The sequence below is a fragment of the Clostridium sp. CM037 genome, assembly GCF_055081095.1.
In genome coordinates, this window is the sequence record NZ_CM143650.1 from 3,289,195 (window position 1) to 3,346,865 (window position 57,671).

At 31.7% G+C, this 57,671-nt stretch carries 49 protein-coding genes and 1 tRNA gene (2 of these 50 only partly in view); 7 read left to right on the forward strand and 43 right to left on the reverse strand.

Annotated elements, in window-relative coordinates:
* Nucleotides 1–794: the 3' portion of an IS1182 family transposase gene (locus tag ACWJKP_RS15815; RefSeq protein ID WP_224578821.1), read on the forward strand. The gene continues 625 nt to the left of window position 1, outside the view; 794 of the gene's 1,419 nt are visible here — the last part of the coding sequence; the start codon falls outside the window, past its left edge; it ends in the stop codon at nucleotides 792–794.
* Between the two features lie 115 nt (nucleotides 795–909).
* On the opposite strand, the gene ACWJKP_RS15820 is transcribed toward ACWJKP_RS15815, so the two are convergent.
* Complete coding sequence (locus ACWJKP_RS15820) at nucleotides 910–1,197, reverse strand: hypothetical protein (protein ID WP_165413144.1); 288 nt, start codon at nucleotides 1,195–1,197, stop codon at nucleotides 910–912.
* A gap of 156 nt (nucleotides 1,198–1,353) precedes the next feature.
* On the reverse strand, nucleotides 1,354–1,953 hold the full coding sequence (locus ACWJKP_RS15825; protein WP_165413145.1) for a 50S ribosomal protein L25: 600 nt from the start codon (nucleotides 1,951–1,953) through the stop codon (nucleotides 1,354–1,356).
* Between the two features lie 543 nt (nucleotides 1,954–2,496).
* Between ACWJKP_RS15825 and ACWJKP_RS15830 the strand changes: the two genes are divergently transcribed.
* Nucleotides 2,497–3,615, forward strand: a complete 1,119-nt coding sequence (locus ACWJKP_RS15830) for an AI-2E family transporter (RefSeq protein ID WP_165413146.1) — start codon at nucleotides 2,497–2,499, stop codon at nucleotides 3,613–3,615.
* A gap of 1 nt (nucleotide 3,616) precedes the next feature.
* On the opposite strand, the gene ACWJKP_RS15835 is transcribed toward ACWJKP_RS15830, so the two are convergent.
* The 12 genes from ACWJKP_RS15835 to ACWJKP_RS15890 all read right to left on the reverse strand — a co-directional run bounded on the left by ACWJKP_RS15835 (nucleotide 3,617) and on the right by ACWJKP_RS15890 (nucleotide 18,573).
* On the reverse strand, nucleotides 3,617–5,059 hold the full coding sequence (locus ACWJKP_RS15835; RefSeq protein WP_165413160.1) for an MDR family MFS transporter: 1,443 nt from the start codon (nucleotides 5,057–5,059) through the stop codon (nucleotides 3,617–3,619).
* Between the two features lie 354 nt (nucleotides 5,060–5,413).
* Nucleotides 5,414–5,791: a DUF956 family protein gene (locus tag ACWJKP_RS15840; RefSeq protein ID WP_165413147.1), complete on the reverse strand. Its 378-nt coding sequence runs from the start codon at nucleotides 5,789–5,791 to the stop codon at nucleotides 5,414–5,416.
* 121 nt (nucleotides 5,792–5,912) lie between these two features.
* Nucleotides 5,913–6,824 (reverse strand): PTS system mannose/fructose/sorbose family transporter subunit IID, encoded by a 912-nt coding sequence (locus tag ACWJKP_RS15845; RefSeq protein ID WP_165413148.1) that lies wholly within the window; start codon nucleotides 6,822–6,824, stop codon nucleotides 5,913–5,915.
* Nucleotides 6,825–6,843: 19 nt separating this feature from the next.
* On the reverse strand, nucleotides 6,844–7,650 hold the full coding sequence (locus ACWJKP_RS15850) for a PTS mannose/fructose/sorbose transporter subunit IIC (RefSeq protein WP_165413149.1): 807 nt from the start codon (nucleotides 7,648–7,650) through the stop codon (nucleotides 6,844–6,846).
* Between the two features lie 36 nt (nucleotides 7,651–7,686).
* Nucleotides 7,687–8,664 (reverse strand): mannose/fructose/sorbose PTS transporter subunit IIA, encoded by a 978-nt coding sequence (locus ACWJKP_RS15855; RefSeq protein ID WP_165413150.1) that lies wholly within the window; start codon nucleotides 8,662–8,664, stop codon nucleotides 7,687–7,689.
* A gap of 178 nt (nucleotides 8,665–8,842) precedes the next feature.
* Nucleotides 8,843–9,316, reverse strand: coding sequence for a mannose/fructose/sorbose PTS transporter subunit IIB (locus ACWJKP_RS15860; RefSeq protein ID WP_165413151.1), 474 nt, complete (start codon nucleotides 9,314–9,316; stop codon nucleotides 8,843–8,845).
* 187 nt (nucleotides 9,317–9,503) lie between these two features.
* Nucleotides 9,504–9,713 carry a PTS sugar transporter subunit IIA domain-containing protein gene (locus tag ACWJKP_RS15865; protein ID WP_318038343.1) on the reverse strand — a complete coding sequence of 70 codons (210 nt, stop codon included), beginning with the start codon at nucleotides 9,711–9,713 and terminating at the stop codon, nucleotides 9,504–9,506.
* 262 nt (nucleotides 9,714–9,975) lie between these two features.
* A complete protein-coding gene (locus tag ACWJKP_RS15870) occupies nucleotides 9,976–12,765 on the reverse strand; it encodes a sigma 54-interacting transcriptional regulator (protein WP_165413152.1) in 2,790 nt (929 codons plus the stop codon).
* Nucleotides 12,766–13,056: 291 nt separating this feature from the next.
* A complete protein-coding gene (locus ACWJKP_RS15875; protein ID WP_165413153.1) occupies nucleotides 13,057–13,605 on the reverse strand; it encodes a GNAT family N-acetyltransferase in 549 nt (182 codons plus the stop codon).
* A gap of 68 nt (nucleotides 13,606–13,673) precedes the next feature.
* On the reverse strand, nucleotides 13,674–13,853 hold the full coding sequence (locus tag ACWJKP_RS15880; RefSeq protein ID WP_165413154.1) for a hypothetical protein: 180 nt from the start codon (nucleotides 13,851–13,853) through the stop codon (nucleotides 13,674–13,676).
* Nucleotides 13,854–13,988: 135 nt separating this feature from the next.
* The gene (locus ACWJKP_RS15885; protein ID WP_165413155.1) at nucleotides 13,989–14,894 is read right to left on the reverse strand and encodes a DUF2156 domain-containing protein; all 906 of its coding nucleotides are present in this window, start codon (nucleotides 14,892–14,894) and stop codon (nucleotides 13,989–13,991) included.
* A gap of 274 nt (nucleotides 14,895–15,168) precedes the next feature.
* Complete coding sequence (locus ACWJKP_RS15890) at nucleotides 15,169–18,573, reverse strand: ATP-binding protein (RefSeq protein WP_220286505.1); 3,405 nt, start codon at nucleotides 18,571–18,573, stop codon at nucleotides 15,169–15,171.
* Nucleotides 18,574–18,911: 338 nt separating this feature from the next.
* On the opposite strand from ACWJKP_RS15890, the gene ACWJKP_RS15895 reads away from it, so the two are divergent.
* Entirely contained in the window at nucleotides 18,912–20,156 is a 1,245-nt protein-coding gene (locus ACWJKP_RS15895) for an HlyC/CorC family transporter (protein WP_165413161.1), read from the forward strand.
* A gap of 62 nt (nucleotides 20,157–20,218) precedes the next feature.
* Here the strand turns inward: ACWJKP_RS15895 and ACWJKP_RS15900 are convergent, their stop codons facing one another.
* The 3 genes from ACWJKP_RS15900 to ACWJKP_RS15910 form a co-directional block, all read right to left on the reverse strand.
* Complete coding sequence (locus tag ACWJKP_RS15900) at nucleotides 20,219–21,325, reverse strand: DEAD/DEAH box helicase (RefSeq protein WP_165413157.1); 1,107 nt, start codon at nucleotides 21,323–21,325, stop codon at nucleotides 20,219–20,221.
* A 213-nt stretch (nucleotides 21,326–21,538) separates the two neighbouring features.
* Nucleotides 21,539–22,054, reverse strand: a complete 516-nt coding sequence (locus tag ACWJKP_RS15905) for a hypothetical protein (protein ID WP_165413158.1) — start codon at nucleotides 22,052–22,054, stop codon at nucleotides 21,539–21,541.
* A gap of 312 nt (nucleotides 22,055–22,366) precedes the next feature.
* Complete coding sequence (locus tag ACWJKP_RS15910; protein ID WP_220286506.1) at nucleotides 22,367–23,182, reverse strand: ZIP family metal transporter; 816 nt, start codon at nucleotides 23,180–23,182, stop codon at nucleotides 22,367–22,369.
* Between the two features lie 191 nt (nucleotides 23,183–23,373).
* Between ACWJKP_RS15910 and ACWJKP_RS15915 the strand changes: the two genes are divergently transcribed.
* The gene (locus tag ACWJKP_RS15915) at nucleotides 23,374–24,099 is read left to right on the forward strand and encodes a tetratricopeptide repeat protein (RefSeq protein ID WP_165413159.1); all 726 of its coding nucleotides are present in this window, start codon (nucleotides 23,374–23,376) and stop codon (nucleotides 24,097–24,099) included.
* 166 nt (nucleotides 24,100–24,265) lie between these two features.
* Here the strand turns inward: ACWJKP_RS15915 and ACWJKP_RS15920 are convergent, their stop codons facing one another.
* The 10 genes from ACWJKP_RS15920 to ACWJKP_RS15965 form a co-directional block, all read right to left on the reverse strand.
* Nucleotides 24,266–25,726: an IS1182 family transposase gene (locus tag ACWJKP_RS15920; RefSeq protein WP_224578778.1), complete on the reverse strand. Its 1,461-nt coding sequence runs from the start codon at nucleotides 25,724–25,726 to the stop codon at nucleotides 24,266–24,268.
* A gap of 164 nt (nucleotides 25,727–25,890) precedes the next feature.
* Nucleotides 25,891–26,337 (reverse strand): DUF2383 domain-containing protein, encoded by a 447-nt coding sequence (locus ACWJKP_RS15925; protein ID WP_165413123.1) that lies wholly within the window; start codon nucleotides 26,335–26,337, stop codon nucleotides 25,891–25,893.
* 64 nt (nucleotides 26,338–26,401) lie between these two features.
* Entirely contained in the window at nucleotides 26,402–27,532 is a 1,131-nt protein-coding gene (locus ACWJKP_RS15930) for an ABC transporter permease (RefSeq protein WP_165413122.1), read from the reverse strand.
* On the reverse strand, nucleotides 27,510–28,214 hold the full coding sequence (locus ACWJKP_RS15935) for an ABC transporter ATP-binding protein (protein WP_165413121.1): 705 nt from the start codon (nucleotides 28,212–28,214) through the stop codon (nucleotides 27,510–27,512). The genes ACWJKP_RS15930 and ACWJKP_RS15935 overlap by 23 nt, the downstream gene beginning before the upstream one ends.
* Before the next feature lie 17 nt (nucleotides 28,215–28,231).
* Entirely contained in the window at nucleotides 28,232–29,371 is a 1,140-nt protein-coding gene (locus ACWJKP_RS15940; RefSeq protein WP_165413120.1) for an ABC transporter permease, read from the reverse strand.
* A gap of 129 nt (nucleotides 29,372–29,500) precedes the next feature.
* Complete coding sequence (locus ACWJKP_RS15945) at nucleotides 29,501–30,175, reverse strand: response regulator transcription factor (protein ID WP_165413119.1); 675 nt, start codon at nucleotides 30,173–30,175, stop codon at nucleotides 29,501–29,503.
* A gap of 52 nt (nucleotides 30,176–30,227) precedes the next feature.
* Nucleotides 30,228–31,418 carry a sensor histidine kinase gene (locus tag ACWJKP_RS15950; RefSeq protein WP_462960495.1) on the reverse strand — a complete coding sequence of 397 codons (1,191 nt, stop codon included), beginning with the start codon at nucleotides 31,416–31,418 and terminating at the stop codon, nucleotides 30,228–30,230.
* Nucleotides 31,419–31,487: 69 nt separating this feature from the next.
* The gene (locus ACWJKP_RS15955; RefSeq protein ID WP_165413117.1) at nucleotides 31,488–34,739 is read right to left on the reverse strand and encodes a DEAD/DEAH box helicase; all 3,252 of its coding nucleotides are present in this window, start codon (nucleotides 34,737–34,739) and stop codon (nucleotides 31,488–31,490) included.
* A 143-nt stretch (nucleotides 34,740–34,882) separates the two neighbouring features.
* The gene (locus tag ACWJKP_RS15960) at nucleotides 34,883–37,990 is read right to left on the reverse strand and encodes an insulinase family protein (protein WP_165413116.1); all 3,108 of its coding nucleotides are present in this window, start codon (nucleotides 37,988–37,990) and stop codon (nucleotides 34,883–34,885) included.
* A 218-nt stretch (nucleotides 37,991–38,208) separates the two neighbouring features.
* The gene (locus tag ACWJKP_RS15965; RefSeq protein WP_165413115.1) at nucleotides 38,209–39,684 is read right to left on the reverse strand and encodes a Na+/H+ antiporter NhaC family protein; all 1,476 of its coding nucleotides are present in this window, start codon (nucleotides 39,682–39,684) and stop codon (nucleotides 38,209–38,211) included.
* A gap of 745 nt (nucleotides 39,685–40,429) precedes the next feature.
* Here ACWJKP_RS15965 and ACWJKP_RS15970 point away from each other — a divergent pair.
* Both ACWJKP_RS15970 and ACWJKP_RS15975 read left to right on the forward strand, forming a co-directional pair.
* A complete protein-coding gene (locus tag ACWJKP_RS15970; protein ID WP_165413114.1) occupies nucleotides 40,430–40,714 on the forward strand; it encodes a hypothetical protein in 285 nt (94 codons plus the stop codon).
* Between the two features lie 45 nt (nucleotides 40,715–40,759).
* The gene (locus ACWJKP_RS15975; protein ID WP_165413113.1) at nucleotides 40,760–41,338 is read left to right on the forward strand and encodes an NUDIX hydrolase; all 579 of its coding nucleotides are present in this window, start codon (nucleotides 40,760–40,762) and stop codon (nucleotides 41,336–41,338) included.
* 68 nt (nucleotides 41,339–41,406) lie between these two features.
* On the opposite strand, the gene ACWJKP_RS15980 is transcribed toward ACWJKP_RS15975, so the two are convergent.
* The 10 genes from ACWJKP_RS15980 to ACWJKP_RS16025 form a co-directional block, all read right to left on the reverse strand.
* Nucleotides 41,407–43,629 carry a flotillin family protein gene (locus ACWJKP_RS15980; protein WP_165413112.1) on the reverse strand — a complete coding sequence of 741 codons (2,223 nt, stop codon included), beginning with the start codon at nucleotides 43,627–43,629 and terminating at the stop codon, nucleotides 41,407–41,409.
* A gap of 107 nt (nucleotides 43,630–43,736) precedes the next feature.
* Nucleotides 43,737–43,813, reverse strand: a tRNA-Lys gene (locus ACWJKP_RS15985).
* A gap of 191 nt (nucleotides 43,814–44,004) precedes the next feature.
* Nucleotides 44,005–44,820 carry a purine-nucleoside phosphorylase gene (locus tag ACWJKP_RS15990; protein ID WP_165413111.1) on the reverse strand — a complete coding sequence of 272 codons (816 nt, stop codon included), beginning with the start codon at nucleotides 44,818–44,820 and terminating at the stop codon, nucleotides 44,005–44,007.
* Between the two features lie 56 nt (nucleotides 44,821–44,876).
* Nucleotides 44,877–45,437, reverse strand: coding sequence for a nitroreductase family protein (locus tag ACWJKP_RS15995; RefSeq protein WP_165413110.1), 561 nt, complete (start codon nucleotides 45,435–45,437; stop codon nucleotides 44,877–44,879).
* 329 nt (nucleotides 45,438–45,766) lie between these two features.
* Nucleotides 45,767–46,117, reverse strand: a complete 351-nt coding sequence (locus ACWJKP_RS16000) for a hypothetical protein (protein WP_165413109.1) — start codon at nucleotides 46,115–46,117, stop codon at nucleotides 45,767–45,769.
* A 45-nt stretch (nucleotides 46,118–46,162) separates the two neighbouring features.
* Entirely contained in the window at nucleotides 46,163–47,131 is a 969-nt protein-coding gene (locus ACWJKP_RS16005) for an ABC transporter ATP-binding protein (RefSeq protein WP_462961312.1), read from the reverse strand.
* Complete coding sequence (locus tag ACWJKP_RS16010) at nucleotides 47,131–48,153, reverse strand: ABC transporter ATP-binding protein (protein WP_462961313.1); 1,023 nt, start codon at nucleotides 48,151–48,153, stop codon at nucleotides 47,131–47,133. The genes ACWJKP_RS16005 and ACWJKP_RS16010 overlap by 1 nt, the downstream gene beginning before the upstream one ends.
* Before the next feature lie 13 nt (nucleotides 48,154–48,166).
* Complete coding sequence (locus ACWJKP_RS16015; protein WP_165413106.1) at nucleotides 48,167–49,084, reverse strand: ABC transporter permease; 918 nt, start codon at nucleotides 49,082–49,084, stop codon at nucleotides 48,167–48,169.
* A gap of 15 nt (nucleotides 49,085–49,099) precedes the next feature.
* A complete protein-coding gene (locus tag ACWJKP_RS16020) occupies nucleotides 49,100–50,161 on the reverse strand; it encodes an ABC transporter permease (protein ID WP_318038328.1) in 1,062 nt (353 codons plus the stop codon).
* Entirely contained in the window at nucleotides 50,124–51,836 is a 1,713-nt protein-coding gene (locus tag ACWJKP_RS16025) for a peptide ABC transporter substrate-binding protein (RefSeq protein ID WP_165413105.1), read from the reverse strand. Before ACWJKP_RS16025 ends, ACWJKP_RS16020 begins: the two co-directional genes overlap by 38 nt.
* Before the next feature lie 292 nt (nucleotides 51,837–52,128).
* Here ACWJKP_RS16025 and ACWJKP_RS16030 point away from each other — a divergent pair, with 292 nt between their 5' ends.
* Complete coding sequence (locus ACWJKP_RS16030) at nucleotides 52,129–53,754, forward strand: methyltransferase (protein ID WP_165413104.1); 1,626 nt, start codon at nucleotides 52,129–52,131, stop codon at nucleotides 53,752–53,754.
* 87 nt (nucleotides 53,755–53,841) lie between these two features.
* Here the strand turns inward: ACWJKP_RS16030 and nadE are convergent, their stop codons facing one another.
* The 6 genes from nadE to ACWJKP_RS16060 form a co-directional block, all read right to left on the reverse strand.
* Nucleotides 53,842–54,645, reverse strand: coding sequence for an NAD(+) synthase (nadE, locus tag ACWJKP_RS16035; protein WP_165413103.1), 804 nt, complete (start codon nucleotides 54,643–54,645; stop codon nucleotides 53,842–53,844).
* A gap of 130 nt (nucleotides 54,646–54,775) precedes the next feature.
* On the reverse strand, nucleotides 54,776–55,642 hold the full coding sequence (gene rnfB / locus ACWJKP_RS16040) for an RnfABCDGE type electron transport complex subunit B (protein WP_165413126.1): 867 nt from the start codon (nucleotides 55,640–55,642) through the stop codon (nucleotides 54,776–54,778).
* Nucleotides 55,643–55,671: 29 nt separating this feature from the next.
* Nucleotides 55,672–56,253 carry an electron transport complex protein RnfA gene (locus tag ACWJKP_RS16045; protein ID WP_165413102.1) on the reverse strand — a complete coding sequence of 194 codons (582 nt, stop codon included), beginning with the start codon at nucleotides 56,251–56,253 and terminating at the stop codon, nucleotides 55,672–55,674.
* Nucleotides 56,253–56,876 (reverse strand): electron transport complex subunit RsxE, encoded by a 624-nt coding sequence (gene rsxE / locus ACWJKP_RS16050; RefSeq protein WP_165413101.1) that lies wholly within the window; start codon nucleotides 56,874–56,876, stop codon nucleotides 56,253–56,255. The genes ACWJKP_RS16045 and rsxE overlap by 1 nt, the downstream gene beginning before the upstream one ends.
* Nucleotide 56,877: 1 nt before the next feature.
* Nucleotides 56,878–57,450, reverse strand: coding sequence for an RnfABCDGE type electron transport complex subunit G (locus tag ACWJKP_RS16055; RefSeq protein ID WP_165413100.1), 573 nt, complete (start codon nucleotides 57,448–57,450; stop codon nucleotides 56,878–56,880).
* Nucleotides 57,451–57,456: 6 nt separating this feature from the next.
* On the reverse strand, nucleotides 57,457–57,671 hold the 3' portion of the coding sequence (locus ACWJKP_RS16060; protein ID WP_165413099.1) for an RnfABCDGE type electron transport complex subunit D. 778 nt of this gene lie beyond the right edge of the window; the window shows 215 of its 993 coding nt (coding positions 779–993); the start codon falls outside the window, past its right edge; it ends in the stop codon at nucleotides 57,457–57,459.

Consider the following 57,671-nt stretch of genomic DNA (forward strand, 5'->3'; position numbering starts at 1 on the left):
ACCCTGACAGTGGATATATGATGAGAGATGGCAAGCCGGAAGGCTTCTCATATTTAGATCACAGAACTGTCGATAGCAGACATAATATAATTACTGATGTGTATGTTACTCCTGGAAACATAAATGATGTTGATCCTTATATCGATAGATTAGATGTGCAAATAAAAAAGTTTAATTTTAATACAAAATATGTTGGTGCAGATGCTGGTTATGCTACAAATCTTATATGTAAAAAACTATATGAGAGGGAATTAAAATCTGTAATGGGATACCGTAGGTCTCCACATACAAAAGGAATGTACACAAAAAATAAATTCCAATATGTTAAAGAGCAGGACATTTACGTATGCCCTGACTTAAGGGCTTTACATTATAAAACAACAACAAGAGAAGGATATAAAGAATATGTTGGTAATGCAAAATATTGCGACATATGTCCAAACAGAGCTCAATGCTTTTCTGCAAAAAGCAAGTTTAAAACTATTAGAAGACATGTTTGGGAAACGTATAAAGAAGATGTTGTAAAGTTCACCAGAACAGATAAAGGCAGAAATATATATAGAAGAAGAAAAGAAACTATAGAGCGAAGCTTCGCAGATTCAAAACAACTGCATGGGCTTCGCTATTGCCATATGCGTGGATTAGAAAATGTGCAAGAGCAGTGTCTGCTTACAGCAGCAGTGCAGAATATGAAAAAGATAGCTAGCCTGCTATCTTTACTGTTTTTTGATTTTCTAACTAAGAAGATAGTTGTTATTTTAAATTTATCCATAACTCAAAATGCTATCGCATAATTGCATGTAAAAAGCCCAGTATAATAAAAAAATTATACTGGGTTTGTAAACAACCTGAAAGGAAGCCATTTAATTAAATGGCTTCCTTTAATATTTATTTTATTGTTATAATAACCTATTCTTCTATATAAGTAATATTACCATCAAAAATGTAATTCAAAGAAGTTTTTGTACCTTCTAGTGCATACATCATTTTTTCAATTACCACTTGTTCTTCTTTGCTAGTTGTTATAGAAAGTTTATCTACTTCATTAACTTCAGACTTTAGTTCAAATTCATATATAAAATCGTTTATTAGTCTTATCCACTCAGATATGTCATTAGAACCTATATTTTCTCTCTTTCCGAAATCTTTTAATGTTCTATCTAATTGTTTTTTTGAATATCTCAATATATTTGCCATTCTTTAGCCTCCTAATTTTACTCACAATAATAAGTATCTATTTGCTTATTTTCTTTTTCTTACCTCATCATCAAAACATTTTAAATTTTATCCATAATAGATAAAAGGATGAACTTTTCATGTTCATCCTTTTATTATTATATAATTACTATTTTATTATTTAGCTTCAGTTTCAGCAACAACTGCTTCAGCTGTAACTTCTTCAGTCACTTCTTCTTTCATTTGTGCTATAGCTGCGTAAATTTGATTTTCATCATCAGTAACTTTTATTTGCTTATTTAAATCAAAGTCCTTTATTGTAATTGTATCTCCAAGTATTTTTTGTGATATATCAATACTTATTCCATCAGGTAATATACCCATGCTTCCAATAACATCTATCTCAGCTTTATAAACCTTCAACTCAAGTAGATTGGCTGCTACATTCTCTTCTCCCTTGAAAGAAATAGGTAATTGCATTTTTATTTCACGATCTTTAGAAACAAGTTGTACGTCTATATGATTAATTTTTGCTGTTACAGGATGTCTTTGAATTTCTTTTATAAATCCAAATTTTTTATCTTCTCCGTATTTGATCCATATTTTAGCATTAGAACCATGTTTTTTAAGAATCTTTATTAATTCTACGTCTTGAACCTTTATAGAAGTTGCTTCCTTAACGCCATCGCCATACATTACACCTGCAATAAAACCTTCTTCTACAAATCTTTTATTTGTTGGAATTCTTTCAAATGCATCTAAAATCATTTCTTCCATAATAATTCGCTCCTCTTGGCTTATAAAGCCTTTCTGTTTATTATTTTATGTACATATGTTACCACTAATAATTTTCACTAAAATTTGTGTTGAACTTTAAAATGATATGATTTTTTTAACTACAAGTATCTGAAAATTCAATGTATATAATTACAAACATTAAAAGACAACATGAATTACCCTGCTGTCTTTCATGTTTTCATAAATATATTTTCCACGTTATATCCATTATTTATACAAATAAATAAAAAAATCAGCATCACTACCTAAAAGATAACATTAGTATTTAAATATAACTATATTATAGCACATTATTGCACATGTTTGCAAACAGAAATTGTAAGGCGTGTTGACTATTTCTGTAACCTACTATTATTACGCAATATGTCATTAATTTTTTTAAAAATGAATATTAATAAATTGTTTTAAGAATGATATAATTAAATAAGCTACAATCTTCTTCTTCTAATCTACAATATTACAATTATATAATACTACATTGATCTTATAACAAGCGGCTAAATATTGACTGGAGGAATTGCATTGATTAAATATAAAAAGATACCATATATACAGCTTGTCCCTATTATTATAATTGCCCTTCTACTTTATAGAATAGTAAACAACGTTGAAAATATAGGTTCAATATTAAATAATTTTTTTTCTTTACTTACTTATTTTATTTGGGGTTTCGTCATAGCTTATTTACTTAACCCACTTATGGTGTTTATTGAAAAGAGAACAAAAATGAAAAGGATTTATAGTATATGCATAATTTACACATTATTTATAGGCATAATAATTTTTATAATCACTTTAGTTACTCCTAATATTATTAAAAGCTCCGTTGATTTATTTAATAATATCCCTCACTTTGCAAATAAAGCGTATAAATGGTCTACCAATTTTTTATCTAAAAATGAACTACTAAACAAATTTGATGCTACTTCTTACTTAGATAGTTACCTTAGTTCTTTTAATAAGGATGTATCTGCATATTTTAGCCCCGGTTTTCAACTTATAATTGATTACCTAATGGGTTTGGGTTCTTTTTTTATGAAATTAATGTCTGGAATCGTAATTTCAATTTACTTCTTGATGGATAAAGAATCTATTATTTTCAATCTTAAAAAATTTGTTTTTTCTGTTTTAAATGAAACAGTTGCTATTAAAATAATTGATTTTTTTAAGATAGTTAATACTACTTTTAAGAAATATTTTGTTGGGAAAATGATTGACTCTATTATTTTTGGTATTATTACTTTTATAGGATTTACGATATTAAAAATACCTTACGCTTTACCTTTTAGTTTAGTAATAGGTGTAACAAATATGATCCCTTATTTTGGAAATATTATAGGGATGGTTCCCGCTGTTATAATAACAATATTCTTTAGCCCAATGAAATGTGTTCAGTTGGTACTATTTATTACAACCTTAAGTAATATTGATGGTTGGTTCATATCTCCAAAGATTATTGGAGATAAGGTTGGGATTAGTCCACTACTTATAATACTAGGAATTGTTCTTGGGGGAGGTTTTTTTGGTGTTTTAGGAATGTTACTTGGAGTTCCCACTATAGCCTTAATAAAGACCCTACTAGAAAATTTTATGAATAAACAAATTAATGATAAACAAATTGAAGAAAAATTAATTAAATAACTTATTGTTCACATGAATTATTTTTTAATTTTGAGTCGAATATAAAAGAAAGTGCCAATGATGCTAAAGCAATTATGATAAATATTATAAATACTTCATGAAGCCCTGAATTTAAAGCTTGCTTTATCTGGTGCAAACTTACTCCACTACTCAAAGTTGCCTTGGAATACAAATTGTTAGGTTCTATTCCCTTTCTTCCTATATTATTGAAGTATTTAATTATATTCATATTTAATATAATTCCAAAAACACTTACTCCTATAGTTTGACCTAGTGTACGCACCAGTGAATTCGCTGCTGTAGCTGCTCCTCTTTTGTTATATCCCACTGACTCTTGTACCATTATTGTTAATGTAGTAAAAGCTCCTCCAAATCCAAATCCCATAATGAACCCATAAACTATAACTGATACTAATAGAGATCCACTACTTAAAGTAGACAAAAATACGCAACTAATAAGCAAAATTAAAGTAGATATACCAATTACTATTCTTCCACCATATTTAGGGATAGCTTTAGACAAAGCAAACGAAGATAAGAACCAAGCAATAGACATAGGTGCCATAGACACTCCAGCAACTGTAGGACTTAATCCTAAAATATTTTGCATATATATAGGTAAATAAACCTCTATTCCTATTAAAATCGCTGCGGCTAAAAATGTTATTACATTTACAATAGTGCTAGTTTTTGTAAATATTTCAAAAGGTATAATGGGCTCATCCGCTCTTTTTTCCACATAATAAAACACAATCAATACTGCAATTGTAACTACTAAAGCTATTATAATATTATTTCTTCCACCGGTTAAGCTACCCAGTAAAAACGTTATAATTGCAATGGAAAATAATAAAGTGCCTACATAATCTATCTTATGTTTCTTTTTCTCAAAAGTTTCAATTAGTTTTTTTTGTAAAAGCACTATAGATATTATTCCAAAAGGTAGGTTTATAAAGAAAATCCAACGCCATGAGAAATTGTCTATTAAAAATCCCCCTAAAAAAGGACCAGCTAAACTTGCTATTCCCCATACTGTACTTAACCACCCCTGAATCTTTGGCCTTTCTTCAACAGTAAAAATGTCACCCAATATAGTATACGTAACTGTAAATATTGCTCCTGCTCCCAGTCCTTGAACTGCACGAAACGCTATAAGCTGATACATGTTTTGTGAAAACCCACAAAGACAGCTCCCAACTAAAAAAATTATTATTCCAATAGAAAGAATGTTTTTTCTTCCATACAAATCAGCTAATTTACCGTATATTGGCGTAGAAATGGCTGTTGTCAGTAAATAAGCAGAAAAAACCCAACTTATAAGTTCAAACCCATTTAAATCTTTAACTATGGTTGGTATCGCAGTCGTCACAACTGTTCCCTCTACAGCTGCAAGGAACATTGACACCATTAATGCAATGACTATACTTCTTTTTTTTGATTTCATCCTTTGTGACACTTCCTTTAATATGATAATTATCATCTATATTTCACCTAAAGTACAAATAAACGACAAATATCATTTTACCATTAATTATAAATATTTGTACAGTAAATTAAAAACTGCCAATTAGTAAACTCATCTCCTGCGGAGCTGCATAGTTCATCCTTATCCCTCCATTATTTTTTACAAGAAAAATGAGAACCAGATTAAACTCTGATTCCCATTTTTTAATATTCCTATGCTATGTCTGCTTAAGTGATTCATAACAAATTGAAATTTTGCTCTTCTGCTTATAAGGACACATTTATAAAAATATCACCAATTTCTCTTTCAATTCCATAATTTTCAAGCAAAAGCTCACAAACTTTTTTTAAATCTCGATTGCACCGCTCGTTTGACCACATCAAAAAAACTTAACGAATGAACCATATGATTTGGCTCAACATATTTTCGAACAGCACGAAGTACTTTTTTTGGTTCTTTAGAAGAAAAAGTATAGGTACCATTTTTCTTCGTTTGGATTGCATATCGTGGAATCCACTTTCCTTTTAGCATTACGGACGCAATGACATTGTCAACCTCTTCCCAAGGAATTTGAATATATTTACGAGAATCACGAGAATTGTAAAACTCAAAACCTTTGTCGCCGATCATTATTTCCCCATAATCTGTAAAACCCGTAAAAGCTGTTGCATCAATTACTATATCCACATTTGTATTGAGTGATTGAACCATACGATCTACCTCTTTTCTATTATATGTTTTTTATTTGTTTCTATTAATTATCGTACTACTGTTTTTCTCACTTTAATTTAACAAAAGCCCAGGCTAAAAAGCCCAGGCTGAGTAAAAAATATTACATTAAACCGATTAAATGGAAAACAATACCAACTACGAACAGCCCAAGAATAATGATAATTGGAGATACTTTCTTCTTAAGCAACCACATACAAAATAATGTCAATGCTAATCCTGCAAGTCCAGGAATCAATGAATCCAAGTTATTTTGCAATGTTGTAACCTTAGTAGCAGTTAATGACAAGCCACTTGATTGTTGCAACAGAGCTTCTTTAATACCGTTCGCTCCAGCAGGAATTTTGCTCCAATCAATGTATGCACCGTTAGCTAACTTAACGGTTGATACTGTCGGTGTAAATACAACAGATACCCATCGGTTAACTAATGATCCCAAAATGAACATACCAAGGATAGATGCTCCTTTTGTAATATCTTGTAGTAAACCACCTGATAAATCATCGGTAATATTAGAGCCTGTTTTGTAACCAAACTCTTGTGTATACCAAGTAAATGCCATACGGATGATATTCCAACCGAAGAAAAAGATAATTGGTCCAAGGATATTACCACCCATAGCAAGAGAAGCAGCTAATGCCCCTAAAATTGGCCTAACAGTAAACCAGAAAACTGGATCTCCTATTCCCGCTAAAGGTCCCATCATACCAACTTTAACACCTTGAATAGTTACGTCATCGATTGGTGCACCACTTGCACGTTCTTCTTCTAAGGCTAATGTTACACCAATAATTGGTGACGCTACATATGGGTGAGTGTTAAAAAACTCCAGGTGACGTTTCAATGCAGCTGCACGCTCTTCTTTAGTCTTATATAATTTTTTAATTGCGGGCATCAATGCATATGCCCAACCACCATTTTGCATTCTTTCATAGTTCCAAGAACCTTGAATGAAAGTTGAACGCCACCAAACAGAAATACGATCTCTTTTTGTTAATTTTATTTTATTTGCCATTTTTATATTCCCTCCCTTCTTAGTAAGTGTCAATAATATCGCCTAATGGATCACCGGTATTTGAGCTACCACCATTACCTGAGCCACCTTGTTTAGTAAGTGCTAAGTAAATAAGAGCTATAGATAAACCGATTGCACCTAATCCGATAAGTGTAATTTGTGAAATAGTTGCTAACACAAAACCAATTGCAAAGAATGGCCATACTTCTTTTGTAGCCATCATGTTGATTACCATTGCATAACCGACAGCTACGACCATTCCACCACCGATTGCTAAACCAGCTGTTAACCATATAGGCATAGCTTCAAGTGCTGTACGAATCGGACCAGCACCAATTGCTAAAATCAAGGCTGCTGGAATTGCAATACGTACACCCTGCATGCAAATAGAAATAATATGCCACATTTCAACTTTTCTGATATTTCCTTGTTCAGCAGCAGCATCCATGAAATGTACAAATAATGTAGCAATAGTACGACAAATAATTGTTAATAATAGCCCTGCAACTGCTAGTGGAACAGCAATAGCGTAAGCTGAAGGCACTCCTGCTGTGCCTTGTCCACCAAGAACTAGGATGATTGCAGATGCAACAGAAGCAAGTGCTGTATCGGGTGCTACGGCAGCACCGATATTTGCCCAACCTAAAGCAATCATTTGAAGAGTACCACCTAATATTAGGCATGGTATTAGGTTACCTGTAACTAAACCGATTAACGTACAAGCAATTACTGGTTGGTGGAATTGAAATTGATCCAAGATACCTTCCATACCAGCTATAAATGCTACGATAATGACTAATATGATTTGGACAACATTTAGATCCATAATTATTTATCCTCCTTTTTTATCTAAATAGTTAGATTATTTTGGTTTATTTAATTCTCCTTGTGCTTTTTTAAGTATTTCGTCCATTTTTCCTTTTGAATCATTTGGAACTTTACGAACATCAAAATCCAATCCAGCTTGTTTAAGCTTATTGAAGGTATCAATATCTTCTTGATTGAAAGCAAGAACTTTGTTTGGTTGAACTTTACCCGGAGAGTGAGCCATAGAGCCAACATTGATTGTCTTCAAAGGTACTCCACCTTCTACCACTCTAAGTACATCTTCTGGATTTTCAAAAAGAAGCAATGCGCGTTGTCCGCCAAACTGTTGATCATTTTTTGCAAGTTTAATCATTTGATTAATTGGAACAACATGAGCTTTAACACCCGGAGGAGCCGCCTGTTGGATCAATTTCGTACGAAGCCCATCTTTGGCTACTGCATCTGATACGACAATAATTCGTGTAGGGTTCACAGTTTTTGTCCAAGCAGTTGCTACTTGTCCATGAAGTAAACGAGAATCAATACGAGCTAAAACATATTCGAATGATCCAGGTGCACCTGCATTAGATTGTTGAGCCGAAGCCTCTGAATATTTACCATTATCTTCCAGTTCTAATTCTTCAGGCTTAACTTTAACTCCTTCTTTAGCTGACTTTAAGATATGAGCCGCAATTTCCTGTGCGGATTCCATTGAAAAACGTGAAGCAAAAGCTTCAATTACCATTGGTAGATTCATACCAGCTACGATTGCCCATTTAACTTTGTGTTCTTCAAATAGACTATTCGCTTGGTTGAATGGTGTACCGCCCCAAAGATCAACTAAGAATAAAACCTCATCTTGGTTGTCAAAGGATGCGATTGCGTCTTTCATTTTTGCTTTAACATCATCAGGGCCTTCACTAGGCATCAACGTAACAGCTTGTACGTTCTCCTGTTCTCCGAAAATCATCGCACCAGATTGCAATATGCCTTTAGCAAATTCTCCGTGACTAGCAAGAATAATTCCTACCATCTTTATACCTCCTATTTTTTATTTATTACAGTAAAATCTATAAAAAAGTTTTGAAAAACCTGTAACCAAAATTAATGATTATGATACATTTCAATTAATAACAAAAACTAATAATAAAAGGTTTATAACACTATACACTAATACTATGGTACTTTGGCAGAAGTTAATATGGTGAATTTTATAGTTTTGACATTAAATCTACTTTTGAATCTGAATAAATTTTTCTTATTTCTAGTTCAATGTCTTTTTCATTTAATTTTTTGAAAGCTTCAATATCTGTATCATCTACTGATACTACACTAGTTATTTGTTTCTTTCCTTCTTTAAATGACATACCACCAATATTTACACTCTTTATGGCTACTCCACCTCCAACCATTCTTACAACATCAGTTGGATTAGTGAATAGAAATAGCACTCTATCATCTTGGTATTTTGGATTATTATAAACTCTTATTGCCTCATCAATTCCTACAACACTTGATTTAATTCCTGGAGGTGCAACTTGCTCCAAAAGTGTCTTTCTAATTGAGTCCTTTGTTACATCATCATTACATACAATTATTCTTTGACATTTTGTGTCTTTTGACCAAATTGTTGCTACTTGACCATGAATTAATCTGTCATCAATTCTTGCTAATGCAATTATCATTTTATAATTCCTCCTCGTTACTATTTTTTTCATTCTCAATACTATTTTTTAAAGTCTCTTTTAACGATTTTATTCCAAGATGTCCAGTACTTATTGCTATCTGCGCAAGTTCATCTACATTTTAATTTTCTCTAGCTGAAAATATCTCAAGTAGCATAGGCATATTCATTCCAGCTATTATATCCATTTATTCACTCTTTACTGCTATCCTGCTAGCCGCATCGAAGGGGCTTCCACCAAATAAATCCACCATAAAAAGCACTCCATCTTCGCACTGCAAAGATTCCAATGTATCCTCATATTTTTTCATTAAATCATCTGCACCCTCACCTGGTAAGAATGTTATCGTGGCAACGTTTTCTTGATGTCCCAAAATCATTTCTGAAGATTTTAGTATTTACTCTGAAAATTTACCATGTATTCCTAATACTATAACTATTATTAATTAGCCCTCCTATTCAATTCATTTACACTTTGTTCTATATATGTTTATATATCAATAGCAATACCCATACCAAAATAGTGTATCAAAAAATAAAAATCCTGTAGACTCCTTAAAATAAGGGGATCTATAGAATTTTTTTTTTATTATTTTATTTTATTAATACACTGTTTATTATTTTTAATACTGTAACATGAAAATATATAGTATTTTTATGTTACTCTGCAAAAATATCGCAAATATAATACATTTCGTCATCCGTTAGACTAATATTGAGTGTCTCTTTGAATTTAAAAGTAGCCTCCATAACAACCCTTAAGACCTCATCATCTATAGCACTCCTATCTCCACTATAGGTAAGTGTTTCTTTTATAATCATTCTCTCTAAGGCACAGCCCGTATGGAGCATTAGTTTAATTTTAAAAGAGTTACTAAAACTTTTACTCATTTCTTTTTCTAATACACTTGTAAAATTCATTAATACACTAATAATCTTATGTGGATTTAAAAATGTTAAAAACTCATTTAAACTATCTTCGCAAAGTTCTTTAACTACTATATTTTCTTCTTTCATCTCTGTAGGTATATGATTTTTCTGTATTATATTCATAAGACGTTTTTCACCATCACCTCCAATAAGATTCTCTATTGATATAAACGGCGCATTTATCTTAGGATTCATAACACCGACAGCGGCTATTATTCTATAACGATTCATTAAATCCTCTAATTCAGCTTTAATATTAATTATTCCTATAGGTATAATTAATATTTCATCTCTCGTTACATTAATTACAATATTATGAACTAATTCTTTAAGTTTTTTTGCTGTGCCTTCTCCTGTTGAGCATATGGTTATTATAGCTGCATTCTTTTGTACTACTAATTTTTTGGAATCTTTACTATAAAGTCCATATCCTTTAAAGTCCTTTAAAGAATCATATAAAGTATCTAAATCCATATCAAGCATGTTGGCTTTTCTAACCGCCTCGAGCACGAGTGGCGTCGATGCCATATCCACAGTCTTGACTCTTATTCCTGTTTTTCCAGTTATTATAGTATCAAAACTTGTTAGAGATCCCATATCTACAAGTAGAAGCACTCCACGCCCCATATCAATTTCATTTACCTTTTCTATAATATCATTAAGCACCCTCTGTGGACTTACATCAAGTGGCATATCTATTCCCTCAACTACTCCCTCGCCTAAGAGATTTCTTGCTACATTAACCATAGAACTTGCAGTACTGCTGCCATGTAGAGCAACTATCACGGCTACTCTTTCATTGTTTTGCTCTTCTTGCACTGAACTAATGAGAAGTGTTAGGTAAATCGCTTCCATATCAGGTACTATAATATTATATTTTTTCTCAATAAGATCTTTTATTTTAAGCGATATATTAAACTCTTGAGGTTTGTCATTAATCGTATTTTTTATATTTGTATATTGCAGGCTACTCCTATTATCTATTCTTTTTAAGAATGCACTGAGGTGAAGACTAAAAGCATATAGAAATCTTTCATTAAACTTCCTTTTTAACTCTGTTTCTACAATCACTCTAACTTGTTCTGCAAATTGAAGGGTATCCTCATTTACTATCTTAAGTATTTTTTCTCTATCCTGAGCACTATTTTTACTCTTTTTATAAAAGCATTTAAGGTGAATATTAATATCTGTTGTTATGAATTTTTTTATATATTCATCATCTGCACCTTCATCCTTTAAAATAGCAGCCTTATCTTCAATTATTTTATATAAGTTAAATGTTGGCTCAGAAGAGTCCTCTTCTATAAGAACTTTATACCCCTGTGGCATCACCACAATTTGCTTGCCGAAATGCTTAGATAACTCATCCATCTCCATTCTTTTACTACTTGAAGAGAATAGACTATTTTTTATATCCGAAGGTAAAGATTTGAAATCTATCTCAATGAAATCTTTATTATTTATGCTATTTAAAAATCCAGTAGCGCATACTAATTGTATATTAGATTTCATCTGACCAATATTCCCGTATGAGGCACTTCCTATAATTGCCTTTACAGCCTCTGCATCTACCTTTATTGGTTTGTTTACTCTATGTGCTTCATTTGCTAAGAGAAATTTCACTATATCCAATTTGTCCTTACTTGGACGCTCTTCTAAAGAGGGGAGAGATATAACTATAGGAATTCTCCTTACAAATGTTTTTAGGAGTGATGACGCAGGGTCCTCTGTGGTTGCTCCTATAATAAGCACAGTAGATTTTCTGTTTCTTTCTGTTTCACCGAGTTTATTATATTTTCCAGTATCTATGAAATAAAATATCATCTCCTGCCCTTCTGGCGGAAGTCTATGAATTTCATCAAGAAATAGTATTCCACCGTTAGCCTTGGCTACAAGGCCATCTTTTTCTACATCTGCGCCTGTAAATGCACCTTTTATATGTCCAAACATGTGTGATAAGAGAAGTTGAGGATTATTATAATAGTCTGCACAGTTAAATAGCACAAAGGGAGACTTAGCCTCTAATCTCTTAACATATACGGCGTATTTATACATCATATTAGCAAATAAAGTTTTGCCCACCCCTGTAGGACCTACTATAAGTGTATTAAGTCCATTAGGCGGGTAAAGGACAGCAGCTTTAGCTTGCTCAATATGAGTTCTTAGGCTTGTATTATACCCTATAAGACTATCAAATGGGTTCTTTTCTACCTCTTCAGTCTTCTCTTCCGATATAAGCTCATTAAAATTTTCTAATTCTAGAGGACCAGGCTGCAATTTATATTCTAAAAGTCTTTCCACGGTTTCTCTGTCTAAGAATAGTACAGGTCTACCTTTTATCTTTATTATCTTATCTGCTCTAAGTAAATTGTTTAGCTCAAGACTTACATTGTTCCTAATCATAGATAGACTTTTTGCTATAGTGCCGGCACTAAAACCCATTCCTTCCTTAATATCTTTTAAAAGGAATTCTTTAGATTCTTCAACCATAAAGCTATATATCTTTTCAATCCTTTTCATAACTTTCGCCTCATTTATAATAAATTTTTCTTATATTTAAATTATTTAAATCAAATGTAATTCACTATAATAATACTCTATTATTAATACACTATTCAATAGAGTATTAATAGTATATAAATATTCAAAATTTAAGGTTTGTTTAATACACTAAGTAAATATAATCTTAAAACATAAAAAAACACAGTAGATTTGTATTTTCTCTACTGTGTTTTTTTTATTATATAGGAAGTAGCTTGCCATAAGAAGAGCAGAAACACTGAAAATAGATATACGTAATGTACTCTTATTTTATTTCTGCGTATATTCCCACTCAGGTCTCAGTATTCCATACAAATACATATCATACCGTCTACCATCTCTGTGAATAAATTCCCTATAGACCCCTTCTCTTTTAAACCCTAATTTCTCATATAGCTTTATTGCAGGTTCATTGTATTCAAGCACAGTAAGATATATTCTATGGAAATTTAGTTCCTCAAATCCAAACTCTATAGTTAATTTAAGAGCTTCTTTTCCGTGCCCTTGTCCCCTATATTTTTCTTCCCCTATTCCTATATATATTAATGCAGTTCCATTATTCCAAGATATATTTTCAAATCCTGTAATACCAATAATTTCTTCCTGTTCACTGTCTTTAACAGCAAAAATATAGGCTCTATTACATTCTTTTGCCTCTCTTATTATCTCCTTTACCTCTTCCATGTTTTTAGGAATTGCGCTTACTACATCATAATTACGCATGAAGGACACATCATTATGCCACTTTTTAAGTTCCAAAATATCTTCTTCGTTTATAGAAGTAAGTTTTATTTTTTTTCCAACTAAAAGATTTTTCATATTTTTGTAGCAAGGATACTCCCACTTCTAAAGTGGGCGAGGAATTGCTACTTGCTGATAAGCAACTCTCAACCTTGCTTTACCTCCTTTCTATTTTCTATTAATAAACTTTTTGATCTTTGTAATAATTTAAGTTCTGAAAATTTCGCACTCTTGTAGATTGAAGTACCATCTAATAACCTTATATCAAAATATCCAGTTGAACGTCTTCCAAACACAAAGCAAGTGGAGGTTATTGACTCTATCACCTTTCCTCAGCTTTAATTTGAAATTGATTATATGTACTCTTCAAAAATAGACTAGCTGTACGCTAGTCTAGTCTATTCTACTCTATTAAACCATCACCCGCGATGCTGTTCATATTCTTCGGAGCTGAAATATCATTAAATGTTACCAAAATTAAAAATATATTTTTTTTCTAATTTAAAAGGATGATAGGATAATTTAGATTTTCTAAGGCCTACGATTCCTAGGTCCTGTTCCCTATTGATTATCTTAACCTCACTAAAACTCGTATCAACAAACGTTTTGTTAATAAAGCTATAGACTCCGCTATACTTTGTATCTGCCTTTTCTATATGAATCACTGCCAAATCATCATTTAATTTTTCTCCCAAACTAAACGCTACAATCTTTTCATCTACATAAACAGCTATCCCTTTATTATTTAAAATTCCCATATCTTTTACGATGTCTTTTATCCCCTGTAATTCGTAATAAAGTACATCATCATCATTATTACCTGCATACCATTTTTCTGCAGCTACTATTACGTCATTTACTACTTCTTCCCCTTTAATATCTTTAACTTCATAGTTATACTTCTTTATAAAGGAATTATAATGATTTTTTTTCCCATGAAGCTTCTTACCCGAAAGCTTTATAAGCTTTTCTGCTTCATATAAATAATCAAAGTTATCTCTATCTTCCTTGATACAGATACCATGGGCATCATCATATATATCCCTTATCTCCTCCATAACACCCTCATCAAGATCTTTAAACAAATATTCCATATTGTTTTCTGTTTTGTATTCTTTTAATGCATCTATTATTTCTTTAAGATTTTCTTTACTATATCCCAAAGGTTGCATAAAATAATATCTTCCTTCGAAATCCTTCTTTTTTATTATTAGAGCACCTTTATAAATAGTAAAACAAACATCACAAGCTTCTCTCCATATATATAAAGTTGTAAAAGAATATTCACAACTTAAAAATTTATATGGATATATAAATTTTTCAAATACATTCTTATCTTCAATCATAAGTCTTTTAAAAATCATCATCTCAACCTTTCCCCTTAGGATATACCATAAATATCATCATATTTTTATATTCTTCTATTATTTTAGACCGTTTACTCATTTTTTGCAAGTAGATACTTTTATGAACTTTAGTTACCATATAGATACTAATTAATTATAACATAAATACGTATTTTTTTATAATTCTATTAACTACATTTCTTATCAATATAATAACATTATATTGATAGTATTACCGAATAATATAATATTATTATATTAACAACCTGAAACAGCTAAGCAGGTAATGATTTAACTATTTATATATATCAGAGAATTCTATTGATAGATTTTGTTCATAGTTTGTTTCAAATACCTCTTTATTATTAAGATTGTTTTCTTCCTCTTCCCTGTCAACTGTTCTAACTGGGAGATTTATAATAAATTCGCTTCCTTTTCCCCCTTCACTATTTACACTAATGTTCCCCTCATGCATTTCTACAAGAGACTTTACTAATGCTAGTCCTATTCCACTACCTTCATTATGCCTTGATGTAGATTTATCGATTTGCGCAAAACGCTCAAAAACAAACTCTAACTTGCCTTTTGGAATTCCTATTCCTGTATCCTTTACAGATATTTCAATAAAACCACCTTTATCATAAATATTAACTAGAATACTTCCCTTTTTATCTGTAAATTTAACTGCATTGGATAGTAAATTCAACATAATTCTTTCAATTTTTTCTTCATCAAATGCAATTATTTTTTCTTCTACATCAGTATCAAATATGAGTGTTATTTCATGACTTTTTATATACTCAGCTACAGATTGCGATATTTCCTCTACAACATAAACTATGTCACCATTTTTCAAGTTAAGACTTATGTAATCTGCCTCTATTTTATTTGTGTCTATTATATTATTTATAAGTCTAAGTAACCTTAGAGAATTCTGATTCATTATATTAATATAATATTTAATCTTTTCATCACCTAAGTTTTTTGCTCCATCAAGAGACTTTAATAACTGTATTGTGCTACAAATTACATTTAGAGGAGTTCTAAGTTCATGTGACATATTAGTTAAAAAATCCGTTTTCACTTTGTCATATGCTATAAGTTCTTCAACTTGTCTACTAGCTTCGGCATTTTGCACGCTAAGGGCTTCAACTTGGTTTTTAGCTACTCCAAGCTCATTTACTAATGCTAAGGCTTTTTTAACTGAATCCTTTAATGTTATCAAAGTGTTTATTCTACAGAGTAACTCATGCATATTAAAAGGTTTGCTTAAATAATCATTTGCACCACACTCAAAGGATATAACTAAGTGCTCTACATTGCTATCTGCAGTCATAATTAGCACAGGTAGTTCAAAAATCGATTGTTCTTCCCTAATAATCGCACATACTTCATTACCTGAAATATCTGGCATCATCATATCGAGAATTACTAAATCTAAATCTACATTTTCGTCAATTATTCTCAATGCTTCCTTACCACTGGATGCTTCTAAAACTTCAAAAGTGTCATTAGATAGATAATTTTTCAATACTTTAAGATTCACATACTCATCATCAACTATTAAAACCTTATACCTATCTTTCTTACTTGAATTTATATTTTCATTAATAATTTTTCTAACATTATCTATAGATACACTTACTATATCAGGTTTTAGTTCTAGATTATTTGAATACTGCGCTAATAGTTCTGCTGTCTCTTCATTTTCTTTATTATAAAGATTTTCATGAAGATTACTCTTGAGCTCTTCCTCAGTGCATAATGGGAGAGTAAAAATAAATTTACTGCCTTCTCCTATAACAGAAGAAACCTTTATAGTCCCACCCTGTATTTGAATAAGTTCTTTGGTTACATAAAGCCCTACTCCAGTGCCGCCATACTTTTCTGCAATTCCATCCACCTGCTCATATCTACTGAAAATTTTATGAAGCTTCTGCTCTGGAATTCCTATTCCTGTATCTGTAACACAAATCTCAACAAAAGAATTTTTTACGATATAGGATAATATTATCTCCCCCTCATGTGTGAATTTTATAGCATTACTAAGTAAATTATATAAAATTTGCTGTATCCTATCTTCATCCCCAAATACATAAGGTGTGTCTTTATCTATTAAATTTTTAAAAGTAACGTTTTTATTATTTATAGATATTTCACTAAATTTTATTACCATTTCTACCACATTGCTTATATTAACAAATTTCGTACGTAACACAATTTGATTATTTTTAAGCTTTGAAAATATCATCATATCATTAACCAAGTTAGATAATCTTTTAGCACTAGAATTCACCAAAAATAGGTCCTCTCTGAGCTCAACATCTAAATCAGCATATTTATTATTTACTATTCCTTCAGTTAATCCAACAATTCCGTTCAATGGAGTTTTTAGTTCATGTGAAGTTACCGCTAGAAAATCGTCTTTTAATTCATTTAAAGATTTAAGTTTAGCACTACTACTTTCTATGTTAGAAAGTTCATTGGCTTGCCTCTTTGCTAAAACATAGTAATTTACAACAATAAATATTAATATGCCTTGAGATGCAAATGAGTCCGTAATTATTATACTGTATTCATACAAGATATCATTGATTCTTGTAATAAATAAAGCAAACAGTCCTACAACAACTATATGATCAGTTTGTTTGTTATTTATGCATATTTTACAAATCTTACACATCATATAAAATAGCAATGCAAGTGCAGATAATTCAAAAGGTGCTATAAAGTATAAATAATATTTAACCGGAGTAAAAATCACACTTAAAGTATATACCACTCCTAAATAATTGGATACTTTAACTACTTTACGTGACATTATTTTTTCATAAGATTTATCTATAAACAAGATAATAAAGGGAATGTATGCATAAAAGGTCCATATTTTCATTTTTGTAGAGAAAATATAATTAAGGTGAGGGAATAGTGAAAAAAAGAACCCTTGGCCAATAAATAGTGTTCTAATCGCAATGATTAAACAAATGATTGAAAAATATAATTGAGCCTTTTCTTTTCTTCTATTAATAAATAGTCCAAAACTATATATAGCTGCCATGATGGTGCATCCAATAATAAACAAGCTCAATGCTAGCTTCTGCTCTCTTATAGCTGTAATTTCCTTTGATTCCCCAAGTACTAATGTATCTACATATCCATATTTATTATAAAAATTACTAACCCGAAGGACTAAATAGGTTTCATCATTTTCTACATAGAATGAGCCGCTAGCTGGCTCATTTTCTGGAATCATTTCGTTTTTAGATTTGCCCACCCGTCCAGCCGATGTTATTAGTTTATTGTTAGCCCAAAGTTCATATGCATTTTGGATAAAATTTATTTTCACTGAATAAAGTTCCTTCTTATTGTCTATAAGTAGCTTTAATCTGTACGTACAATAGCCTTCTTGTCCAAACGTACCTGGTAACTTCTCATATCTAATAGCGTCTTCAGGAATACTTTGGAAATCCTGAGGCATGTGTAACTCATTGTCATAAAACTCCCATTCTCCATTAAGTTTTATCATACCATCCTTTTTAAAATCCCAATTTCTTAAGTCTAACACCCCCTTTGCTGCCAAGGGTATATTCTTTTTTGTATGGCTAATTCCACTACTTCCTTTTATTATTGTAATAAACATAATTAAAGTTATTGATAGTAACATAAATATTTTTATTTTGTGTGACTTAATTTCTTCCATGAATTATCTCCTTTATTAATTGTATTTATAGTAACATCTTAAAATATACTCTTATAGTATATAATAACATATTAAATGTCATATATATGATAAATATCAACAAAATACTACTCATTATTCCATGTATTTTGTATTTTAAAAAATTATCTCAAGAAAACAGTTACTGGATAGTAGCTGGTACATTGCAATTGAAGATATGTACTCAAACAAATTAATTTATGTATAACATTTACATATTTGTGTAATCATTTAAAACATTAATGATAATTCCATTTAAATATTTCTTATCTTATGATATAATTTCCTTAGGTTATATCTTAAGGAGCGTGAAATATATTATGGACCCCGATGGTACGTGGCAAATTATATCTTTAGTAATTTTATTACTGTTTTCAGCCTTTTTCTCTGCTTCTGAAACTGCTTTGATGACTTTAAGCAAAATAAGGCTAAGGCATATGGTAGATTCAAAAGTTTGTGGTGCTGAGCGAATTAGTAAATTACTTGAAAATCCAAGTAAACTTTTAGGCGTTATTTTAGTAGGGAATAACATTTCCAATATAGGTGCTTCTGCACTAGCAACTTCCCTAGCCATTCACTATTATAAAGCCTCTGGGGTAGCTATTGCGACCGCTATTATGACAATTCTTGTATTGATTTTTGCGGAAATAACACCAAAATCATTAGCTGCACAAAATTCCGAAAAAATTGCTTTAAAAGTTGCTCGGCCATTAAGTCTAATTACCTTCATTTTAAATCCCCTTATTACAGTCTTAATTTATATAACAAATACAATAATAAAAGTACTTGGTGGGGAAGTCACTAAGGTAAAACCTTTTATTACTGAAGAAGAGTTAAAAACAATGGTTAGTGTAAGTCATGAGGAAGGTGTTTTAGAAGGCGAAGAAAAGCAAATGATTTATAATGTATTTGAATTTGGAGATTCGCAAGCAAAAGATGTCATGACTCCAAGAACTGATATGATTGTAGCAAATGTAACCTCTACTTACGAAGAGCTCATAAAAATCTTCAGGGAAGAGCAATTTTCTAGATTGCCTATATATGAAGAGACTGTTGATAATATTATTGGCGTTTTATACATTAAAGATTTAATTTTCTTCGAAGATGGAAGAGAAGAATTCAGCATAGAGAAACATATGCGTGTCCCTTACTTTACGTATGAGTACAAAAGCACCGTAGATTTATTTGCAGATATGCGTGCAAAACGAGTTCCTATAGCCATTTTATTAGATGAATACGGTGGAACTTCTGGAATTGTTACAATCGAAGATTTAGTAGAAGAAATTGTGGGAGATATAGATGATGAATACGACGATGATACAGATAAAATCGAAGTTATCAAAGAAGATGAATATATTGTTGATGGTGACACAAAAATAAGCATGGTTAATGAAATGATAGGCCTCAATATAGAATCAGAGGATTTTGATTCCATAGGCGGTTTCGTTACCGGCATACTAGGGCGACTTCCAAAGACAGGCGAGACAATAAATTATAATGACACAAAATTTATTATACAAAACACCAGTAAAAATCGTATAGTAAAACTAAAAATTATAACTTAATATAAATAAAAATACTTAAAGTTAATTTAAATTAGCTTTAAGTATTTTATCATTTAAATTCACTACAAAATTTTTCTAGGAATTTTACCTTTTATTTTCTTTTCTATAGCATCTAAAAGAACTTTATCCTTTGGAGCTGAAAATAAATATGTATATCCTTCTTCGCCAGCTCTTCCTGTTCTTCCAATGCGGTGGATATATCCTTCTGCACTTTCAGGCATATCGTAGTTATAAACATGACTAACTCCATTTATATCAAGGCCTCTTGCTGCTACATCTGTGGCAATTAAATACTGAATATCACACTTCTTAAACTCTTTCATTATTTTTTCTCTTTTTGATTGAGTTACATCAGAATGTAGTTTTTTACAATTATAACCTTTTTTATAAAGAGCCATCTCAAGATCATCAACTCTTCTTTTAGTTCTACAAAAAATGATGGCCATAAATGGATTATCTTCGTCCATTACTTTACATAAATCTTCTTGTTTGCGTCTATCCGTAGTTTCTATTAAAAATTGTTTTATAGTTTTAAGTGTTGTCTCTTCTTTTTTAATAATTACTTCTTTAGGATCGTTCATATACTTATAAGCCATTTTTTTCACATCAGAACTCATAGTTGCTGAAAAACATAGCGTCTGCCTGTTTTTTGGTGTTTTTTCTAAGATAGACTCCACATCATTTTTAAATCCCATAAGAAGCATTTGATCCGCCTCATCTAATACTATGGTTTTAAGGTTATCAAGCCTTACCGTACCTCGACTAAGATGGTCTAGTAATCTTCCTGGTGTTGCTATTACTAAATGAATATTTCCTTTTAATTTTTTCAGCTGTGCACCTATGTCCTTGCCACCATACGCTGCCAAAATATTTAAATTTTTACCTTCTGCAAGCTTTTTAGCTTCACTAGTTATCTGTATTGCAAGTTCTCTTGTAGGAGTCACTATTAATCCTTGAATCGTATTTATATCATTTGACATATTATCAAACATTGGCAGTAGAAACGCAAGTGTTTTTCCGGTGCCTGTTTGTGCCTCTGCTATAACATCCTTACCGCCTTTTATTAGCCTAATACTTTGCTCTTGTATAGGCGTTGGCTCAGTAATTCCTTGAATTTTAATCGTATTTAGTATATCGTCGCTAAGTCCTAGCTCTTTAAACTTTATCATTTTTATTTACCTTTCTATTTAAACATATTTTTGTTAACTTTTTATACAAACCAATTAATTATAGCAGACATTAATTATAATAAGAAGAGTTTTATAAATATTCTGCAATAAAGTGTAGATTGTATTAAAAAAAAGCAGATGCCCATTAGTTTTACTAATGCATATCTGCCTTCAATTTGAGTACTTTTAAAAGTACAAATTATACTTTATACTTTATTTTTTCAATTCTTGAACTCCAGTTACTTTACTTTTATCATCCATTTTAAATGTAGATTTAGCTTCATCTGTAGTAAAATATACATTTCCGTCTACTGTAGCATCTTTTAACTGAAAGTTACTTGCTGTTACATAAAGGTCACCTTTGAAAGTTCCATGTTCTATGCTTCCCGCAGGACTACTAAAAGTTAATTTTGGAGCAGTTAAAGTGAATCTAGCTGTTACTACATGTTTATCATCTTGTGTGTATAGACCTATTTTACGTTGTGCAACTGCTGGCTCTTTAGTGTTTTTAAAATCACCTTCAACTACAAGATCTTTATCAACAGTTAAATCCTTAAGCGTTGCAATAATCCATGTACCTTTACTGCTTATTGCATTTTCAAAAGCTGCCTGAGTATCTACTATTGAAGCTGTTGTTACTACATCAGTTTTTGCTTCTTCTTTAGCGCCACATCCTACTAATAAAGTAGCACCTACAGCTAGTGATAGTATTATTGTTTTAATTTTCATACGAATCTCCCCCTTATTTTTTAATTGTTACATTCCTTAACAAAATCAGTATATCACACGTGATAAAAATATAACAAGATGAAATATGGGTATTATGTAGTAATTAGTAATTACAAAATGAACAAAATTAATAACTCCTAATTTAATCTTAATCTTATCTATAAATTCGTTTATTTCTGACATTTAAAATTGATATACTAAAAATAACACCTAGTTTTTTTAGAGAATTTAAATTACCACTAAACTTTTCCATAGCGCCGCCTTTATTTAAATGATATTTATATATCAACATACTTTTATCATATTTTTACATTATCCCAAAGCTACATCCAATATCATCATAATTACAAACCCTACCATAGCACCTATAGTTGAAATATCTGTTTTTGAATCCTGTTGTGATTCGGGTATTAGTTCTTCAACAACTACAAAAATCATAGCACCTGCTGCAAAGGATAGTGCATAGGGAAGAATAGGTTTCATAGCTATTACTGCAAATGCACCTATCACTCCTGCTATAGGTTCAACTATCCCTGACGCCTGACCGTACATAAAGCTTTTAAACCTAGAGAAACCCTCTCGTCTTAATGGTATAGAAACGGCAGCCCCTTCTGGAAAGTTTTGAATACCAATACCAACTGCCAGTGCAACAGCTCCTGCTAATGAAGCTGAAGGAATATTAGCTGCTACTGCTCCAAATGCAACCCCAACCGCAAGTCCTTCTGGTATGTTATGTAGCGTTATTGCAAGTACCAATAAAATACTTCTTTGCCAACTAGTTTTAATCCCTTCCGCCTGTTCTATTGGTTGATTAAGATGTAGATGTGGTAAAATTTTATCCACTGCCAAAAGGAAACCCCCACCTGCGAGGAACCCTACTGCTGCAGGAATCCACGATGGTGTACTTGTTTGTTCTGCCATCTCTATAGCAGGCGCTAGCAATGACCAAAAGCTGGCAGCAATCATAACTCCTGCTGCAAAACCAAGCATACCATTTAGCACCTTTCTGCTTATATTTTTAAAGAAAAATACTAAAGACGCTCCTAAAGCAGTTACACCCCAAGTAAATAATGTTGCAAAAAGAGCCTGAACTACGGGATCAAAGCCTTTAAGCCAGTCTATTATCATAAAAAATCCTCCATTCTAATACTTCTTGTATTTTTTCAATAGTACCTTTATTTACAGAATACTATACCCTTTTATGTTTGTAAATATTATCATTTAAGATAAAAACATTTATTTCATTCCAGTCACATGTATACCGTTTCCTTTTATGTCAATAATTTTAATGTGTGATTGCAATTGAAAGGAGCATGTTAATGAAAACTAGTATCCGTTTAAGCGATGATGAAACCCTAATTAAAGAATATATAGAAAGAGGCAAGGGGCTTTTCAATGATGGGAAAATTGAAAAAGCATTCAAAAATTTTAATAAAGCCATTTTCCTCAACACGGAATATGCGCAGGCTTATTTTGTCAAAGCTCAAGCTTATATTGAAATGTACGAAGCTTACGAAGCTGAAAAATGCATAAATAAATATTTACAGTTAGTCCCTGGTGACCCAAAAGGCTACTGGAAGTTAATTGATATAAACGATTTAACTGGTGACTTTGATAAATGTATTTACTATTGTGAAAAACTTCTTGAGGCCGATAAACAAAATACAAACATATATTTAAAAAAAGCAGAATTTTTAGCTATTATTAACGATTTTGAAAAAGCTTTAGAATGTTTTGATGAATCCCTAAAACTAAGTCCTGATTTTTATGATGCACTATGTGGTAAAGGAAGTGCACTACTCTCTCTACATAAGGGTAAAGAGGCTCTTGTAATATATAATAAAGCCATTGAAGTTGATATCACTAGAAGTGTTGCATATTTTGGAAAATCAAAAGTATGTATGGCTATGGAAAATCGAATAATAGCCTTAAAATATGCAGCAAAAGCATATGAACTGGAACCTGAAAATGAATGGTATAAATGCCATTATACCGTATTAAAAAATATGTACATAGGTATTAAATCATCTCCTTCGCTGTTGTAATGTCGCTTAATAATAAAATGCTCCCACCTTATATGGAGGCCACTGAAAAAAGCACTCTCTTTTCAGTAAGTTTTTTAGGCTTGAACAGAAAAAACATGAAATACCCATATTTTTGGATGTTTCATGCTTTTTCTTTTTATATTTTTATATTTAAGTTAAAAAAGCCTTATTTCATGCCTTTCAACTTGATTATTCTCTTTAGATTCACAGTGAAGATTGATAACGCACCTTGCATTTGCATGCTAATTAAACCTGACGATGTTGCTACATCATAGCCATGCTGGTGCTTAAGTTCACTGTTTTTAGCCTCTATCATATAACGTTCTCTAGCACGTTTTTTAAAATACTCACTTTTTTCGAACTCTATTTGATCTTTGTGAGTATTTGACTTTATTGAAACCGAATAAGTTTTAGATTTAGCACCTTCTTTATAGCACCCATCTTTATGAACACAATTTTTACACTTTTCTACATTAAAATAGTAAGTTAGCACTTGATTTTTACCAACATTCTTCTTTCCCTGTTTTGCTTTTTTAATAGCCATATGGCCTGCCGGACATACAAATAAACCAGCATCTTTATTAAACTCAAATTCATCTTCTTTTTTTCGCATTCCTTGTGAAATTACAGGATTTAGTCTTGAAATTAATACAATTTTATTTTCTTTTGTATATTTTAAGTTTTTCATTTCAGAATAAGCTGTATCTCCAATTACTTCATTAACATCTATACCAGCCTCACGGCTTTTTTCTATTAAGGCTATGAGCTCCTTTCCATCACTTTTTTCGCCAGTTGTAATAACAGCTGCTGTAATTAAACGTTCTTCACTCATAGCAAGGTGTGATTTATATCCAAAAAAAGAACTATCTTCAGTTTTATGCCCCACTTTTGCATCCTCATCTTTTGATAGTTTTAGATTTTCTAAGTCATCATTAATAGCTTCCATTAAGTAGTTTAATTTAGTTTTCACAGCTGGATTTGCTGCAGTTTCTGGCTTCTCGTTTATGCTATCAATTAATAATTTGCAGTACTCAAGAATATCTTCAAGTACTCCAGTTGTAACTTTATTAGGTAACTCTTCTTTAATACCAGGATGTACTCCATACAATGTTTTTCTTAAGTTTTTTGCACGTTTCAATAATTCTTCGCTCGCTGACTTTTGGTTATAACGTGACTTGGTATGCGTAGCATCAACTATTATTGCTTTACTTTTTAAAACTCCCTCTTTTATAGCAAGTTCTACAGTCTTGTTTATTAATAAATCCAATAAATTCATGTCTTTAAGGCGAAGCTTTCTAAATTTAGTTAATGTACTTGAGTTTATTAAATTTGTTTCTTCTGGGGCTAAATTTAGAAAATATTTAAAGGACATATCATAAAGAGTTCTTTCAACAACATCTTCATCAGACAATTCATATATTACTTTCAAAAGTAAATATTTAAATAGCATTATGGGGTTAATAGCACCTCTACCCATAGATGAACTATAGTTAACCACCAATTCATCATAAACAAATGAAAAGTCAACAAGGTCATTAATTTGCTTTAAAATGTTATCTTCCGGAATAATTAACGAATATAAGCTATGGTATGTATTTATTTTTATTTCCAATTGTCCTTTTAGCATAATAGTATAGCCCCTTTTATTTTAGTCTACTATACTAATTCGACATATCTTTTAAAATTCCTTTTTGTTTTTAGTCTTTTACATAAAAAAAATCGCCATCTTTAATTCGATGACGATTTTTTTTATAGTTTTTCAGTGGCCTCCTTATATGTGAGAGCATTTTACTATTTACATATTCTCATTGCTTCTTGTATTTTTCTTAAATGATTGTCATAGTCAGCTACAACAGCTTTTACTTCGCTCATTAGACTAGCATCCAGATCCTTATTCTGCTCTATAAACTTTTTGCCTTGCTTTATTCCCATTTCCATAGCATCTATTGCATGCTCACACACTTCCAAATCAGTGTTTACGGGTATAAGTTTAATTTTCTCAAAAAAATCCGCCATAGTGCCCATTACCCCAAGAGTATCGGAAGCATTACCACCTAACTTTTCTATCCTATTGGTAATTGCCTCTTCATGTCTTTTAAATGATTCTATAATTTGAACTAGTTCATTTTTGAGCTCTTGCTCTTTAGCTTTACGGAGATAATCCTTAAAAGTAGTACCTCCCATGTGTATGCCCTTTAAAAATTTGTTCATTTCTTTTATATCATTATTTCCATCCATAATCTCACCTCTACTTATTGTGAGCATTAGTTAATTACATTATTCATATTTACTTTAATATCCCTTAACCTCCAATTACATCAATTGGGTCGGTTTTTCGAAGTTCCTTAATAGGTGCAATTAAGCTTAGAAACGATACAATTATTGGTATAAACAGTGCTACCTTTGCACCAGAAATACTCCATAAAGGAATAAATTTACCAGTTGGATAAAGTACAGTTAAATTCAAAATAAAAGCTATAAGCGTAGTTAATAGTATTCCACATATATATCCAAGTAAACATACCGTAGCGTTTTCCTTCCAAAGTTTAAAATAAAGTGTACTTTTTTTATAACCTATAGCTAATAATACTCCAAATTCGTATTTTCGATTAAGGAAGTTAATGTAATTCAAATTTCCAAGTGATATACATAGCACTACTATTATTATCATATTAAGCATAAATGATAAACTATTCATAGGCCTTAGAATTTCATCCAGTTGCGTTGAAAGACTGTAATAATCCCTAATCAAAATACTTTTAGGTGTACTTTTAGATAAATAATTAATTAAATTTTTATCTTTTATATTTTTAACCGAAAATGCTATAGAGTGCTTCATTACTGCACTTCTAAGAATATTATTCTTATTATCGCTGACTACCGCCAGCATTACTGGACCATCTGTAATTCCTGACACTTTAAATTTGCCTTCTATTTGGTAGCTTGCGGATATCTCTGAGCCAATATAATCTCCTGTATTTAATTTGTTTTGCAGAGCATATTTTTTAGGAATAATGATTTCATTCTTATTGGTCCTAGGAAGTCTACCTTGAATTAGTTTCATATCAAGGGTAGTAAGAACCCTCGATATATCCTTTTCATAAAAATTTAAAACCTCTATAGACATTGAACCCAAAAAGCCACTATATTGAAGAGAACCATACTCACCAATTAGAGGGACAATATACCCTACATTATTATCATTAGTTATTTTGTCTAAGTAATCTTTGGGAATAGGATCTTCATTATTGCTAGACACTGTTGTGTATTTACTAAAAATATTAGTCGCTGTTATCTTTGTTAGCTCAATAGTACTTTTATTTATTAGTGAATAAAAATAAATTAGTAAAACACCCACCATTATAGACATTAGTATTGGCAATATTTTAAAAGTATTATTCTTAATATACTTAAAGGCTGATAGCGGATTCATTACATCCCTCCATTCCTCTTTTTTTAATTGAGGTAACAGCCCCATCCCATATATTAATTATATCATCTGCATTTTCAAGTATGGAAGCATCATGTGTTACAACAATAACTAAGGCATTATTTTTATATGCGTCTAGTAGCTTCATTACTTCCCTTGCACTAGAATGATCTAAAGATGCAGTAATCTCATCACCAAAAATTACTTTAGGGTCATTTATAAGTGCTCTAGCAATTGCAGCCTTTTGTCTTTGTCCACCAGATAATTGATGGGGCTTTTTGTTTGCCAAATGCTCAATGCCAAGCTTTTTTAATAAACCCAAAGCTTTTTCTTTTGCACGAGTACTATTGTCATTTATTGGTGTTAATACATTATCTATTACGCTCATATAATCTATAAGAAAATGCCTTTGGAAAATAAACCCAAAATCTTTACGCCTAAGCTCTGTACTTCTAGAAATAGATAATTCATTAAATTTCATATTATTGTAACTTATGATGCCTGATGATGGAATTTTAAGTCCTGCTAATGAATATAGCAATGAACTTTTACCGCTACCAGATGGTCCCATTATGCCTATTAACCTGTTTTCTTCCAATGAAAGATTAATATTTCTTAAAGCATATGTCTGAACCTCTTTTCCAATATCATATATCAAATTTAAATTTTCTACTTTAAATAACATAATGATTCACTCCTTTTTTATATTCCTTCTATCATTACTATAGGATCTAGCTTACTTATCATTCTGTTTACAGGTATTAATGTAAATAATGTTGTAAATAGTGGTATATAAATTGCCATATATAAAGCTTTTGAAGAATAGTGTACTGAAACCCCTCCAACCGCTCCAAATGTTCCATCATTTATTAAGATAGAAGACAACCATCCTAAAATTAGCCCTAGAGTAAATCCTAGTAGATTTACAATAAACACTTCCCAAAATACCTTCTTCATTAGTTCCACCTTGGTATACCCCATGGCATTTAAGATACCAAGTTCCTGTTTTCTACTAAAAAATTCTACATATTTAGAGCTTCCAGCGGAAATAACCATTACTATAATCGCAATTATACAAATCATATCTAATGTACGCATTATAGATGCTATTTCATTATAAAGTTTAATTATTCCACTTAAAGTCATCACTGTTACCTCCTTTTTAGGGAAACTTAGTAGCAGTTTATCCACATCTTTTACTTTATTGTCCTTTGGAAAAACTAATATCGATTTTTCCGCTGTAATTGTATCCTTGGTATTTATTTTGGCTATATTAATGTTATAAGGCATAAATGATAAATACGCATCGCCTTCAACTATTCCTACCACTGTATACTCACCATTTAAGGCATCATTTTTATCAATAGAATTCCCTATTTTATCCCCGATCTCTACATTTTTATTTTTTGATATTCTATAATCTAGTGCCACTTCTTTATGATTTTCCAGTGGTAGTCTTCCTTCCTTTAATGTTATGTTGTGTTTTTTCATAACATATTCTATATTTTCAGGTCGTATACCTAAAATGGGAGCATTGGTTGAACTTCCGGGTATATCATAGCGTGTTTGATATGAAACAAATGGGATTATATTTTCTACATTAGAGTTGTCTTTAAGTGTCCTCATGATACTTTCTGGTATTGGTTTGTCTTTTCCCATACTTTGCACTGTCATATGATTTTTATATGGGTTTACATTTAGCTCTTGCATTGAGTCTCCTATAGATTTTACAAAGGTCTGGAAAATATATAAAAATGAAACGGCCACTAATATTGATATGGTAGACGTAATAAGTTTTTTCTTGTTATTTTTACAATAACTTAAAGATGATAAAGGTTTCATTTTACTAACTCCTTTCATAGCATGTTTTTTATAATTACCTTCTAATAAAATAATACCAATTTTAGGAGTAATATAAAAGTAACCCTGGTCACAAAATAAAATGACCAGGGTTACTTTTTTAATGTATATCTATTCCAAAAGTAAATCCTTAATATATATCGCTGCTGATGTTCTATCAGAAATGCCTATTTTACTATAAAGATTACTTACATAGTTTTTCACTGTTCCACCAGATATGTATAATGAAGATGCAATTTGCTTATTGGTAAAACCCTGAGATAGCATTTTTGCAATTTCAATTTCTTTTTCTGAAAGTCCAAAAGAACTTAATAATTTAGCTTCACGATTCTTAATATTTTTTTGATTGTCATTACTGTACTCTTTGACTATTTTACCAGCAAGCACTATAGCAATTTTAGAGGGCAATATAAAAGCACCCGTGTACGCATCCTTCACCGCTTTTATAAGTCCATCCCCTTCTATATCCTTCAAAATATAACCAGTTGCACCATTGCTTAAAGCTTTAACAATGAATTCTTCATCATCAAAGGTTGTAAGAATAAGTATAATTATATTAGGGAATTTTCCCTTTATTAATTTGGTGCATTGTACTCCATCCATATTTGGCATTCTTATATCCATTAACACCACCTGAGGTTTAGTTTCAGAGCATAATTCTAGTGCCTCCACCCCATCTTTTGCAAGGGCCACTACTTCTATATTTTCCTCTAGTTCAAGTATTGTCTTAAGTCCATCCCTCATAAGGGTTTGATCATCTGCAATTAACACTCTTATTTTGTCCATAAAAGCCTCCCCCAAAAATAAAGCATTTAATATTATTACATTTTTCTAAAAGTTATTGAAGGCAAGCTTTAGAATAAGAAAGTGTAATGAGAAGTTCTAAGCCCTCTTGCACATCAGAATTAATGTCAAAGCTTCCTTCTAAGTCATAAACTCTATCTCGCATAGCGCGAAGCCCGAATCCGTAGTTTAATGTACCTGCACCTTCGCCATTATCTTCAAGAGAAAAACATACTTTATCATCTTTTTTTATAAGTTTAAACAAAAAAGCATTACTTTTACCATGACGAATCCCATTGGTAAGCCCCTCTAGTAGAGAAGATAAAATTACATTTTTCGCTTGTTTATTTAAATTTAATGAAGAGTCTATTTCAGTTTTAATTACGACCCCTGAGTGTAATTGAGTATCCTTAATGAGCGCTTCTAATGAAGGATAAAACTCCAGTAATTCATCACCTTTTTCAAGCACCCGGACAGAGGTACGAATATCATTAAGACCCTTTCTCACTTGACTTTGTGCTAAGCAAAGTTTCTCTTTTGATAAATTCGAATTCACCTTCATCAGCCTTTTGCTAGCCTCTATTTCTACTAATACAGTGGTTAATGTATGCCCCACTGTATCATGAATTTCCCGTGCTATCTTATTTCTCTCTTTAATAATAGTCATCATCTCTAACTTTTCATATGCATCCTTTAAATTCATATATATGCATTCTTTTTCTAATTTCTCCATAGTTATTTCATTTAAAGAGACTTCAATTATTTCTGCTTGCTTTAATAAATATCTCACAAGGAAAAACATCAAATAAATCATAGAAAAAATTGATAGACTTAAAAATATTTTCACAATGATACTTGCAAATTCAAAATCCACCATAATACTTAAAGTTACGCAGTAAAGTACAAATGAAAAAATTGAAGCAATTATACCAAATGCTAATTTGAAATTTAGAACAATATCTTCCAACATAAAATAATATAAACATAAAGATAGATGAGAGTTATCATTTAGATTAAGTGTAAATATAAATATAAAATCTATTATTAAAGAAAAACAACTTAAATTTTTATGATTTTCACTATCATATATGAAAAACACTCTAATAGTGTAAGATGTTAAAAATAAGAAGGTTAAAGTAATAATTAACAATTGATTTTCAGCGTTATAAAGCGCAGTTATTAAAAATATCCCAGTAAATAGTATATAATTAATAATCAGTAAAATGTCCTTAATCTTATTTTTCATAAAATACCTCATAAATTTAAAATAGTATTATTACCTAACTTTACAATAAAAAGAATTTATAATCAAGTTTTACTCTTTCATTTCAAACAATCCAAATATCTCTTCCTCACTTAAGGCTGCAAAACCTTCGCCGCCAGATAGTTCATCCCCCATAAGCTCTGATATAAGCTTTTTCTTCTCTTCTTGAAGTGACAGAATTTTTTCCTCAATTGTGCCCTTAGCTATAATTTTTATAACACTCACCACATTCTTTTGCCCTATTCTATGAGCCCTATCAGTTGCCTGCTCTTCTACTGCTGGATTCCACCAAGGATCAAAGTGAATTACTACATCTGCAGAAGTTAAATTTAGGCCTGTGCCTCCAGCCTTTAAGCTTATTAAAAATACAGAATTTTCGCCATCATTGAAGTCTTTTACCAAATTTATTCTCTTCTCTGACAGCACTGATCCATCCAAGTAACTAAAAGCTATTCTCTCTACTACAAGTCTTTTTTGTATATTCTTAAGAACAGAGGTGAATTGAGAGAAAACAAGTACTCTATGCCCCTCCTCTATACTCTTATGAAGTTGTTCCACTAGAGCTTCTATTTTTGCGCTATCACCACTATAATCATCCATGAGTACTTTTGGATCTAAACATATTTGTCTTAACTTTGTTATATACGAAAGTATCTCTATTTTACTATTTTTAAACTCATCATTTTTCACCTTCTTTTCAATAAGTTCCATTGCATGATTTGCATAGGTTTTATAAACTTTCTTTTGCTCCTCCTCTAAACTTACTATTAGCGTTTTTTCTATTTTATCAGGTAATTCCTTTAAAACATCTTTTTTCAGACGCCTTAAAATAAAAGGTTTTATAAGCCTATTTAAATCTTCTAATATCTCCGGACTCTCCTTAAGCTTTTTATGGTATCTTACACTAAATCTCTTTTGATCATATAGGTATCCTGGCATTATAAAATCAAATATAGACCATAAATCCATAAGAGAATTTTCTATTGGTGTACCGGATAGTGCAAATCTTGTCTTCGCCCTTATCTCCTTCACAGCTATTGCATTTTGAGAGTTTGGATTTTTTATATTTTGAGCTTCATCAAGTATGCAATAATCAAACTCTAATACCTTGTAACTTTCCGAGTCCCTCTTTAATAGGTTATAGGTAGTTATAATCACATCATAATTTTCTATATTATTTACTATTTCTTCTCGCGCGTCCTTTAACCCATTAACCGCAGCAACCTTTAACCTAGGTGCAAACTTTTCAAACTCGCTTATCCAATTATATATTAGGGATGTAGGTGCTACAATTAAAGTCTTACTTCCCTTACTTGCTAATATAAAAGTAATAGCTTGAATAGTTTTACCAAGACCCATTTCGTCTCCTAAAATCCCACCAAACCCTAAATAATCTAATGTTTTAAACCAATTATATCCGATCTTTTGATACTCTCTTAATTTTCCTTTTAAATCAACTGGTTCTTTAAAATTCAATTTTTCAATATTCTTAATCTTATCTCTTACCTCTTTTAATTCTTTTTTTCCTTTTATATATCTAATGTTATTTTCCTTTAAATAACCATCTAGGAAAATACCTTTGCTTTTAGATATTTCAATATGATTATTATCACTATCAGATGGTGTAATCACATCTAAAAGCTTTAAGAATTTATAAAGCTCTAATTCCTCCAAATCAAGATACTCACCATTTTTCAGCTTATAATACTTAAGATTATTTCTAAAAGCTCTTAGTATATTTGTAGTTTCTCGTGGCTCAATATCCCCTATTTTAAAATCCATTTCAAAATAATTATACTTTCCGCTTTTAATATCTCCACTAATACCCTTAGCACCTAAGGATTTTATACCTTTAAAGTTTTCGGAGTAATAAACTTCTCCTATTTCTTGAAGTCTCCCAATATCACTTTTAAAAAATTTGAATATATAGTCCCCTCCCTTTAAGAAATAAAACTTATTTCTTATCTCCTGAAAACCTAAAACTTTTAGAATTGATATAACCTGAGCTTCCTTTTTATAATCCCTATATACTATTTTTTCAAGGCAATCCTCAAAGATATTAAACTGAAAAGTTCCATACTTTACTTTTAATGTTAGAGTAATATCTTTCCCCTCCTGATTAAAGTAGAAACTAAACTCGCACTTACCCATTACTATTTTATCTTTTATAGCCTTAGATAAAACAACACTCGGTGACAATAAATTAAGATCTGGAATCAGCCTTCTTAATATATTCTCCTCCTCAAATCTTGTAATAGTTACGACCTTTGCCTCATTAAAAACTTGAAGGTACGGACTTATCTTATAACAAAACTCATAATCTGGAATATATATATTTGTTCCATACAAGAAAACATCATTCTTAGATCCTAAAGATGCTGGCATTCCGCTTGAAGATTTAAGTACATAATTATCCTTTATTATTTTTAAATCAAAATCTAGGGGTGGAGACTCATATAAAATTTCTGTATCCACAGGTCTATAAAAAAAGCCATCATTTAAATAGACTCTATGCTTAATTATAATTTCGAAAAATTCCCTGGTTAGATATTTAGGAATATTTATGTTTTTTCCATCTACATACCGGTCTTCACGTCTGTTAACGTGCCTCCGAGTTCCCTCAATCGTCTTTAACATTTCAATAAAATCAATAATCCTTTTATCCTTTGTGGACATTTTTTGATTTTCCATATTAAAAGTAAAATTTTTGCTATAGTTTATAGGAATATTATTATAATACCCTAATAAAAAGTGATTGATATCCTTTAAAACATAAAGATTACTTGCACTCATAGAAGTTAACCCTATTTTAAACTCAGCTGTAAGGTCGCTAGTCCACTGATTTTTATTTATGTACACCTCTATTTTAATTTCTTCTTTATGTCTTTCATCGCCCAAAAGCATAGATAGTACATTACTACTATTTTTAAATGTACTTGGATTCATAACATCATCTTCCCTTAAAAGTGGGTGACTTGATAAATCCTCTAATGCTTTATAAAATGTTGCTACTAAATGTTTGCAACAATAATTTTCTTTTTTAAACTCATTGCTTTCAAAATCAGAACAGCTACAGAATGTAGTAAAAATACTTCTCCGAACTGCATCCATCTCAATTTTCGTGTGATATTCATTAAAAAGTTTCTCTGAAATCACATTTCCATCTATACATATTAATTTATCTTCATTTGTAATATTTACAGAAGAAACCAAATCATTATTAAGGACCCTTTGCCCACTGGCATGATTTTTACCACTGGTTCCTTCATTAAATATTTGTAATATCATATCTTCTTTCAACATATTTTCTCCCTAGTTCTTAAGTTTTATATTCTTTTAATTATACCATAAACACAGAAAGAACATAAAACTTGCGCTTTATGTTCTTTTCTAAATGTATACTGCAATTTAAAGCATATTTAATCATCTCCTGCGGAGCTGAAATATTAATGTTTAGCCTTCTTAATAGGTACTATAATCCTATCGAATAAATCTTTATTTTGATTTACTTTAGTTTCACTACCAACAACGCAGTGTAATTTCTGTTTTTTTATAGTATCCAACAGATCCGCGAAGTTTCTTATGTCACCCGCGGTAGTCGCTAACACTTCATCACGTAGCTTTTGAATATCAGCTTGAGTAGTTCCTGTAAAATACATATTGTCCCCCATTAGACCTTTAGAAGATGGCCCTGCTAAAGAATCCATACTTCCTATCGTTCCTATTATATAATTAGTCATATCCTTTTCACTTGCTTTAAAGTTTTTTAAAAATTTTACAGCATCATCAAATGTGTTTAATGTCTCCTTTAAATTTGGATCGCGGTAAGAATAGAACAATACCTCGTCCTTTGTAAAACTCATAGCCCCACCGTATGCACCGCCTTTCACTCTAACTTCCTGCCATAAATAATCACTATTTAAAATATTTTCAAGAACCTTCATATGTCCATTATAGTTGTACCCTGCTTTTTTAAAACAACCAGCCTTAACCACATATTGCACTTGAGATGGAATTATAAAAGCCTCATTCTTTTTCGAAAAATCAAACTCATATTTCTGCTTAGGAAATTTTTTATCCTTAATTCTTTCTCCTAATTTATTAAGACTAATAACAAATTCTTCATAATTTTTTTCATCTCCAGTGTAACTTACAACCAAGTCCTCTTTGTTAAATACAATATCTTTAACATCATTTAAATTTTTTACCGTTTCTTCAAATTTCACATCAAAGTTATCATCCAAATCACAAATAAAATCGTAGTAAGGCAAATAATCCAAATCAGTATACTTACCACTATATGATAAATAGGACAATGTACGTTTTATTGCAATTCGGTTACCTTCATTAACAAACATAGATTCATAATTTACTCTTATTTTTTTAATTAAATCTTTCATCCGTTCCTTATCATCAAACTTACTATGATTCATTATTTCATCTAATAGTTCCAAGGAATTTGGTAATGCATTATTAATAGAATTTACTGAAACACTCATTTTAGGAGAGTATTTATTACTATCAGTATTATTTTTAAATGATGTTGAATTAAAGGCAATTCCCCCGGTATACTTCATCATTTTATTTGAAAGTTGCATAATATTATATTTTTCAGTACTAATATTTCCTAAAACACTCGCAAGTAATTTCAAATATAATACTTTGTTTTGAGGAACCTTTGAACTGTCAAAATATAAATTAGAATAAGTAATTCCATCAGTGAACATCGGATGACTTAATACTTTTATACCTCCTTCTAGTTTTTCTTTTGTTGGAATTTCTTCTGATTTTAAATTTAAATCCTTAAGTGTAAGCGTTGGTATTTTCGATAATTTTTCTTTTGAATCTAATGTTCCCTGCCATTTTTTTAATTCTTCTGCGTCTTTTTTAATTGTAGCTAATTCAATTTGCGATAGTGATTTTTTATACTCTGAAAGTTTCTTTTTTACCATTTCTTCTTTTATTTCATTTAATCCACTAGAAGGTTTTAAAACAACTAATGAATTATTTTTATTATCCAATAAATATTTTTGTACTAACTTTTCAAAATACCCATCGGATATTTTAGATTTTATTTTATTAAGTGCTGGGGTAATCTCTAGATATTCTGTAGGACTCACATCATAATTCCAGCAATTTAAAGCTGAAGACATATAATTCATACCTCTGTTAGCATCCGAATTTTGAGTGCGCAAACTTAGTTCTACAGCACTGAATACTGAATTTACTAATTCTTTATCAAACCCCTCTTTTACCACTTGTTTTAAGGAATCATCAACAAGACTTTTAAATTTATATTTCTCTGATTCATTTGCATTGGTAGCAATTATACTGAAAGTTGGTTGCTTAGTTGAGGGGTTAAAACTTGCATAGACATCCCCTCCAATCCCATTATTTAATAATGATTTCCTTAGAGGTGAAGTTTTAGTATTCAAAAGAATCTCTTGCAATATTTGAAAACCTAAAATATTTTCTACATCTGTTACCTTATCGATCATATAATTAGATGATAAGTACGTCATATCTGCTGTACCTACACCTTTAGCCACAGGATATAAAGCTGTTTTTTCAACCTTTTTTTCATTTTCATAAGGTTTCTGTAATTTAATTTTACTATCCACTGTTGTTTTTTTAAGTTTACTCAGATAATTATCATTCATAAATTTCAATGTATGTTCAATATCCAATTTTCCATATAAATATATAGAGCTATTTGATGGAACATAATATTTTTTATATGTTTCGATAAATTTGTCGTAGGTTAGGTCAGGAATATTATCTGGCTTACCTCCCGATTCAAAACTGTATGAATTTTCATTAAAAAGCGATTGATTAATAGTATTAGATAATATTACCTCTGGAGAAGAGTTATTCCCCTTCATTTCATTGTATACTATTCCATTATAATGTAACTCTCCTGTCTTACTATTAACCTCGTAATGCCACCCTTCTTGTTTAAGTATTTTAGGATTTTTAGATATATTTGGATAAAACACTGCATCCATGTATACACTCATCAAATTGTCAAAATCCTTTTCATTCTTACTTGCTACTGGATACATTGTAAAATCTGGTCCTGTAAACGCATTTATAAATGTACTTAGTGATTGCTTAGTCATAATTAAAAACGGGTCTTTAACAGGATACTTCTTTGAACCGCATAAAACTGAATGCTCAATAATGTGGTTAACACCAGTATTATCATTCACTGGAGTACGGAAACTTATTGAAAATACTTTGTTTTCATCCTCATTCTGTAAATAAATCAGTTTGGCCCCACTTTTAATATGCTTAAATATCATGGCAGTTGAGTGTACATCGGGAAGCCATTTTTTAGACTCTAACTTAAAGCCTGATATACTTTTTCCTGTTTTCAACTCTTCCTTATCACTTATAACTGACAATGAATTATTTAATTTTACCTGCTTCGTTTTCGCACCTAGTGCGATTTGTGTACCATGTACGACTTGCGCACCTAGTGCGACATTACTGAAGCTATTAAATAATAATCCAATTGCTACCAATATAGAAGTTGTTTTTGTGAACCTCTTCATTTGATTCCCCCTTAACTATAAAATTTATAATAATTTATAATTTATAATTTTTTATGTTATAAGTAGTATGTTTTATTTACAACATTCAATGCATCAATTATTGTATATCCTAAATTTAACTTAGAAATAATCAAAAAATAACTATAAGATTAAAATTTTACAATAAAAAAGAAGCTCACTTTTCAGTGAGCTTTTTATAAAGATATGTTTATTTACTTTTATGCAGAACGTTCTTCTTTTACTTCCTCTTCTACATTTTTCTTTAATCTTACATCAGGTTCCCTTGGCAATTTGAAATGGGGTATAAATCTATCCCAACCTGTTATTGTAAGAACTAATAATGAAAATACTGCTACCATAGCCATAAAGTTATATTTTATTATATCAATTGGAGCAAATTTGTATAATGGATAAACTGCAGAGGCTATCCCTACATAAAATCCGATATATACGTGCCATGGAATAAGCTGAGATCCAAATACTCCAAGAGAACTTCCAAAAGTAGCATTTCTAAGCCGTAGCGTATATAAGTCTTCTTCACTACCTTCTACGTTGTCTTCAAGAAGATTTTTAATTATTGGTCCAACTGTTACAATTTGAGCCATTTCATCTGCTAATGCTGCATTCCCAAGAATTGAAAGCATACCGTTCCAAAACATAAGTTGTTTTACGTTGCATGACATTTTCGAAACCAATCTTGACAATGGTGCAAATGCATTTATTTTACCCATTATACCTGCAAAAGCTCCAATCCACATCATCATTACTATAACCCATGAACCTGCATCTGCGAATCCTTTTTTCATTAATTCTAAAAATTGAGGTATGTCTGTTATTGTTCCAGCTGTTAATCCAAGGATTAACGATGTTATTATTCCAAGTCCTAAACAAGCAAGTGTTGGCATTCCCTTTACCGCAACTACAAGCACTACCAATAGTGGAATAATCATGTAAACTGGAACTCCGGTTTTAACTTGATTTAATAGTACTACTGCTGATGGTTTAGCTGCTTCAAGGGATTTCCACACACTTTCTGGGATTTGATCTATTGCTTGGGATGAACTTCCAACTATAGTTGGAAGGTTCATTGACACACTTACAAAGTAGAAAATACCTGCCGTTATTACTAACGTTATAAGAGCCCATACACCTTGATGCTTTATTCTATCAGTGACATCAACACTTTGAATACCAGAACTTACAACAGTTGTATCTGAAATAAGTCCTATATTATCTCCAAAGCAAGCTCCTCCTGCAATAGCAGCTGTAGTAAGCATTATATTTCCACCTGTTATATGATTTAGCCATAGGAAAATTGGAGCACAAGCTGCAAATGTTCCCCATGAAGATCCTGTTGCAATTGACAGAACAGCTGTTACTGAAAGGCCTGTAAGCGCTACTGTTCTACCCGTTATTCCAAGCGTAAGTGCTAAATTAATTATCGCAGCTCCAACACCTGTTGACATAAACGCTTCTGCTAGTGCATATGCTAGCATTAGTATAAAAAAAACTAATTGCATTTCTTTTACGTTCTCCACAGCAGAATCAACAATATCATTAAATTTGAACTTACAAGTTATTGCCGCTATTATAGCTGCATAAATTACTGAAATTGGAGCTGCAATTAATGCATCCATTCTGGACATCATCAATCCCGCCATTAAAAATACTGGTGATAGTTTTAATAAACTCATTAAACATATATGCTACTCAAAATATGGTCAAATATATTCACTAATAAATTAATAATTTCATTTACGCAGTTTTTTTAATATATATACAATTATAAATTAAATTTTCGTACGTTAATAATTACTGTTGAATAATTTGAGAGTAGCTCCCCCTTTCGATATTTTTTTAAAACTTCAACAAAATTTCAAAATAAAAATTATGTCTTAAATTTTGATAAAGAGTTAATTTTTTCTTATGTAATTTTTGATCATACACATTAGTGTGTCATTTTAAACTTCCATATTTCCTTGAAAGTTTTCTTTGATTAGCTATTAGATTTCTAATATAATTTCACATTGCATAAATCATTAAAATTTTTTCATTTCTTTGTATGTATAACGATTACATTGCAAGTTATAAAAAATAAAAATATAACGATTACACCGTAAGTTACAAAAAATAAATAACGTAAATATAAGTTTTAACTTGATTGATTTGATCACAAAACAAGCATAAAAGTATAACTTATTTCATCATATACGATTTTTTTACATTTTTTTTATTCCACTACAAACAGTATATAATACTATTTAATATAAATCAATCGAATTTATTTAAATTGAACATTTAGCTATTAATTGTAACTTCTCTCTTGAATATTGGTAAAATATTTCATATATTTCTTAATGATTACTTCTTCCTTTATTTGTTTTTATTCATTCAAAGTGCTACTATTAATTTATATACATTAATTAAGGAGGAATTAAAATGAACACAATGAAAGAATTTACTTTTGAACCTCGTTATTTGAGTTTAGCTGTCATAAATGATGTCAATGTAGGAAATAAAATATTGAATGAGCTTATTATAGATGACGAAAGTTGTTTAGGGCATAGACAGGTAGGTAGTAGAAGCTATCACATTTTCTATTTCAAAAATGATCGCTTTTCGGTTTATTATCATAAAGGCGGAGTAGACGCAATGTACTCCTCTAAATCACTAGATGCCGTTTTAGATTATGTGAATAATTTAAAATCAGAGGATTTTGAGTAACCTAATATAGATAGCATAAAATGAAGTATTACTGGAGATGAAATAATGAGTATAAAAAACATTACAACACTAGCAGATACAAAGTATTTAAAACTTTATAATGCAGAGTATACCAATAAAAGTGGAGAACCTAGAAATTGGTCCATAGCTTCTAGAAAAGATTTAGCTACATTAAAAAACAACTATTTTAATGGCGCAGAGGACAATATAGACGCTGTTATAATTGTAGCTACTCATGTAGCTCAAAATAAATTAGTGGTTATAAAGCAATTTAGGGTTCCTCTTAATAATTATGTTTATGAAATCCCAGCTGGACTTATAGATTGTGGAGAGGATTTTAAAACTACTGTAAGCCGCGAACTAAAAGAAGAAACCGGCCTTGATTTGATTCAAATTGATTATGATAAGACAAAATCTAAGGCGTATATATCTACAGGTATGACAGACGAGTCTGCTGCCTTAGTGTATTGTACTTGCTCAGGCGAAATATCAAAAGATTATTTAGAACCAGATGAGGATATTGAAGTTATGTTATTATCCAAGGAAGAAGCTAGTATTTTAATCAGTTCTAATGAGAAGATAGATATTAAGGCTTTTCTTGCAATACAAAACTTTATAGGTTAGATGTTGTTAAATAAAAAAGCCATCAGAATAAATTAATTTATTCTGATGGTTTTTTTACATTAGTTTCTTTATTGTTTTATTACATCTTTAGCATTTACATTATCTATATCTTTAGGCATCACTACACTTTTATCATTTGCCATATTTGCAAGCACCATACTCATTATACCTTCCATTGCATTAGGTGTTTTCCCATCAGTTCCACCCATTATTATGGTTTGTGGTACTAGTGGAGATTTACTTATCTTTAACGCCTCTGCAAATGCTATCATAACGCTTTGCCTAACTTGTAAATCTGGGCCGCCATATGCCTCAACTAAAGCCCTCGCCGCTGTCCCCTTTGCGATACCTACCTTTGTTTCTTGCTCAGCAGTAGCATCTGCAACTGCTTTAATATTTAGTGCTGTTGCTTTACCTACTGTTTCAAGTTTGAATGATTCTGCTCTTGCCGCAAGTTCCACTTGTTTAGCATTAGCACCCGCAGTTAATTCAATAGTTTTGGCTTGTGCCGCTGCCTGGGCTTCTCTAGTATATCTTTCAGCATCAGCTTCTTGAGTTCTCTTATATTTGTCCGCTTCGGAAAGTTTCTGCGTTTTTAGTGCTAACTGTTCTGCCAATCTCAATTCAGATTTACCCTTATTATCCGCTACCTCTATGTCAATACTTGATTGCGTAAGAGCTGACTGTGCTGTTGCTTTTGCCTGAGCTTCATTTAATTCTCTTTGCTTTTCAGCAGATTTTTGTTTAGCTTCATTGGTCTTAATCTCTTCCATAGCTACTTGTCTATCTCTTAGCTGTGCAAGAATTTTTTCAATTCTTGTATCACTAGCAGAAGCTGCCGGTGTTCCAATTAATACTTCTTGTAGCTCTAAATCATATAGTTTAAACTTCTCTTTCATTTCATCTGATGCCTGCTTCTGAATTTCACTTCTATCTTGAACTAATTGTATAAGAGTCTTAGTTTGCCCAATATTCTTGAAGTAACCAGCTATCATTGGGTCAAGCGATTGTTCAATAAGCATTTTAATATCCCCAAACCTTTGTATAACTGATGATGCTTTTCTATAATCGATATTAAATACTACGGTTAGTGGTAGATTAGGCTCGAAGGCATCCTTAGTTATTAAACTAATCTCTTTTAAATTATCATCTAACTTGTGCACTCCACTTTGACCAGTAATCCATTTTAATATTACATTAGTAGTAGGAACTGGTACAACTTTACCTGCATAAGTATTAAATGCATACTTTCCTGGCATCATGGAATCTCTCCAAATACCTTTTTTGCCTTGCTCTACAAGTTCTCCATGAGAATAACCCGTACCTGAAACATCCTCCCCTTTATCACCAAAATAACTTACCACAACCCCTACATAACCAATATCTATTATACTTTTAGGTACTATATCAACACTTGCAAACATTCTATTAATGAAGTAAACTCCATCCGTAAGTACTTGCATCTGCTTACCTTTTCTGCCATCTGCAGCTAAAAACTTTTCTGGCTCTTGGAAGTTATTGTGATAGAACTCATTATTTATACTCTCACCAACAATAGGTGCTATAATTGCTCCATTGTCCGGTGTAGGCCCCTCATTGATAGTTACAATACCTATAGTATCAAGGTTACCGTCCTTATTCCTTCCTTTATTATATGAGGCTTCCATTTCACTACCATCATTCTGCTGAGTGTATTGCTCCGTAGTTTTTGAACTTGATATAATTACAGGATTAAACCCACCTTCTCTAGCTAAGTCACTTCGCATTGTTTCTATTTGTGCCGTCTCATCTTTTGACGTAAATATAGAGTGTACCTTGTCTTTCGTGATTATAATAAATTGTGCCAAGTTAAATGCATAAGTACCCTCACGAAGAATATGTCTCTGTGGACCTTTTTGTCCACCATTATTCAAAAATGCCACAACATCTTGAAATGACTTACTTTGTGGTATAACCTTACCTAAAGTTTGACCATCCCCTAAACTTTCCCCTGACCTTGAAAATACATAAGCTATTTGACCTTGTGGTATAGTTACGAGCCTTACCTTCTTAACCTTATACTTGAAAGGCGTTTTGAAGTGAACACCGGCCCTTAGTACTTCTGGTTGATAACCCGCTTCTCCCTTTAGTGCTATAAGACTATCGGCCGGCACTGAGCCGCTTAAACTCCACCACTTCTCGACAATCCCCACCTCATCTGTTCCTATGCTTGTAAACCCTATGCCATAAGCAATTAAAATTAATGATACTACAACTATACCTACTGTAATTAACACGGTGTATGAACCCATAATTTCCCCCTTGTATAATTTATATTTTATTGTATTATATGTTAATATTTTAAAATTAGTCTATATAAAAAGAAACATCAAGATCACAAGATCTTGATGTTTCTTTATGGTGCTCCATCAGGGAATCGAACCCTGGACACCCTGATTAAGAGTCAGGTACTCTAACCAGCTGAGCTAATGAAGCATGTCCGACAACATCTTTATTATATATCATTTTTACGTATTTGTAAACACTTTTTTTATAAAACTAATAGATAAATAGTTATTTATTAGTTTTATAAGAAAATACAAATAGAGAAAAGCATACTTACTATTTGATTTTAACAGTAATAACTGTGATTATACCGATTAGAGTTGCTTAAGTATGTACTTAGGCTAACCCATACATTCAATAATCTTAACCACCCATTTGCACAATTTCGTAGATGCTTTTCTTGCGGTTTCTACTACCCTATCATGTGAGTGTTTAACTTTTTGAATTCCTGTAGCCATATTTGTAATGCAAGCAATACCAATCACGTCCATTCCTAAATAGTTTGCTACTATTGTTTCAGGAACTGTTGACATCCCAACCGCATCAGCCCCTTGTCTTCCAATCGATCTAATTTCTGCAGCAGTTTCATAGTACGGTCCCATAAAACCAGCGTAAACACCTTCTTTATATTCTACACCAATCTCATCTGCAATAGTTTTCGCCTTATCAATAAGTTCTATTTTATATGGTTCAGACATATCCGGGAATCTCAAACCAAATCTTTCATCATTAACTCCAATTAATGGATTATCACTAACAAGATTTATGAAATCATTAATAATCATTAATGTTCCTGGAGTAAAACTTGTATTTATTCCTCCACATGCATTTGTTACAATAAGATTTTTAATTCCTAACTGTTGCATAACATATACAGGATAGGTTACCTGTTTCATTGTGTATCCCTCATAGTAATGAAATCTTCCCTGCATTAATACTACTTCTACACCACTAATTTGCCCGAAAACTAATCTACCCTGGTGCCCTGCCACTGTAGTTTGTGGAAAATTAGGAATATCTTTATACTCAATGTATTTGCTATTTTCAACTGCACCCGCTAAATTTCCTAAGCCAGAACCTAATATCACTGCAACTACTGGTTTCTTATCTACCTTACCTTTTATATAATTTACTGATTCTATAACTTTATCATACATTTAAAATCTCCCCCTATAGAATTATAGTAAATCCTATATATTGATGCCTTATATCATTATTTTATATAATTTACCGTATTTTCTTTTCTCGCTGGTGCATTAGTTATCTCAATTTTTTTATATCCAAGGCAAAATGCATGTATTTGTCTAAATCCTTCTGGTATTTCAAGCTCCTTAACAAACTCTGCACCTTCTTCACTATTTAATAGATGTGCAATAAGACCAATCCAACAAGAACCAATTTCTAAGGCTTCTGCTGCTATAAGCATATTTTCTACTGCCACTGCGCAATCAACTGAGGCGGAGTTGTTACTTTTGTCTCCTGAAACTAATACTACAGTTGGTGCATTGTAAAACACATGAAATTTTTCATTATCAGCAAATCTTCTAATATATTCATTATCAGATTTTCTAGCAATTTTTTTAAAAGCATCACTTAATCTGTCTATAATATCTTTTCTTTGTATTATCGTAAAATGCCATGGCTGCGTATTATTAGCACTCGGTGCATAAATACCTGCATCTATTATATCTGTCACATGTGCTCCATTAACTTGTTCTGGTAAAAACGCCCTTGTGCTTCTTCTATTTCTTATGTTTTTTAAAGTTTCATTCATTTTAAAGTCCTCCGTTTACTTATTTTTTTGAATACACCGCATTGTAAAGCCTTTTAATAACAGTATAATGCCCTATTTGCCCTACATAAAATAAACATTTATTTTTATTGTCATTAGTTATAATAATACTACTATATTAGTTTAATGTAAGTACGCACTTTTACAACATATAGTCACTAAAATTATACCATCAATATATTTTATTTATTAACAATAATCAACGCGACTTGTAACTGCAACATGAACACAGTTTATTTTAAAAAAAGAAGTAGAGCATTTTCTGAAATTATATAGGACTTCTCTACTTCAATAATATTTTTGAGATAAATCTACAGGTAATATCTTATATCATCAATTACAATTCCTGAAATCAGAATCATGATATTTACAATGAGTAGCACATTAACAAAGTTTATAACTTGAAACCTTTCTTTCCACTGCTTATCATTTCTAAGCGATCTTCTTGCGTTTCTCTTTAATATAAAACCAGAATAAACAATTAAGCCAAGGCCTCCTACAATGAATAATGTACTACGTACAATTTCCAGTGTGACTTTAGTTCCACCGTGTATTACTAAAATAGCTCCTAATATAGATATTAATATTAATATTAGAGATATTATTAATCCCAATATTATTGATTTAATAATATCCTTAATAAAAATTAAAATTTTGTCCATATGGTTATCCTCCCCTATACATTTATATTAAAATAACAAATCATTTTAATATAAATGGCAAGCTACAAAATGATTTGGAGCTACTTCTTTAAGAAGTGGTGTTTGCTCACTACATAAGGAAGTAGCATAGCTACATCTTGTCTTAAATCTACATCCAATTGGAGGATTTATTGGGCTTGGAACCTCACCTTTAAGCATTATCTTTTCCCTTGTTCTTTCAAGTCTTGGGTCGGGAATTGGAATTGCTGATAAAAGAGCTTTAGTATATGGATGAAGAGGATTTTTATAAAGCTCTCCACTCTCTGTAATTTCAGCTATAACACCTAGATACATAACAGCTACTCTGTCAGACATATGTTTAACCATTGAAAGATCATGGGCAATAAATAAATAAGTAAGTCCTATTTCTCTCTGAAGTTTAATAAGAAGGTTTACAACCTGTGCCTGTATGGAAACATCAAGGGCTGATATAGGTTCATCGCACATTATAAATTTAGGTTCAACAGCTAATGCTCTTGCTATCCCTATTCTTTGTCTTTGTCCACCTGAGAACTCATGAACAAATCTATTACTATGTTCTTTATTAAGCCCAACTAGTTGTAAAAGATTCTGAATTCTATCTGTTCTATCTTTACCATTAGCCGCAATCTTATGGATATCAATTCCCTCTGCTATTATGTCTCCAACTGTCATTCTTGGATCTAATGATGCATATGGATCTTGAAAAATTGTTTGTACTTCTTTGTAAAATGCTTTCTTTTCAACCCCCTGTATTTTATGAACATCCCTTCCCTTATATAGGACACTACCGGAAGTTTTATTGTACATTCCTATACAAGTTCTACCACAAGTAGTCTTCCCGCAGCCAGATTCCCCAACAAGACCTATTGTTTCACCTTCTCTTATTACAAAACTCACATCATCAACTGCTTTTAAAACTGCATCTTTTCCTACATCAAAATATTTCTTTAAATTCTTAACTTCTAATACTACATCTTTTTTATTTTCTGTCATTATAAAACACCCCCACCAACTTCAAAAGGTATATTTAACTTTGGAGCCATTTCATAATGTAGCCAGCAAGATGCCTTATGTTCTCTCCCAAATTTATATGCAGGAGGTTCCTTTGTTAAACATATCTTCATACAATGTGAACATCTCTGTGCAAATCCACAGCCCTTTGGAGGAAAAACCATATCAGGTGGTGTGCCTTTAATAGCTACTAGTTTTTCCTTATTTTCAAGATCTAATCTTGGCACTGCTTTAAGTAATGCCCAAGTATAAGGATGCTTAGGGTTGTAGAATATATCTTCAAAACTTCCTCCTTCAACTACCTTGCCAGCGTACATAACAAATATCCTATTAGCAAGGTCAGCAACCACTCCAAGGTCATGAGTAATTAGCATAACCGATGTTCCTAGCTTTTGTTGAAGACCTTTAATTATATCTATAATCTGTGCTTGTATTGTAACGTCTAAGGCTGTGGTTGGCTCGTCAGCTATTATCATACTTGGATTACATGCAAGTGCTATGGCAATCATAACTCTTTGCCTCATACCACCTGAAAATTCATGTGGATATTGCTTAAGCCTTCTATCCGCATTAGGAATTCCAACAAGCTCCAACATTTTTAAGGCCTCTTTTAAAGCCTCATTCTTATCCATGCCTCTGTGAATCATTAAATTTTCTGCTATTTGGTTGCCAACTTTCATAGTTGGATTTAAGGCTGTTAAAGCATCTTGAAAAATCATACTACATTGCTCACCCCTAAAATCTTGCCACTGCTTCTCAGTAAATTTTAATATATTTTCACCTTTATATACAATTTCACTACCTTCTTTAACAACACCTTGTGGTGATTGTATTAGTCCCATTATTGCCTTAGAAGTAACAGTTTTACCACATCCTGATTCTCCAACTATTGCTATACATTCTCCTTTATCTACGTCAAAGGACATTCCCCTTACCGCTTGTACTTCACCGGCATAAGTATTATATGATACTTTTAAATTTTTAACTTCTATTAACTTTTCCATAGTTTGCCTCCTACTATTGACGAAGTTTTGGATCAAGTGCATCTCTTAAACCATCACCAAACAAGTTAAATGCTAACACTGTTAAACAAATTGCAAATGTTGGAAAAAATAATTGATATGGATAAAAAGCCATTGCACTTTGTCCATAGGATATAAGCACACCCCAGCTTGTATTTGGAGCCTGAAGTCCGAGTCCTAAAAAGCTTAGTCCTGCTTCTGCAAATATATATCCCGGTATGCTAGTTGCAATAGTTAATATCAATACTCCTATTGTATTTGGAATTAAATGTTTTATTATAACTCTTACCGGCGAAGCGCCTAATGCCTCAGCTGCAAGTATATATTCATTTTCCCTAAGTTGCATCAACTGCCCTCTTATCATTCTTGATGTACCACACCATGATGTAATGGTCAATGCAATAATTAAAGTTGTAATACTATTACCTAAAACCACCATTATTAGTATTGTTAAAAGTAATGATGGGATACTAGTTAATACCTCTATAATTCTCATCATAACCTCATCTATCCATCCGCCAAAGTAAGCCATTACACCGCCGTATAAGCATCCAACAATTATTTGTATGCCTGTTGCAATCAACCCTATTGCAATGGATACTCTACCACCATACCAAATTCTTGCGAATAAATCTCTTCCTAATGCATCAGTTCCAAACCAATATTCACTACAGGGTGATATATTTTTTTTGCTTCCATTAACCGTCTTGAAATCCTTTCCATTTATATACGGACCAAAAATAACCATTAATATTAATACTATTAATATCACTAACGATATCATTGCAATAGGATTTTTTTTAAGTCTTCTCCAAGCATCCTGCCAGTATGTTATATTGGGTCTTGTTATCATATCAGCATTTTGCTGTTCACAATCAATTAACTCAAATTCTTCTTTTTTAAATTTTGTCATTGATAACTCCCCCCTTTATTTTTTACCACCTGTAAGTCTTATTCTTGGATCAACAACTGTATACAATATATCGGACATAAATATACACAATATATACATAGCCGTAGTTAATATTGTTTGTCCCATAATTATCGGAAGATCTAGTCCTTGAACTGCCCCTATATAATAAAGCCCCAGTCCTGGAATAGAAAATACTCTTTCAATAAAAAATGATCCCGTTATACACATTACAATAGTCATAGGAAGAAATGTAACTATTGGTATCATTGAGTTTCTCATTATATGCTTAGATATTAATCTTTTAGTTGATAATCCTTTAGATTTTGCAGTTAATACATAATCTTGATTAATAACATCAAGCATAGAGGTTTTTAAAAGTCTTGAATAATGTGCAATATAGCCAAAACATCCTGCTAATGTAGGTAGAACTGTATACTCCCATCCACCCAGCCACAAATCTTTACCTTTAGGCCATCCTATTACTGGAAACCACCCAAGATCTCCTGCAAACCATTTTTGAAGTAGTAATGCAAATACAAAGGATGGTATAGAAATAAGAAAAACAGCACTGGTTATTACGGTGTAGTCAATCCATGTACCTCTTTTCATAGCTGCAAGAATCCCCAGCATAATTCCAATAACCATTCCCAGTACCATTTGTTGTATTCCAAGCCTCGCAGATGCTGGTAGCTTGTCTTTTATTATACTTCCCATAGTTTGTCCAGGATAAACTATGGATTCACCAAAGTCGCCTCTTAACATACCCGTAATACACTTAACATATCTTTCACCAACCGGTTTATCATATCCGTATTTTATATAAACTTGTTCTTTTATATTTGTTGGTAATTTTTCCACTCTTGAAATTAGTGGATCACCTGGCACTGCTTGCAATAAAAAAAATGTAGCTGTTGCTATTATAAAAAGCGTGAGTAACATTTCCCCAAATCTTCTAATAGTATAATGAATCATGAAACTCTCTCCTTTTTTATAACGCGCAGGGCTCGCAATGAGCTCCTGTGCATTATTATTATGATTACTATTTTCTACCAGAAGTGTATGCCCATCTCCATTCATAAGTAGCTCCAAAATGAGGACTCATAAAATCTTTAACATAGTTTTGTGAAAATCTCCTTGTATCTTGATAATAAATCGGAGCTAAAGCAACGTCATCTTTAACTAGCATCGCTTCAAGTTTTTGATATTTTTCCACTCTATTTGCAGGGTCTATCTCAGTTTCAAGATCTTTAATTATCTTATTATACTCTGGGTTATTATATTTAATTTTGTTATTGTCACCTTCACTAGCAAATACTTCAAAAAAGTTTATTGGATCATCGAAATCTGCTCCCCATCCACCGTAGCAAGCATCCCATTTTCTATCTTTTTTAGCTTGCTCTAAAAGTGGAGCAGTTCCAAATACTTCTACAGATAAATCTATTCCTAAATTCGTTTTGAATTGTTGCTGCCACCATTCATTTTTTTGTTTTGCAGCTGAGTCAGCTCCCGAAGTAACATATTTAATCTTTATCTTGCTTAAATCAATTGTATCTTTTCCAAGCTCTTTAAGTCCTTCTTTAAATAATGCTTGAAGTTTTTCAGGCTTGTTTACATACTCAGTTGCTAAATCTTTTAATGGCTCCTTAACTTCATCTCTATATACATCTTTACCTGATTGTAATGACGTTGGAATCCACCCATAGGCTGGAGAATATCTACTCAAAAGTGTATTTATATAGTCTTCTCTATCAAATGCTAATGACATTGCAAGTCTTATCTTTTTATTTGACATTAATCCACTTGGTCCACCATCATTGTTGAAGGCTAAATACCCAGTAGATGCTTTGTCCCCTTCTGCAAATTGAAATTTCCCTGCCTTTGCTTCGTCTTGCCACTTCTTAACATACTCTTGACTACATCCAGTAACGTCTAGTTGTGAACTCTCAAATAATTGAGCTTGGGTTGAGAATTCTGGAATTGCATTCATCTCTGCCGTTTTAATGAATACGTTATTAGCATCCCAATAGGTAGGATTCTTTTCAAATGTCATGCTGTTATTCTTTACCCATTCCTTTATTTTATAAGGTCCACAATAAACCTGGTTTGCAATGTCTGTTTTCCAGTTTTCTCCACCTTTTTTTATAACATCAAGTCTTATTGGTCCAAAATTAACAAACGGTAATTTCTTTTCAAAATATGGTGTAGGTTTAACTAAATTTATAACCAATGTCTTATCATCTTTTGCCACTACCCCAACATCTTCAGACTTTCCAGTACCATTATTGAAATCTTCAGCACCTTTTATTTCATAGGCATAGTAAGCATATGAAAAGGCATTCTCCTTTTTTAGAAGTCTTTGGAATGAATCCACGTATTGCTGAGCCGTAACTGGCACTCCATCGCTCCATTTATAATCTCTTAAGTGAAAAGTCCAAGTTAATCCATCCTTAGATGTTTCCCAGCTTTCAGCTCCTGCTGGTTCAATTTTGTCCTTCCCATCTACAACCTTTATTCTTGCTAACCCTTCTTGCATTTCATTTATTATTGTGAAAGAATCTACATCCGATGCTTCATTTGGATCTAGGGTCAAAGGTTCAATAAATACTAACTTTAAATGTTGATCATCATCTTTTTTAGTACTAGTATTCGTTGAAACTGTTGCTTTGTCTTTTTTGCATCCCACTAGGCCTGTTGCAACCGTTAACATCATTGTTGATGTCAGCAGCAAACTAAGTATTCTTTTTGTTTTCATTAAATAATCCCCCCTAAATATTAATAATTTCTATATAGACCTTATACTAAGTATAAGGGAATATATCCTTAACATTTTGGTGTTTTAATTCTTGTTTTATTCAATAAATCTTCGTTATTTACATTAATAGTATATGTATGTATTTTATATCATATTAATCTATAATTTGGTAATTTGCAATATATTTAAATATTTAAAATTACCCATCACACTAAAAAAATAAATATATGATATAATTGTATTTAATAGATTAATTATAATTTAATAAATTTAAGCATAAGAGGTGTAACAAATGATAGAAAATACTGATAAGATATCAAGTTTAATAGAAAATCTAAAAACTTCAGATGATAAACAGAGATCTGCTATAATAAATAAACTTTCTCTAGATTATAATAATGCAATTCCCATGTTATGGTCAAAAATAATAACTGGGGATGATCCAAGAGGAATACTTTCCGTTTTAAGGGATATTTTAAAAAAGGAAAAGCCCAAAGGAATGTTCAAAAGAACTATTGGTAATTCAAAAGAAAAACTTAGCGCTCTTCTTTCGCATTCAGATCCAAAGGTACGAAAGAATGTATGTGGCGTTATTGGAGAACTCGCAGACCCTGTGTATTTAGAAGCTTTATATAATGCCTATAACGCTGAGGATAAATTATTTGTAAGATACTCCTACGTACTTGCAATCGGGAACTGCGGCAGTGCAAATGACGCAGAAAAGTTAAAGAGAATGTTTGAAGATGTAGTAACAAATGAAAAAGCTTGTCAAGAAAATGACTCACTAGTAACAACTAATAAGCATATTAATGAGGAAAAGCTTGCACTAACAAGAGCCATAGATAAATTGTCTCCTACAGCGCGCCATGAGTTTAAAGGATTTGAAAGTCCTGTACCTATGCTGCTTACTGTTATGAATTATCAGTATCAGCTTACTTTAAAGGAACTAGATGATAAATGGATTGATGGTAGACTTGTAGATGACGGTATACTTATCTGCGAAAAGGATTTAGATAAGATTTACACCTGCAGGACCTTTTATGAACTTTTGTATCCTTTAGCTGAGTGTGAAGATTTAGACTTTGATTATAAGGTAATAGCTGATGCAATTATAAATGCAAATTTTGTAGATTTTTTAAATCAGTGTCATGATAATGATTCTAATGATCCTTTTGGGTATAGAGTTGAATTTAAAACAATGGATTCTAATAGAGAACGGTCAGAGTTTGTAAAAAACTTATCTAGAGAATTAGACGAACTTTCTTGTGGGAACTTAAGAAACAGCCCTTCCTCATATGAAGTTGAAATTCGAATACTTGAAAGAAATAATCTCTGCAGTGTATTTGTCAAACTGTATTCCGTAAAGGATAATAGATTTGACTATAGAAAAAACGACTTAGCTACATCCATAAATCCTGTAACTGCGGCTATTGCAATAAAATCAATAGAAAAATGGCTAGACCCTAGTGCTAAAGTTATAGACCCCTTTTGTGGCGCTGGAACAATGCTTATTGAAAGATCTAAATTAGAAGAATTTGGATCTCTAACAGGAGTTGATATATTTAGAACAGCTATAAACGCTGCAACAATAAATTCCAAATTAGCTAATGTAGATATAGACCTTATAGCTGAAGATATATTAGAATTTGTGCCTTACGGCCAATTTGATGAGATGATAACAAATATGCCTTTTGACAATAAGTCCACCACCCATAATAAGTACGCGGACTTGTATAGTGCATTTGTAAATAAAATCCCTGATTTTATAAGACCAGGAGGAATGGCATTTGTTTATACAATAGAAAAGCAATTATTTAGGGAAGTTCTGCTGGATAATGATCAACTTGAATTACTTCAAGAGATAAAAATTGAAAGTGGTAGGCTTACACCTCATGTATTTGTGCTAAAAGTAAAATAATGCACATGAAATACATAATGAGTCTAATGTACTTATAAAAGAAATAGATACACCTATACATTAGGTGCATCTATTTTTTTTACTAATTTATTCAAGCCACCAAGTGTCTTTTGGAGAAACTGGTGAATGTCTTTTGTGTTTGGAAACTGTATACAATTTTAATATTTTCTTCTCGTATTCTTCTGAGATGTCTTTACCCCTTAAATACATACAAACCTGATGATTTAGTTCTGTTACTTCTTTTTGATTGGATCTATTGTCCCATACACCACTTGTAGAAATTTTATTAATTATAGATTTAGGTGCATTAAATATTTTTGCCATCTCGTAAATTATGCTTTTTGTTATTCCCTCAAGTGGTTGTATATCTGCTGCATCGTCACCATGTTTCGTCACCATTCCTAGAGTTAGCTCGGCTACATTCGTGTAGCCAGCAACTAGAACATCATAAACTTCAGCTACTCTATATAACACGGTCATTCTCACTCTAGATTTCGTATTCCCTATATCTACTTTTGAAGGAGGTAGCCCACGCAGAAGCTCAATGGATTCAATTACGGGACCCATTACATCATAGGTTTGAAATACATCTGGCTTTATAATGTCTCTTGCAAGTTCTACATCTGCCATGTCTGATTTAATTCCAAATGGGAGAGATAGATTGATTAGATATATTCCTGATTTTTTTATAAGCATACTTGTAACAAAGCTATCTACTCCACCTGTAAGATGACAAACATAACCTTTTTTTCCGGTATGCATAGCATACTTTTTTAAGAAAGTACAAATTTCTTCTATCATTCTATATGCATACTTTTCATCTGACTCATTTTCAAGAGGACAAGGTATACCAAACTCATTCCTTATTTCTTGTTGTTTAATTTTATTCATATCTAGCCTCCTTAAACTTGATTATATGTTTATTGTATCACATATAATCCCATATTAACCACAAATTATTAAAATGAAAGATTAAAATTAATATCCGTCCTTATTGATAAATCAGAAAAAACATCCTATTTTAATCAGAGAGAGTTTTATTTTCAGATAATTTAGCTGCTATTCTTGTCTGTGATATACTTTCTATAGACTTTTTAATTGCACCCGTTGGGCATTTATATAAGCAAGTAGATTCATTACATATTGAAACACATACATCACAATCTACTACAGCTAGATTGTTCTCAATTTTTATTGCACCATATGGACAATTCTTAACACAAATTCCACATCCAATGCAGCCTACTTTGCAAAGTTTACGTGTCACAACACCTTTGTCGTTTGAATTACAATTCAAAGATACATTAATTCCATTTGGAACTAATTCAATAACTTTTTTAGGACAAACTATTTTACATTTTCCACAACCCGTACACTTTTTATTGTTAATAATTGGTATGCCTTCTTTGCTCATTGTCATTGCATCAAAAGGACAATTTTTAACACATGTTCCAAAACCGAGGCAACCATATTTACATCCCTTTGGTCCTCCCTGTAGCACTGATGCTGCAACACAATCTTGAACACCTTGATACTTATAATCCTTAATAGCTTTACTTACTGTACCAGCACATTTTACAAAAGCCACTTTTGGCTCCATTTCTGCTGCCACTTTACCAGTTAGATTTGCTACCATTTTTGCAACAGGTGCTTTCCCTGGAATGCAAAGATTTGGTGCTACATCTGGGTTTATAACCACAGCTTCTGCATACGCCATACAACCAGCATATCCACAGGCTCCACACTGACCTTTTGGTAATATATCTTCAACAATATGAATCAATGGATTTACTTCAATGGCAAATTTTTTATTTGCAACCGCCAAAATTAAACCAAACACTAGCCCAACTGATGTCATTACAACTAAAACTGCAATCGCTATACTTATATTACTCATAATAATTTCTCAGCTCCTTTCTACGCTGCTATAATCCCAGAAAACCCCATGAAAGCTAATGCTAACATGCCCGCTAAAATAAACGCAATGCCGAGCCCCTCTAATGGTTTAGGGACATCTGCTAATCTTAGTTTTTCTCTTAAACTTGCCATAAGTATAATTGCCAAAGCAAACCCCAAACCAGATCCAACGGCAGATATTGCACTTTTTACAAATGAAAAATTTGATTCTACATTTAAAAGTGGTACGCCAAGTACAACACAATTTGTAGCAATTAGTAATAAATATATTCCCCACATATTATATAATGTAGGTGCATATTTTTTAATAATCATTTCTAAAAGCTGCACAAAGCTAGCAATTAAAAGCACAAACACCGCCGTTGTTAAAAATGTTAAATGAAATGGAGCCAATATAAAATGGAATACCAACCATGCTAGCATGGAACTCAGAGTCATAACAGAAGTTACAGCCATTCCCATACCAATAGAGGCTTTTAAGCTCTTAGAAACCCCAAAAAAAATACAAAGCCCTAAAAACCTTGTTAAAACGAAGTTATTTACGACTACCACACTTACAAACAGAGTTAGATACTCACCCATTATGCTTCGCCTCTCTCAATTTTATTTTTTTCCATATGTTCAGTCAGCATCTTAAACCCGGCTACCATATAGCCAATGAGTATAAATGCACCTGGTGGTAAAATCATGATAAGTGCAGGATTATACCAAGAGCCAAAAATTTTTATCCCAAATATAGCTCCTGTACCAAAAAGTTCACGTATCATCCCGATAGATAAAAGTGCAAGTGCAAAACCACATCCCATTCCTAGTCCATCAAAAAAGGATGGAATCACTGAATTTTTTGAAGCAAAAACTTCCGCTCTAGCTAAAATAATTGCAAAAACAACAATTAATGCTAAATATATTCCTAATGCCTTATAAAGCACTGGCGCATATGCTTGTAATACCAACTGTACTACAGTAACAATGGTTGCTATGGATGTAATATACACCGGTACACGGACCTTAGGATTCACTACTTTTCTACTAATAGATACAATAGTATTATTTGCAGTAATAACGAAGATAACTGCTAAACCCATAGTTAGAGAATTTATCGAGTTATTCGTTACCGCTAAAGCAGGACAAAGACTAAGTGCAAGAACAAAAATTGGATTTTCTTCAATAATCCCTTTTTTAAATATATTCCATAACTCTCTCATATTATTTCCCCCCTACAAACTGTGTAACCTGTTCCACAGCTTCTTTGATACCTTTCGTTACCGCTTTTGAAGAAATGGTAGCCCCAGTCATAGCTTGAATATTATTTTCTTTTGATTTATCTTTTACGACTTCTAAATCTTTGGTTTTTTTACCTTTAAATTGACCTCTAAAAGGTTCTTTACCTGCATTTTCTCCAAGTCCGGGCGTTTCATTACTCTCTAATATAGCAAATTCAATAATTTTACCTTGTGGCGACACAGATACAATCATTTTTATTGCTCCCCCATATCCTTTACTCTCTGCTGGAACTATATATGCAATTACTTTCCCATTCTTTTCTGCAATAAACCATTCTTTTTTCCCCTTCACTGGCTCAAACTTTTCTGCATCCACCACCAATGACTTCATTGCATTAGTCTTCATCATAGCCGCTTTTTCTGCTGCAACTGGTGCTGTAAAAAAATAGGTTGAAGCAATAATTGCGCCTGATATGAAACAAGCAACTGTTAAATTCATAGCAATTTGAAAAATACTATACTCTTTATTATGCAAAACATTATTGTCATCTGACATTTTTCGCTACCTCCTTGCTCCAAATTTAACCGGCTTTATCACGCGATCTATAAGCGGTGTAACTGCATTCATTAACAAAATGGAATAACAAACCCCTTCTGGATATCCACCCTTTAGCCGAATTAGAACAGTAAGCGCCCCAGCACCCATAGCAAAGATCACCTGCCCCTTCTTTGTAATAGGAATAGTAACCATATCTGTAGCCATAAAGAATGCTCCTA

Excerpts from the sequence above, each read along its gene's own strand:
- ACWJKP_RS15970 (WP_165413114.1), top strand. The coding sequence starts at position 40,430 with ATGAACACAATGAAAGAATTTACTTTTGAACCTCGTTATTTGAGTTTA.
- ACWJKP_RS15860 (WP_165413151.1), bottom strand. The coding sequence starts at position 9,316 with ATGATAATTGCATTAGCAAGAATTGATGACAGATTAATTCATGGTCAA.
- ACWJKP_RS15875 (WP_165413153.1), bottom strand. The coding sequence starts at position 13,605 with ATGAAAAATCTTTTAGTTGGAAAAAAAATAAAACTTACTTCTATAAAC.
- ACWJKP_RS15900 (WP_165413157.1), bottom strand. The coding sequence starts at position 21,325 with ATGATAAAGTTTAAAGAGCTAGGACTTAGCGACGATATACTAAATACG.
- ACWJKP_RS15960 (WP_165413116.1), bottom strand. The coding sequence starts at position 37,990 with ATGAAGAGGTTCACAAAAACAACTTCTATATTGGTAGCAATTGGATTA.
- ACWJKP_RS15925 (WP_165413123.1), bottom strand. The coding sequence starts at position 26,337 with ATGGATGGAAATAATGATATAAAAGAAATGAACAAATTTTTAAAGGGC.
- ACWJKP_RS15820 (WP_165413144.1), bottom strand. The coding sequence starts at position 1,197 with ATGGCAAATATATTGAGATATTCAAAAAAACAATTAGATAGAACATTA.
- ACWJKP_RS16020 (WP_318038328.1), bottom strand. The coding sequence starts at position 50,161 with ATGAATGGAGATGGGCATACACTTCTGGTAGAAAATAGTAATCATAAT.
- ACWJKP_RS15995 (WP_165413110.1), bottom strand. The coding sequence starts at position 45,437 with ATGAATGAAACTTTAAAAAACATAAGAAATAGAAGAAGCACAAGGGCG.
- ACWJKP_RS15935 (WP_165413121.1), bottom strand. The coding sequence starts at position 28,214 with ATGTTATTTAAAGTAGAAAATTTAAATTTGATATATGATATTGGAAAA.
- nadE (WP_165413103.1), bottom strand. The coding sequence starts at position 54,645 with ATGAATAAAATTAAACAACAAGAAATAAGGAATGAGTTTGGTATACCT.
- ACWJKP_RS16010 (WP_462961313.1), bottom strand. The coding sequence starts at position 48,153 with ATGGAAAAGTTAATAGAAGTTAAAAATTTAAAAGTATCATATAATACT.
- ACWJKP_RS15910 (WP_220286506.1), bottom strand. The coding sequence starts at position 23,182 with ATGATAATAGACTGGCTTAAAGGCTTTGATCCCGTAGTTCAGGCTCTT.
- ACWJKP_RS15975 (WP_165413113.1), top strand. The coding sequence starts at position 40,760 with ATGAGTATAAAAAACATTACAACACTAGCAGATACAAAGTATTTAAAA.
- ACWJKP_RS15980 (WP_165413112.1), bottom strand. The coding sequence starts at position 43,629 with ATGGGTTCATACACCGTGTTAATTACAGTAGGTATAGTTGTAGTATCA.
- ACWJKP_RS15850 (WP_165413149.1), bottom strand. The coding sequence starts at position 7,650 with ATGGATCTAAATGTTGTCCAAATCATATTAGTCATTATCGTAGCATTT.
- ACWJKP_RS15955 (WP_165413117.1), bottom strand. The coding sequence starts at position 34,739 with ATGTTGAAAGAAGATATGATATTACAAATATTTAATGAAGGAACCAGT.
- ACWJKP_RS15870 (WP_165413152.1), bottom strand. The coding sequence starts at position 12,765 with ATGAAAAGGATTGAAAAGATATATAGCTTTATGGTTGAAGAATCTAAA.
- ACWJKP_RS15990 (WP_165413111.1), bottom strand. The coding sequence starts at position 44,820 with ATGTATGATAAAGTTATAGAATCAGTAAATTATATAAAAGGTAAGGTA.
- ACWJKP_RS15845 (WP_165413148.1), bottom strand. The coding sequence starts at position 6,824 with ATGGCAAATAAAATAAAATTAACAAAAAGAGATCGTATTTCTGTTTGG.
- ACWJKP_RS16000 (WP_165413109.1), bottom strand. The coding sequence starts at position 46,117 with ATGGACAAAATTTTAATTTTTATTAAGGATATTATTAAATCAATAATA.
- ACWJKP_RS15920 (WP_224578778.1), bottom strand. The coding sequence starts at position 25,726 with ATGCTAAAAGGACAATTGGAAATAAAAATAAATACATACCATAGCTTA.
- ACWJKP_RS15855 (WP_165413150.1), bottom strand. The coding sequence starts at position 8,664 with ATGGTAGGAATTATTCTTGCTAGTCACGGAGAATTTGCTAAAGGCATA.
- ACWJKP_RS16005 (WP_462961312.1), bottom strand. The coding sequence starts at position 47,131 with ATGACAGAAAATAAAAAAGATGTAGTATTAGAAGTTAAGAATTTAAAG.
- ACWJKP_RS15895 (WP_165413161.1), top strand. The coding sequence starts at position 18,912 with ATGGACCCCGATGGTACGTGGCAAATTATATCTTTAGTAATTTTATTA.
- rsxE (WP_165413101.1), bottom strand. The coding sequence starts at position 56,876 with ATGAGAGAGTTATGGAATATATTTAAAAAAGGGATTATTGAAGAAAAT.
- ACWJKP_RS16045 (WP_165413102.1), bottom strand. The coding sequence starts at position 56,253 with ATGGGTGAGTATCTAACTCTGTTTGTAAGTGTGGTAGTCGTAAATAAC.
- ACWJKP_RS16055 (WP_165413100.1), bottom strand. The coding sequence starts at position 57,450 with ATGTCAGATGACAATAATGTTTTGCATAATAAAGAGTATAGTATTTTT.
- ACWJKP_RS15930 (WP_165413122.1), bottom strand. The coding sequence starts at position 27,532 with ATGAATCCGCTATCAGCCTTTAAGTATATTAAGAATAATACTTTTAAA.
- ACWJKP_RS15885 (WP_165413155.1), bottom strand. The coding sequence starts at position 14,894 with ATGATGATTTTTAAAAGACTTATGATTGAAGATAAGAATGTATTTGAA.
- ACWJKP_RS16015 (WP_165413106.1), bottom strand. The coding sequence starts at position 49,084 with ATGACAAAATTTAAAAAAGAAGAATTTGAGTTAATTGATTGTGAACAG.
- ACWJKP_RS15945 (WP_165413119.1), bottom strand. The coding sequence starts at position 30,175 with ATGGACAAAATAAGAGTGTTAATTGCAGATGATCAAACCCTTATGAGG.
- ACWJKP_RS15915 (WP_165413159.1), top strand. The coding sequence starts at position 23,374 with ATGAAAACTAGTATCCGTTTAAGCGATGATGAAACCCTAATTAAAGAA.
- ACWJKP_RS15840 (WP_165413147.1), bottom strand. The coding sequence starts at position 5,791 with ATGGTTCAATCACTCAATACAAATGTGGATATAGTAATTGATGCAACA.
- ACWJKP_RS16030 (WP_165413104.1), top strand. The coding sequence starts at position 52,129 with ATGATAGAAAATACTGATAAGATATCAAGTTTAATAGAAAATCTAAAA.
- ACWJKP_RS15950 (WP_462960495.1), bottom strand. The coding sequence starts at position 31,418 with ATGAAAAATAAGATTAAGGACATTTTACTGATTATTAATTATATACTA.
- ACWJKP_RS16025 (WP_165413105.1), bottom strand. The coding sequence starts at position 51,836 with ATGAAAACAAAAAGAATACTTAGTTTGCTGCTGACATCAACAATGATG.
- ACWJKP_RS15835 (WP_165413160.1), bottom strand. The coding sequence starts at position 5,059 with ATGAAATCAAAAAAAAGAAGTATAGTCATTGCATTAATGGTGTCAATG.
- ACWJKP_RS15965 (WP_165413115.1), bottom strand. The coding sequence starts at position 39,684 with ATGAGTTTATTAAAACTATCACCAGTATTTTTAATGGCGGGATTGATG.
- ACWJKP_RS15905 (WP_165413158.1), bottom strand. The coding sequence starts at position 22,054 with ATGAAAATTAAAACAATAATACTATCACTAGCTGTAGGTGCTACTTTA.
- ACWJKP_RS15940 (WP_165413120.1), bottom strand. The coding sequence starts at position 29,371 with ATGAAACCTTTATCATCTTTAAGTTATTGTAAAAATAACAAGAAAAAA.
- ACWJKP_RS15825 (WP_165413145.1), bottom strand. The coding sequence starts at position 1,953 with ATGGAAGAAATGATTTTAGATGCATTTGAAAGAATTCCAACAAATAAA.
- ACWJKP_RS15890 (WP_220286505.1), bottom strand. The coding sequence starts at position 18,573 with ATGGAAGAAATTAAGTCACACAAAATAAAAATATTTATGTTACTATCA.